Below are 57,671 nucleotides of genomic sequence, written 5' to 3'. Positions count from 1 at the left end.
AGGACAGCGCCTGGTCGTGCGGCAGGTCGCCGCCGAAATACTTAAGATAAGCATCCTCGGTCAGCGTCACATAACCATCGTGATCCTTGGCCCCGGCGCGCACCGGCATGGTTGGATACCTGGCGGCCAGGGCATTGAAATCCTCGCCGGCGTCCGGCGCACGCGCTGCTACATACACCAGGGTGGTGACTTTGGGATCGTCCCCCGCCTCGCTGACGATGGTGCCGGCCCAGGAATGACCGACCAGGACCGTCGGCCCGTTCTGCAGCGCCAGCACGCGGCGGGTTGCGGCGACATCATCCGCCAGCGACGTCAGGGGATTCTGCACCGACGTGACGTTCAGGCCGGCGGCCTGCAGGCGCGGAATCACATTGGCCCAGCTGGAGCCGTCGGCCCAGGCGCCATGCACCAGAACCACGTTGACCGCCTTGGGTGGAACCGCCGATTGCGCGAACACTGGCGTGGAACCGAACGCGGTTGCGGCCAGGCTGAAGGCGATCAGGGAAAGTTTAACGCGGGTTTTCATTGGTTTGCCTTTGTAAAATGGATTTTTACAGTACACATGATGATGTCCTGGAAACTTGACGGCGCGACGGCGTATGACTGTGTTGCCGCATCGCTAAACGCAAGTGTAGGATTTCATGCGGGACGATCGCGTGACACTCGTATGACAAATGTGTCATCAGGCATCACGCGGTCAGTGGCAGGGACCAGGCAAAAGATAGTGCATAAAACTGCGCCGGCAGCCGGCGCAGCGGATCATTTCAATCCTGGCACGTCAAGAGATGGAGCGCACCACGCCGCCATCCACCCGCGCTGCCGTGCCGGTGGTAGCCGAGGCTTGGGTAGAAGCCAGGTAGACCACCATGTTCGCCACTTCCTCGACTGTCGCCAGACGGCGGATCAACGAACTCGGGCGATGCTCGGCAATGAAATCGCGCTCCAGCTTTTCCAGGCCGACGCCCTGCTCTTTGGCCATCGCTTCAAAGAAAGTGGCGACGCCTTCGGAGCGGGTCGGTCCCGGCAACACGGCATTGACCGTAACGCCGGTGCCAGCCATGGTTTCCGCCAGCCCGCGCGAAACCGCCAGCAAGGCCGTCTTGGTGACGCCGTAATGCACCATCTCGCGCGGGATCTGCAAACCCGATTCGCTCGACAGGAACAATACCCGGCCCCAGCCGGCGGCGGCCATCAGCGGTGTGTAGTGACGCGATAGCCGTACTGCGCTCATGACGTTGACGTCGAAGAAACGCTGCCAGTCATCATCGCTGGTGTCGAAGAAGCCCTTGGGTTCGAAGATGCCAAGGTTGTTGACCAGGATATCCGCCTTCGGAATTGCGGCGATCAATTGCGCCACGCCAGCGGCGTTGCCGAGATCTGCGGCCACGCCTTGCAGGCGCGCCTGCGGCAGCTCGGCGCGAAGGGTCGCCAGCGCCTGTTCGACTCTTTCCTGGCTGCGGCCGTTGACCACCACTTCGGCGCCGGCCTGCGCCAGTCCGCGTGCAATCGCCAGTCCGATGCCGGCAGTCGAGCCGCTGACCACGGCGAGTTTGTTGCTCAAATCGATATTCATGACTATTTTCCTATCGTAAAAGAACTCAGAAAAAATAAGCGAACAAAATAAATGAACACAATAAACAAACGACAAGCTTGTCTGTTCGCACCACCTGCAATCCAATCTCGGTTCTTGCCTCATGCGCTGCCGCGAAATCGCTCTTAGCCCGGCTCCAGCATGCCGAATAACGATACCAGCAACAGCACCGCCGCGCCCAACCCGATTTCCGTCAGTGTGTAACGCCTGATCGAAGCAATTGCGGATGGCGCATCGCTCTTCATCCGCGGTACGAACACATAGCGATTCATCACGGCCAGCAGCGCCATCGCCGCCGTGAACAGGATTTTGAGGGAGAGCAACAGCTGATACGGTGAAGACCAATCGGTCGGCCATCTGCCCAGCACCAATAGTGTATTGAGGACGCCGGTGAGCAACACGCCGACGACGGCAACATGTCCGGCGTTGGAAAACCTCTGCAAGGTGAGCGAAGCATCGCTACGGGTGGCAGGATCGGCCAGCAATCGCAAGCACAGCAGGAAAGGTGGCAAGGAACCCAGCCACGCGCCGCCGCACAGCAGATGCGCCACATGATTCGCAGCATGCAGGAAACCGCGCAAACCCTCGTCCATGGCGGCGTGTCCGGTCAGCGCCAGACTGGCGAGCAAGAGAGCGGAACCAAGCACGACGCCGCCCAGGCGGCCTGGCCGCTGCCGCAGCGTTAACCCCAGGAGCAGCAAGGCCAGCAACATCCTGAGAATCCAGGTCTGGCCGATATCGGTACGCAGCACTTTTTGCAGCAACTGGACATCGACCGTTGCCTGCCAGCTGCCGGCGATCTCACCCGCCTGCAGGAACAATCCTGCCAATGTAGTCAGTGCAGCCAGCAACGCCGCAATACGCAACGCCGGATTCAACCGGCGTCCGATAACCACACGTAAATCCGGAGCAGCAAGACGCCATACAAAGATACTGCTGCCGAACAACAACATCAACGTCAGGTAATGCAGAAACCGATTTCCTGCGACTACCGTATCCAGCATCATCCAGGCTGGACCGTGAAGCTGTATCTGCCCTTGGTCTTGTGGCCATCGCGCGAAAGCGCATGCCAGGAGACTGTATAGACGCCGGCGGCCAGATGGCCGCTGAGCGGCACCAGCAATGTCTTGTTGCTCTCCGGCGCCAACGATACGGCGCCGGTGGCGATGCTGTTACCCTTGGCGTCGCTCAGCGCAACGCCGCTGAATGCCAGCTCGAGCGCTTCGGAGAATTCCAGCCGCAGCGTCGCCGGCGCCGTAGCGACGACCGTATCGTGCGCAGGCACTTCGACTTTCAGGTGCGCATGCGCGAGCGCGTTCTCCATCATGGAAAAACTCAGGAGGGCTGCAATAACCGCAGTCTTGAAACCGGTAGAGAGAACTGACATAAAGCATATCCTTGAAATAAAGCGGTCGGGTCGATCCGTCATTGCGCGAGGCCGCGCAAACCATGAATGCAGAATGATGCCAGCAACGCGGCATTTCCGCTGCCACGCTCTCCATTTCCTCAAATGTGCACGCCACGCGCGGTCGCCGTCTAGATGCTTCAATACGTTACAGCGCTACTCAAACACAAGGCGGTGAGATAAAATTCTCCATCCCCTTATATTTGGATTGCCATGTCATCGCGCCGAAAATTCCTGCAAAAGAGTCTGTTCCTGGGTGCCGCCGGGCTCTTTTCTACCGAAGTATCATTCGCGAAATCGACCATCTTCACCAAACCCGCTGTCGCCGATCAGGTCAGCATGGACCCGCCGCCGGATATTTTCGACGCCCAGCTGATAGACATGGATTTCTGGGTGAAGCCGCGCGTGCTCGAAGTAACGCGCCCGGCCAGCGGCGAACACGCCAAGCTGCTGTATTGGAAAGATGGCGAGGTGCAAGACGCCGCCTACCAGGAGTTATGCCATCTGCTGCGCGACGTGCAAGCCAAGAAAACCGAAGCCATCGACCCCAAGCTGTTCGAAACGCTGTGGGGCACGCAAGCCTTTATCGCCCGCTACGGCATGGTCCAGCCGCTGGAAATCCTGTCTGGTTACCGCACTCCTGCGACCAACAACGGCCTGATCGAGAGCGGCGTACCGGCGGCGCGCAAATCCCTGCACCTGGCAGGCCGGGCGGCCGATATCCGCCTGGCGCAGCTGGATGCCGACGTACTCGGCGGCTTGATCCGCAGCTTCCGCCAGGGCGGCGTCGGCTTCTATTACCGGCCCGGCAAGCGCGGCGGCTGGATTCATGCAGATACCGGCCTGGAACGCACCTGGAAGGGCTAAGAACTGTTCGAAATCTGTAGCCTCAGCTACGCTGACTTGGTCGTCAGCGAGGTAAAGAGCCGCGCAAAAAGCGGAGCATACTTGAGTATGTGAGCATTTTGAGCAGCGCATGCGCCCCGTTGACGGCCTCGCAGTAAGATTTCGAATAGGTTCTAAGGTCTTCGCTGCCAGTCACAGGAATGTTTGAAGCCGGGGAAATTCGCGCAGTACTGTACTGCCGTAGTCCATAGCCGGTTCATGAACGCGACGCGGATATGGTCGCTGTTGCGGAAGCTCTGTTCTGCCAGCTGCGCCAGTACAGCGCAATGAAAAACTCACTGGCCGGTGATTGTACAAGTACGGCAAACAGGCCGGCGCAATTTGGCGTAGGCTAGCAATGATGCCGCTGCCAGAAAGGAGAGTTGTCATGCCTGATGCGCATTATTCATTGACCTTGCAAATGCTGGAGTGGATTGCACCGGGATCGCACCGCTACGCCGAGGCGGTCGATGTCTGGAAGACCACTTGTCCGCGCTTCATGATCTGGGAAGATGCCTGTGCTGACGGACTCATTGATGCGCAGCCTGGCAAGGACGGTGTGGTATCTCTGACTGAAAGAGGGATCGCGTTGCTTGCGCAGCACGTCCCCGTATGACGGATAGATCATGACAATCGACTCCAGGAAAATAACAGCTTTTCAAATGCTCTGGCCGCTTGGGTTTCCTTTCGTGTTCCCGGCATCGATGCTATTCATCGCAGGCGATTGGCTTTGGGTCCAGTGCTGGATCTGGGGCGCATGGTTCATCGCCATGTGTTGGAGCGCTACGCTATATCTTTACATCAAAGACCAGGATCTTCTGAAAGAGCGGCTGCAACCCATGAACAATGTCCGCCAGAAGAAAGACGCCACGTATCTCGTGTATCTGTTCGGTTTTCTGTATGTCGTGTGGAGCATCGTCATGCCTCTGGATGCCAGGCGGTATATGTGGACGACAGGCTTCCCGTACTCCCTCGAGGTTCTTGGCGCGCTCCTCCTGCTAGGCGCCTGGTTTCTTATATTCCGCACTTTTTCCGACAACACGTTTGCCTCCGCGCTGGTGCGGGTACAGAGTGAGCGCAAGCAAAAAGTCATTTCAACCGGTGTCTATGGCTTTGTCCGGCATCCCATGTATCTGGGTGCGATTTTGCTTTTCGTCGGAACGCCGCTCTTGCTGGGATCTTTCTGGGGCCTGGTCACGAGTCCGGTTTTTATTTTCCTGCTCGCCGTGCGTACGCTTGGAGAAGAAAAGATGCTCACCGACGAGTTGGACGGCTATGTGGAATACAAGCGCAAGGTGCGATATCGGTTTGTTCCGTTCATTTGGTAGACGCGTGCCATTCGTACCAGTTCTCATCGGGTAGCACGCGTCAAATCGATCCCGCCAAGCACACATAATGCATCACCAGCCGCTACCCATCGCCCACGGCAAACGTATCAATGAACAACAGCGCTTGATCTGCACCAGACCCGCGCAGACGAAGTGATGTTGCGGCGCGTCATCCGCAAGCCGGCAAGCAAAAAATCGGGATAGGCAAACCCAGGGCTGCTACACTTATTGCCGCCGATAAACAAACACGGCAACCTTTACCTCTTGCGGCGAGGCTGAATGTGAGTGCAACCTGTTTTAGTCCGGTACCCTGCCAATTACAACTCCAGCGCGGCGACCATCTCGTGCCGCGCCATCGGCATGACGCCAGCTATCTGGCGCTGGTCCTCTCGGGTAGCTATGAAGAAGCCGGCGACCGCGGCCGCTTCCGGGTAAGCGCCGGCGACATCGTGGTGCATGGCGCATTCGAAGCGCACCTCAACCGCTACCTCTCCGCCAGTGCGCTGATACTGAATATTCCCCTGAACACCTGGCAAGAACCAAGCGCGCCGTTGATGCGGATCGCCGATCCGGATAGTGCGGCGCGGCTGGCGGAGCGCGATCCGCGTGAAGCGGCGGCGTTCGTGCTGTCCGCCATGCACGCCGCGCCCTTGCCGGTGGCCGACTGGCCGGAACAGCTGGCCGCCGACCTGGCGCGAGATCCCCACCTGAGACTGCAGCACTGGGCGCAGGCGCGCGGCCTGGCCGATGCGACCGTTTCACGCGGCTTCCAAAAGGTGTTTGGCGTCACGCCATCTGCCTATCGCGTGCAGTTGCGCGGACGTCTGGCCTGGCGCCGGATTGTCGGCGGCGAGAAATCGCTGTCCGACATCGCCATCGATTGCGGCTTTGCCGACCAGTCGCACATGACGCGCACGGTGTTTGCCGTCACAGGCCGCTCGCCCGGAACATGGCGCAACGAGGTCAAATAGATTCAAGACACGGCCCTCCCCGGTACATCATCATCTGACCATGAAAACACCAATATCTTCGATGGCGCAGGACAGCAGCCGGCGGCCGCATATCAATATTTTGGTACTGGCTTGCGCTTTGGCGTGCGCCGGCGCTGCGCACGGGGCAGAAAGCATGGCCATAGCGCCAGCCTCCGACAGCGCCCAAAGCTCTGACACCACACAGCGCGACGTCGCCAGGATTCTTGCCGCCTACAGGGCAGCCGCCGGCGGCGACGCCTGGCGAGGCAAAGCGACGCTACGAGCGCTGTACGCCTATCGCGGCAACGGCTTGAGCGGCACCGTCACCTCCCTCGCCGATATCCGCAACGGCTGGTTTATCGATGCATCCGATACCGATCCGACCAGCGGGGCCAACGGCTTCGACGGCAAGCAGCCGTGGATGCGCGACCAGTCCGGCGCAGTCACGCCGGAAGAAGGCGGCGACCGTATCCAGCTGGCCGTCAATGAAGCGTATCGGAACGCCAACAGATGGTGGCGTTCCGATAGAGGAGGCGCGAAGATCAACAGTCTTGGACTCAAGCGCGACAGCAACCGCAGCTATGCCGTGCTGCAGGTTTATCCTCAGGGGGGCAAGCCGTTCGAAGCATGGTTCGATCAGCAATCGCATTTACTGGCCAGGGTAGTCGAAGTGCAGTTATTCCTGACCATCACCACCAGCTATGCCGACTACCGCCGGGTCGACGGCGTGATGCTGGCCGGCAGCGTCAAGATCGATAGCGGTACAGGCGGCGATCCCGAATTGCAGACGCTCACGCAAGCGGCATTTCTGCCGGCCCGGCCGGCCAGCGCGTATGCAGCGCCCTCCTGGTCGCGCAGCAATCTCAGCCTGCCCGGCGGCAGCACCACCATTCCGTTCGAACTGCTCAACAACCATGTCTACGCCAAGGTGTTCATCAATGGCAAAGGGCCGTTCCGCTTCATCTTCGACACCGGCGGCCATAACATCCTGACGCCCGCGACCGCCACAGCGGTGGGCCTTGCCCCCAAGGGCGACGCCCAGTCCGGCGGCGCCGGTGAAAAGACCGTCAGCACCGGCTACGTCAAGGTCGGCAAAATACAAGTCGGCGCCATGACCATGAGCGATACGCCAGCCTTCGTGCTGAATTTCAGTTCAGCCAAAACCGAGGGCTACGAAGAAGAAGGCATGATCGGCTTTGAAGTGTTCCGGCGCTTCGTCACCACCTTCGACTACGATGCCCAGACCATCACCTTGACCGATCCCGCTCAATTCTCCCCTGCAGCGGCAGGCACGCCGGTGCCGTTCAAGTTCTACGACCACATGGTGCAGGTGGCCGGCACCGTGGATGGCGTGCCCGCCCGCTTTAATATCGATACCGGCTCGCGTTCCGAGGCGACGCTGACCAAGCCTTTTGTCGATAAATACCAATGGCGCGAGAAACACCCCAACGGCGCACTGGCCATCGATGGCTGGGGCGTAGGCGGCCCGTCCCGCTCGTACGTGGTGCGCGGCAGTGAACTGAGTTTGGGCGGCGTGCGCCAGGAAAACGTCATCAACAGCCTGGCGCTGCAGGATAAAGGCGCATTTTCCGACGCCAACTACGAAGGCAATATCGGCAGCGGCTTCATGAAGCGCTTCATCGTCACCTTCGACTACGGTCGCCAGATCATGTACCTGAAACCGCGCGCCGCGCCGGTGCCTGACACAGCCGCGTACGATCGCTCCGGCATGTGGATCAATGTCGGCAACCAGGCCTTCGAGGTAGTCGACGTCACGCCGAACGGGCCGGCGGCGGCTGCAGGTTTGCGCGTTGGCGACCAGATCGTCGCAGTCGATGACAAGCCGGTTACCGCGAATGAACTTTCCATGTTCCGCCGTCGCCTGCGCAACGATCCGGCCGGCAGCACGGTCAGGGTTTCGGTTCTGTCGGGAACGGAAAAGCGCGATCTGCGGATCATCCTGCGCGACCAGCTTTAAACATGAGTAAAGCATGAATTATTCAGCACGGCAGCGGCGATGATTGACCACTAACAGTGTGGAATGACAAAACTCTATGCGGCTTTTTCCATGGCCGGAGTTTTCGCATACTGGAGGCGTCACAACAACTTTAGTGAGAATGTCATGTATATCCTGAACATCAGCTATAGCCAAGCCCCAGCCGCAGTCCAGCCATATATCCCCAGCCACGGCGCCTGGGTCAAGCAGCACATCGACGATGGCAGTTTCCTGTTTGCGGGGCCCAAGAAGAGCGGCCTGGGCGGCATGATACTGGCCAGCGCCATGCCGAAGCCGGCCCTGCTGGCGTTACTGGCGGGAGACTCTTACGTACAGGCCGATGTGGCCGACTACCAGATTGCCGAGTTCGATTGCAAGATCGCAGCGCGTACGCTGGAAAGCCTGTTGAGCGCGGCATAGGCCGTGCCTTACCAGTTTCCCTGATTTGCGTTATCGTTTCGCCTTGGCGACAACTCACTCAGGGAAACACATGATTCGTTGGGCAATCATTGGCAGCGGCGGCATCGCGGAACGTTTCGCAGATGACTTCCAATACGTACAGGATGCTGAACTGGCCGGCGTCTATTCGCGGCGCATTGAATCTGCGCAAAAATTCGCCGCACGCCATGGACTGGCGCGTAGCTATGCCAGTCTGGATGAACTGCTTGAGGCCGGTCTTGACGCTGTGTATATCGCCACGCCGCATATAGAACATCCTGCCTACGCGATCGCATGCCTCCAGGCAGGGCTGGCGGTGCTGTCGGAAAAGCCGGCCGCGCCTAACCTGGCGCAGCTGGAATCGGTGCTGGCGGTTGCCGAACAACATAAGGTGCTGTTCATGGAGGCCATGAAGCCGGCCTTCTATCCGCTTTACCGACAGATCAAGACGCTACTCGGCGACGGTGCAATCGGCGAAGTCAATTTTGTCGACGCTGGCTTCTCCTACCTGTTCGGTGATCGCACACACAAGGTATTCGATCCGGCCCAGGCTGGCGGCAGCCTGCTGGACATCGGTATTTATCCTGCGTTTCTTGCCTGCGATCTGCTCGGCCCGGCCTTGCAGGTCAAGGCATTGCTGGATATCGGCATCAGCGGTGTCGATGAAATGGCGACAGTTAGCGCCCGGCATGCGCATGGCATGTCGAATTTCTTTTGCGGGATGCGCAGCGCCAGCGACGGCCGTGCTGTGATCGGCGGCAGCAAGGGACATCTGGTGATCGAAGGAAAATGGTGGAATCCATGCAAGGCATTACTAGTGCGGGAATCCGGCGTCAGCGATATTTTATCGGCCGCTTACCTGGGGGATGGCCTCTGCCATGAGACTCAGCATTTCACGAACTTGCTGCGCGATGGAAAGATCCAGAGCGACATCATGCGCTTCGATCTGTCGCGCGCCATGATCCGTACCCTGGACATGGCGCGCGCGGATTCCGATATGCGCTTTCCTTTCGAGTAAAGAATGGCTGGGCATTCTGTCAATACCAGGCAGATGGCCAGCGCTTGCGATGTATGACGCGCCGATAGATCCAGCCGACCAGCGGCAACAGGCTGGCGCAGGCCTTCGCAGTCGGCCAGCACCCGCCGCGCCCATGCCAGCACCCCATCCGGGGTGAAGCCTTCAAAACGGCGGCTGCGCTGCACGATCGTCATTCCCAGCTCTCGCTCTATGCTGCGGATGGCGCCTGACAAGGCCAGCTGCGAAGCATGGCAAGCCAGCGCCTCTCAGCCGAAATGCTTCTCCCGCTCCAGGGTGACCAGATAGGTCGATTGGCGAATGAATGTGGATTTTGTTTGGAATTATCGTTACATATTTGTAAATATAGTGTGATTCACGGCGACCTGTCTGATACGCCTTGCCGTACCTTATTGACCCCCTGCAATCCATCTCTGATATACGCGGAATGGCATACGGAATAACAGGCTGGTATGAACGCCGGCGTCGCGCATTGGAGTAAGATAAAACTCCCTTTTTCCAGATCCTCAAACCTGGCGCTCAATACGAAACCAAGGAATTGAACATGCTTACCAGTGCACGTAATGAATTCGCCGGCAAGGTAACCGCCATCCTTCCGGGTGCGGTGAACGACGAAGTCGAACTGACGCTCGCCGGCGGCGACCGTATCGTCGCGGTGATTACCCGCGAGAGCACCAAATACCTCGATTTGAACATCGGCTCGGAAGCACTGGCGCTGGTCAAAGCACCGTGGGTGATCCTGTCGACGCCGGACGCCGGCATCAAGTTCTCAACCCGTAACCGCCTCGAAGGCACAGTGAAAACGGTCAAGTCCGGCGCTGTGAATACGGAAGTCGAAGTCAGCCTCAAGGGCGGCGAAACGCTGGCGGCGATCATCACCCAGGAAAGCGCACAGGCGCTGGGTCTGGCGGCAGGCAAGCCGGTAGTGGCGATTTTCAAGGCTTCGCATGTGATCGTCGGCGTCAAAGCCTGATTCAAGCAGCAAGTGCTTTTGGCGGCTGGCGGCCTCGTTCCTGAACGGGCCGCCGTCGTCGCGTCAACAATGCGACGTCAATCCGGCTTATTTGCCGAACGTTTTGTTTTGCCGGATCAGGTCGTCACCATTCAAGCGCGCCAGCGTTTTCTCGATCAGGCAATATTTCCGGGTATTTTCTCTCTCCACTGCGACCGTCTGCTTGTCGGCGAACAGTGAACAATCCAGCAGAATCGTCTTTTTCCAGGACACGAAATCGTCGGTGAATGCCTGCCTTTCAGCGCCCGGTAAAATTTGCGCAGTTGCCGCATGCGAATCCGCTGCTGCCTTGCTTTGCGCGTTCAACTCATCGGCCAGGCATGACGACCTGGCTTCATTGCTGGCGTCGGCTGCTGCATAACAAGCTTGGAACTGGCTGGAAAAATCATGACCAGCCGGAGCGGCTATCGAGATCGCGGGCGCTAGCAACAATGCCGCAATAATCACATGACGATAATTTTTCATCATTGCCCTCCTCCGACTGATTCTGAAAGGCAAGAATAGCAGCAAAGTTGCAATGATGGCGCGCCGGGCATTTCCATGCACGCGGCCTGGCGCAAAAATGAGTGCTTGTACTAGTGCTTGTCCGGATCGGGCAACGCTGTTCTCATCTCCTGAACGGCCGGTACTTCCACGGAGACGCGGCTTTCACCCAGCATCTTGATCTGGGCCATCTGGCCGCAACGCAATGTCACGGAATTGCTTGTAATTTTTTCCGGCAACAGATCACTGTCAAAACTCTGTCCTTCAATTACGGTGAGCGAACCGCGCTTGTCATTGTTCAATACAGCGATGCCGGCTTGCCGGTATCCACCCATCTCTACACTGACCAGACGCCATGCATCGAGGCGCTGGATCGAGCAGTCTGCGACGGTCCTGGCAACTGCATTGCCTGGTTTCGCATGCACTGCCGGGACCGGCGTTTCGGGCGCAGCAGCGCCGCTTCCGGGAAGCAGCTCTATTGGCGATTGCGATACCTGTTCGGGCATGGTCACATATACCAGCAATGCGATGAACGCACAGCCGGCCAAACCTAGCCCTATTGCAAATTTCTTCTCGTTCATTCTCTTATCCATAACTTGCCGCCAGCCCGGTGCCGCCGTTCACGCGGTGCATCGGGCCCAACTTCTTCTTAGAACCTATTCGAAATCTTATTGCGAGGCCGTCAACAGGGCGCATGCGCTGCTCAAAATGCTCACATACTCAAGTATGCTCCGCTTTTTGCGCTGCTCTTTACCTCGCTGACGACCAAGTCAGCGTAGCTGAGGCTACAGATTTCGAGCAGGTTCTTAGAGGCTGTTACAAACACAGATGGCTAGGCGCTTCGACGAAGACAGTACGACTAATACGGCTAGTAGGGTGCAGCAAGGGCAACAACGCCAGGTGTGTGTGCAACAGCCTCTTAACTTACCAACGCAATACCGGCGGCCGCGTCAGGCCTTGCTGCCCTTCAGTGTAGCCCACCATCGACTGCATGAAATTGCTGTCGCCGCCCAAGGTGATCTTCAAGTCATACCAGCCATTGGTGGTGGTGAACTGGATGGTCGAGGTCTGCTTCGGCGCTACCGTGATGGTCTGGCTGGTGACGCTGGCTGAGGTGATCCGGTCCAGCAGCGTGAACACCGCGGTATTGGTGGTGCCGCTGTTGTCGAACAAAATAGTCACCGTCTGGCCGACGCCGTTGTTGGTCAACTGCACCTGCGGCTCCGGCTGGCCCTGCCATGCGGTGGCGCTGAGATAGCCTTTGAAACGCCGGTAGAACTGGTTAGGCGCCAGCAGTTCCAGGTCGTAGTAGCCATTGCCGTAGCTGATCACGTGCCAGTAGTCGCGCGAGGTGGCGTTAGCCGCCATGGTGTACATCCATGGATTGTCGCTACGGTAATTATCCACGTTGATTTGCAGCGGCGCCGGCTTGCTGCCGCCGTTGCTCCAGTTGGTCCAGACCTGTTTGTTGGCCAGGTCTTGCGTCAGCCAGCCATTAAGCTGGTACGGCTGCACCCGCAACGGCTTCTGGCCTGCTTCGTAAGGCGGCATGACCGTGTTGGCCGCCGGCGGCACCGGCTTCGGCAAGCTTTGCTGGCTGGTGGCCAGGGTCGCCAGCGCGGCGGTATTCGGCAGCACCGGGAAAGCGGCATTGCTGACGCTGAAGTCGAAACAGGATGTCAGGTCGCCGCAGACGTCACGTCGCCACTGGCTGATATTCGGGCAAGTGACGCCGGTCCATTTTTCCAGAAACTGGATGGTAGAGGTGTGATCGAATACTTCGCTGGCGACCCAGCCGCCGCGGCTCCATGGCGAGCAGACAATGGTCGGCACCCGCGAACCGAGACCGATCGGCACGCCGCTGACGAATTCGTTGGCAGTGCCGGATGGTGGCGTTGGCGTGGTGACGTGGTCGTAGAAGCCGCCGTTTTCGTCATAGGTATAGATGAATACGGTCTTGGCCCAGACTGCGGGATTCGACGCCAGCGCTTGCAGGAACTGGTTCACATAATCGACGCCGACATTCGGTGAGCCGCTAGGGTGCTCGGACTTGGCGGCAGGCGCGACGATCCAGGACACCGCCGGCAGCGTGTCATTGGTGACATCGTTCTGGAAATCCGCCAGCACCCGCGTCTGCACGCCGTTGATGTACAGGGGCGAATTGGTCGGCAGGTTCTGGAACTGCTTGAACCATGCCAGCGCGTTATCGTCGTAATTATCGACTTCCTGGTAAGTGCGCCAGCTGATGCCGGCCGCCTGCAACGCTTCCGGATAAGTCTGCCAGGTCAGCGAACCGTAGGTAAAGCCATTGGTGGTCGCCGGGCCGCCGTTCAATCCTTGCGGATCGATGGTGCCGCTCATCAGGTACAGGCGGTTCGGATTGGTCGAGGTCCGCGCCGAGCAGAAATAGTTGTCGCACAAAGTGAAGGCATCGGCCAGCGCATAGTGATATGGCAGGTCGTTGCGCGTCATGTAGGTGTGCGAATTCATGCCCTTGTTGGGAATCCATTTGTCGCTACGCCCCTTGTTCCAGGCTGCGGTGCCGGTGTTGAGATCATGCGGCACATCCGACAGCCATTGCGCCGAGGCCGTGCTGGAATTCAGACGCCAAGGCGTGTACAAGGCGCCGGTGCTGTCGGCCTGGCTGAACACGTTACGGGTAGTGGCCTGGATGGTCGCTGCGTGGTCGTCATTAAACCCGCGCGCACCCTTGATGGTGCCGAAGTAATGATCGAAGGACCGGTTTTCCTGGCAGAAGATGACGACGTGGCCGACCGAGCCCAGCGTGCCGCTGACGGCAGGCGCCGCCAGCGCTTGCTGGACGGCCGGTGGCAGCATGGTCGCTCCCATTGCTGCCACAGAACCTTTGAGAAATTTTCTACGACTTGAGTGCGCCATGTCATTTCCATAGAGAAAGAAAAGCCAGACTCTATCGACGATGTGTTACCGCTGCATGACCGCAGAGTTACGTATCGATGACGTTTGAGGGTGCAGGAAAAGCACCGCAGGCAATACAGGAAACCGGCTTCGGCAAGATGTCGCAGTGTTAGCGCAATCATGTATCCGCATTCACGCCAAGTTGAATATGCACTCCCTCAGTGACGCGATTGCCGGGGGATCTGCGAACACGGATTTCTCTGCCGGCAGCCGCAACACCGCAGCATAAGAAATTTGCATGAGCTGTATGCTAAAAATCGGTTTTCCCGAAACGGGCGACGCCCTTGTTCATGCCCGGAGGATCAAGCGGCGCGAGATCAAGTTCGATTGGTTCTCCGATCCATTGCGCCAGGCTGGTGTGGTCGGCGAGATCGTCATCGGTGAGCGGATGCACCAGCGCGGTCAGTCCCGATGATTCAAGAATCGGGACAATGACGCCGAGTTTTTCTTTTGTAAAATGGATTTCGAATTGAGGAATAGGATGCGGCCCCACTTTGCGGTCGCGCAGCTGTCCGACAAAAAGAATCGGCGCAATACCTGCCGCTTCTTTCAGTTCGCCCAGGCGACGATGCAAATCTTCAGCGACGGCGCGATGTGCAAGCGTGTAGTAGATATGTGCATGGTAAGGAGCGGCTTTGTCGTTCATATTATTGGCACTTTCCAGATTGTGGGCGGACAAGCTATTTTACCGATAGCGGAACTCGTGCGGTTGAAACAACAGCCTCAGAGGCGCTCCCGGAATCCGGGGAGGATCTATGGCTTTCTTGCTCCTCCCCGCATCGCTCTTATCACTGGTCTCAAAACAGAATGACAGTTTTACCTGCGCCATGCCCGGTTTTATTTTTTTCGATGGCTGCTGCCGCCTGCGCCACCGCGACCACGTCGTCCATCAGGACTTGCAATTTTCCTTGGGCGACTTGTTCGGCAAACCGGGCCAACTGGACAGAATCCGGACGCATTGCGAACCAGCTTCCTCGTTTCCCTGCGGGGATGGCAGCGACGATTTCCGGTGCGGCCGTGCTGACGATCCGGCCTTTGGCCGACAGCACATCCCATGAACGCTGCAAGGTCGCACCACCCACCAGATCGAGCACCAGGTCGATATCGGCGGCACGTTCCCAGAAAGCGCTTTCTTGATAGTCGACCACTTCATCGGCGCCAAGGCTGCGCAGCAGACCGGCATTGACGCCGCGCGCGGTCGCCACCACACGGGCGCCGGCCTGCCGTGCAAACTGCACGGCAAAGCTGCCGACCGCACCCGCCGCACCGTGGATCAGCACCGTCTCGCCCTTCTGCAAGCCGCCCGCCTCGAACAACGATTGCCAGGCAGTCAAGGCGGCGACCGGCATCGCCGCCGCCCGGACGTCGTCCAGCCCGGCCGGGATGGCCGCGATTTTATCGGCACTCACCAGCACGTAATCCGCATACGCGCCCAAACCGCCGAGCGCGGCCATGACGCGCGTACCTGGAGCGAATCCGCTCACGCCGGCCCCGGCCTCGACGATTTCACCGGCAAACTCCAGCCCCAGCGTTGCGGGCAGCGGCAAAGGAAAAGCGTCGCGCACCAGGCCGTCGCGTATTTTCCAATCCAGCGCATTGACGCCGGCAGCGCGCACCCGCACCACGACTTCACCTTCGCCGGCAACCGGCACCGCCAGCATATCCAGCTGCACAGCTTCCGCTCCGCCATAGGCGTGAATTCGCAAAGCGCGCGTGTCCGTATGCTTCGGGCTCGCCGGATAATCGATATAGCCGGCCGCTCCGGGGGCATAAAACAGTGCTGGATCCGGCTGGTTCAGCGGAGCATCAAGCGCCAAACGCTGCGGCAGATCCGGGTTGGCAAGGAAGGCGCTGCCGAACACTGCGGCGTCGGCCTGGCCGCTGGCGATGCGTTGTTCGGCGCTTGCCTTGGACAGACCGCCGCCAAGCAGGTAGACGCCTTTGAACAAAGGACGCAGCAGGCTGTGATAATCAAAAGCGGCCTTGGAGCTTGCCACATGCAGGTAGGCCAGCTTCAGGCCTGACAACTGTTCGATCAGATAGCTGTACGTCTGCACCGGTTCATCGTCCTTGAGATCGTTGAAACCCATCTCCGGGCAGATCTTGATGCCGACCCGGTCACTGCCGATGGCATCACTCATCGCAGCCAGCACTTCCAGGATGAAGGTCGCGCGTTTCGCGAGCGAACCGCCGAAGCGGTCATTGCGGTGATTAGTGCCTGAAGACAGGAACTGCTCCGGCAGGTAGCCCGAAGCCGCATGCAGTTCGACGCCGTCGAATCCAGCCTCGATTGCAAGCCGCGCAGCATTGGCGTACTCCGCGATGACGGCCTCGACTTCTTCGGTGCCGAGCGCGCGTGGTTCAACGAAATCCATCAGCCCGGCTGCGGTAAACGACTGGCCCGCAGGCCTGATCGCCGATGGCGCCACCGGCAACGCGCCGCCAGGCAACATCGATGGATGCGAAATGCGGCCGCTGTGCATCAGTTGCAAGAAAATCAATCCGCCGCCGGCATGCACTTCGTCGACCACTTTCTTCCAGGCCGCACCTTGCTCTGCGGTGCTAATGCCTGGCGTGCGGACATAGCCCTTGCCCATCGGCGAAGGGAAGACGCCTTCGGTAATGATCAGCCCTGCGCCGGCGCGCTGACCGTAGTAAGTGACCGCCATCGGCGACGGCACGCCGCTGGCGTCATCGGCGCGGGAACGTGTCATTGGCGCCATGACAAGGCGATTGCGCAGTGTGTTGCGGCCGATTTGCAAACTGGAAAATAAGGTAGACATGGTTTTCTCTCATGAAGGTTGGTGACGGCTTCATCATCGGTCGTTTCTTCAATGGGATAAATAGCTTAAACTGAATTCACTGATCCATTAATGGAGCAATGGGAATGGAACTGCTTGCCAATATGGAATTATTTGTGGCGGTGGCGAAAGCCAAGGGGTTCCGGCGCGCCGCCGAGATACTGGACATGCCGAATTCAACCTTATCGCGCCGCATCGCCGATCTGGAACGGCTGGTCGGCGTACGCCTGTTTCACCGCACCACGCGCAAGGTCGAACTGACCGAGGCGGGGCAAGCGTATTTCAGACGCTGCGAAGGCATCGTCGCCGAAGCGCATGTTGCACACGAAGCGTTGCTGGAAGGCGCAGAACAGCCTGGCGGCGTTTTGCGGGTGTCTATGCCGGTCGATCTGGCGCTTTCCTATCTGGCGCCGGCGATCAAGGAATTCGGCGAGCGCTACCCGCTCATCGATTTCGAACTCGACCTGACGCCACGCCGCATCGATCTGGTGGCCGACGGTTTCGATTGCGCCATCCGGATGGGCGAGCCGGTAGCGATGCCGGCTTCGCTGATCGCCAAGCCGATCGGCCTGCTGCCGCGCCACCTGTGTGCATCAAGCACCTATCTCGCCGGCGCGCCGCCACTGCGCCATCCGCGCGACCTGGCGCAGCACCAATGCCTGCTGATCCAGACACCGCTTAGGCAGCAAGCCCAGTGGAAGTTGATATCGGAGACCGAGACGGTCACCATCGCCGTCAAGGGGCGCTACGCGATGAACAACGTGGGGCTGTCAAGAACGATGGCGATTCTCGGCATGGGCATCGCGGTCTCTGCCGGACGCGAGACGCCGGAAGACATCGCCGCCGGCCTGCAGTGCGCGCTGCCGGACTGGCGCTTCGCGTCCATCCCTGTGTACGCCATCATCGAATCGCGGTTGATACCTTCGCGCGTACGGCTGTTTATCAATCACATCAGCGAAAGCCTGGCGGCTCATGCCTAGCAAGCGACTGCAAATGCCTATTGATTCAACCGATGGCCCTAGGAAAATCCGGATCAACCGGGATCTTTCTCGTAGATCCGGGTAGCGGGAGGAAGCTGAACCCAAGGGTGTCTGCGGCAGTCGTAGACCGAGACTGTCGGCGCCGGGAAGTCTGGATCTGCGAACGCACCCACGGCGACGCTAACCGAGCCCTCATAACCGACTTCCGTATGAAAGACCGTCGTGCCGCAGACTGGGCAAAACCGGAACACGAACTGCGCGCCCTGGTCTCCGGTGCGCAAGTATTCCGTAGCGACGCCGGTGACACGGTACGGCGCGGCGAAACCGGCCAGTGCAGCGAAGACGCTACCGGTTCTGCGCTGGCACGCCAGGCAATTGCAGATACCGACGCCACGCGGTTCGCCGTCGACGTCGATACTAAGCTGGCCACACGAGCAGGAAGCGGTTCGGGATGTCATGAAGTGCTCCTTATGAAGGATCTTGCAACGTCCAACGTTGAAAGTATCAGTCACGCGCGCCGTGTTTAACGGACGGTGCTGTTTGAGCTACAACTTATCTGATAGCGTGCGTCGGGTCAAATGAAAGGTCAGGCTTCGGGTTTCTGGCAAACGACTTCGATATTGTGGCCGTCCGGACCAATGACGAAAGCCGCATAGTAGTTCGCGTTGTAGTTCGGGCGCAGGCCAGGCGCACCATTGTCTTTGCCCCCGGCCTCCAGAGCCGCGCGGTAGAAAGCCTCGACTTGCTGGCGATTCTCCGCAGTGAACGCCAGATGGAGATGCGCCGGCTTCTCCTCGGTCTGGAACAGGCACAATGAAACCTTACCGTCTGAGCTAAGCTCGACACCGTAGGTCGGCGGCCCCTCCGAGACAACAGCTACCCCAAGCGGTTCGAGTGCCTTGAGGAAGAACGCTTTGCTCGCGGCATAATCACTGACTCCAAATTTAACGTGGTCAAACATGCGCTCTCCTAAAGTATGTGGGCCTGCAAAAACCTAAGGTCAGGTTTTGCAATGATACATTCTCGAAATACGAAATTGAAAGAGCCGTCCAGACACACGCGATTTCATAGGTCATTGCAATACCTGCCCCCGATCTCCGTAAGCTGCTCAGCGTTCCTCTGAATGCGCTGCGAACAATTGCTGGTGGCGTGCTTCCGTGGCGTCATCGGCGGGAAACATGCATTCCAGGCGCAGCTCCTGCGCGGCAACGGTTTGCGGCGTTCCAATGCTCGTCACCATCGAAAAGTAGCGGAGAACTACGCCCTCGCTGACGAAACCCAGCGGAATGACCGGCATGGTGGGCGTGGCGGACGGCGCATGATGTGCATTCCAGTCGCGCGGCACATCAGGATACGCAAGCAGTTCGTCGAGCAGACGCGTGGTGTCGGCGTCGATCACGCGACCAACCGATTCGCGATACACCCGTTGCAACAAGCTGCGGGAAGCGTTGTCCCAATCGGCCACGAACGGACGCATGCCCTGCGGATCGAAGATCAGATGCAGCATGTTGCGTGGTCCCTTGCGTGCACCCATGTCAATGAAGTGGTTAAAAAATCGCGGCGCGGCGTCGTTGGTCATCAGCACGTTCCAGTGACGATCCATCACGATGGCCGGAAACGGCTCGTGCTGGCGCACGACCCGCTCAAGCGCGCGGGTGACGCTGTGCATCTCTTGCGCGTTCCACGCTGCTTCCGAATAAACGGGCGCGTAGCCAGCGGCGAGCAGCAGTGCATTGCGCTCGCGCAGCGGCACCTCGAGCGTCTGCGCCAAGGTCAGGACCGTATGCCGGCCCGGTACGCTGCGTCCGCTTTCAATGAAGCTGATCTGACGCTGCGAGACACCGGCCTCGAGCGACAGATCGAGCTGGCTCACGCCACGCACGTCCCGCCAATAGCGCAATAAATCGCCAAGTTCACTCGGCGGCATTTTCGGATCGGGACTGGTGACGTTCATCGGTTTTCCCTAGTCGAGGCGGATGAATATAGCAGACTCACGGTGCGGGCGCATGCCAGGCAAACTCCTCGAACGGTGCTTCGAGCACCGGCCGGGTAACTCTGGCGGTGTAATTCGTAATGGTTGATGCGGCAACCACCGCAATCACTTCGAGTATCTGCTCCGAGCTGAACCCCGCTTCGCAGAAACGTCGCTGGTCAGATTCAGTGAGACGGCCACGCCCTTCGATCAGCGTGCGCGCCAGCGTTGACAACGCAGCCAGTGTGGCATCGCCAGGCAGGCCGCCGTGCCGGATTGCGTCGACATCGGCGGGACGCACGCCCTCCTTCAACGTGAGCGCAGTGTGAAACGCGACCGGCCACTCGCTCGCGTTAGTTACCGCATTGGTCAACAGCAAGGTCTGGATCTGCTGCTCCGTCAGACTACTCGCATGCACCCGTTCAAACAGGCCGATGAAGCCATTGATCAGCACCGGCGAAGCGGCCATCGCGGCCGCGATGTTCGGGATCATGCCGAACGTTCGTTGCAGTTGCTGGAGCACTGGCTTCGATTGCAATGGGGCGGACTCGATCGTGTGAAGGGGATAGGTAAACATGGCAACTCCTTGGCGGTGAACGCCACCGGACTGGTGGCGAAAGCCAAATGGTAGAGGCGGCTGCGCTGTCCGCCAATTACATCGAATGTAATCGCCGTGCGTCAGATTGATCGCCGACCGCAGTGCTGGCCTGAAGCGCTGCCACATCAAAACCAGTGATTGGCCTGCTTCAGGTCATTACGCAACTCTTTAAAACAATGGTCAGTCCACTTGCTATTTTGGCATAACGGAACAGGAACTTGTGTACGGCAAGTCGATAACGGCTCGCACTGAAAAACCTTCCGGCAAGACCTCAGTCGTATCAAAGGGAACGGATACCCTGAAAGTTGATGCAGACGAAATAGTGCAGCTCGTCACACTATATGCACGCTCAACCATTGCCGGACGCCAAATCATTATGGCTGCGGCTATCCGGGCGGAAGCAATGTCGGCCAACCGAAAAAGACGCTGGCAGTTACCTGCCTGTCGTCAAACCCCAGTTTCCCTATGGAAAAGCGTACAAACCGGCATGCCTTCGTGGAAACGCCGGATTTAAGCAAGTCTTAAGCAAAGCCAAGTAGAATTAGTCAAATTGAACGCGTGTTACCTATGCCAGTCAAATTGCACAGGGCATGCGCCAAATTTGCGGAAAGTCGTTTTTTACGATCGAAACTAAAAACAATGCTGTTTTTGCTCCCGTTTTGCTCCTGTTTTGTTCCTCTTTCGCTCCAATTTGCACGAACATCGAATCGAAGGTTATATGCGCCTAAAAAATAGTCTGCTTTGTATCTTGTTGGCATTGTCCACCGCTGCCCATGCGTTGGAGTCGGGACCACCGCCGGTCCTGGCGCCATTGCAGCAGCAAGCGCAGGCAGCCCACCTGAGCGCACAGTTCCTGACCCGCTTCCACTACAAACCGGTGAAGCTGGATGATGCGCTCGCGGGCAAGGTCGTCACCCGCTACATCAAGTTGCTGGATCCGGAAAAATTCTTTTTCGTGCAGTCGGACATCGACCAGTTCACCGCGCAAAGCAGCAAGCTGGACGACGCCATCTATAAAGAAGATCTCAGCCTCCCTTTCGATATTTTCAATCTGTACCAGCAACGTATCGTTGAGCGCCTGACGTATTCAAAGGAACTGCTGAAGCAGGGTTTCGACTTCAGCCAGAAAGAAGATTTTGCCTACGTGCGCGACAAGGAGCCGTGGCCGAAAACCGAGGTGGAAAGCCGCGACCTCTGGCGCAAGCGCGTCAAGAACGACTGGCTGCGCCTGAAACTGGCTGGCAAGAAGGATCCGGCGATCCGCGATACGCTCAGCAAACGCTATGACAATTCGCTGGCGCGCGCCTACAAATACAAAAGCGATGACGTGTTCCAGATCTTCATGAACGCTTATGCGACATCGATCGAACCGCATACCGACTACCTGGGCACCACAGCCGCTGCCGATTTCGATATCGCCATGAAGCTGTCGCTGGTCGGCATCGGCGCCGTGCTGCAGGAAAGGGATGAGTACACCACCATCCGTGAACTGGTATCGGGCGGTCCGGCCCAATTGTCCGGCAAGATCGCCGTTGGCGACCGCATCGTCGGCGTGGCGCAAGGCGACAAGGGTGTCATGACGGAAGTGGTCGGCATGCGCATCGACGACGTAGTCAAACTAATCCGCGGCGCCAAGGATTCGGTGGTGAAGCTGGACATCTTGCCAGCCGATGCCGGTCCGGATGGCAAGCACAAGCTGATCAGCCTGGTGCGCAACAAGATCAGCCTGGAACAGCAGGCCGCCAAGAAAACCATCATCACCACCAAGAACGGCGACACCACGCGCAAGGTCGGCGTGATCACTTTGCCCGCCTTCTATGAAGACTTCGATGCGCGCGGCAAGGGCGACAAGAACTACCGCAGCGCCAGCCGCGATGTAGCAGTCTTGCTGAACGATCTGAAGAAGGAAAAAGTCGACAGCGTGCTGATCGACCTGCGCAACAACGGCGGCGGTTCGCTGACTGAAGCGGTCGATCTGACCGGCCTGTTTGTCGGCAAGGGACCCATCGTCCAGCAACGCAACGCCCGTGGCGACGTCAATGTGGAAGGCGACGACCGCACCGTGCCGGTCTGGACCGGCCCGCTGGGCGTCCTGATCAATCGCGGTTCGGCATCGGCTTCGGAAATCTTCGCGGCAGCGATCCAGGATTACGGCCGCGGCGTGATCATCGGCGAAGGCAGCTTTGGCAAGGGCACCGTGCAAACCATGGTCAACCTGGACCAGCTGGCGCACAACGACAAGCCGAAATTCGGCGAGTTGAAGATGACCATCGCCCAGTTCTTCCGCATCAACGGCGGTACGACGCAACTGCGCGGCGTTACGCCGGATGTCGCTTTGCCGGGCTTCTCGGACACCGAGAATTTCGGCGAGTCCAGCTACGACAACGCGCTGCCATGGTCGCAAGTCAAGCCGGCTGAATACGTGCAGCGGGGCGACGTGAAAGACATGATTCCGGTGCTGCAGAGCCGGCATGAAGCGCGGGTGGACAAAGACAAGGATTTCCAGCGCTTTGTGGAAGATGTCAACGAGATCAACACGCAGCGCAAGAAACGCTCGATCTCGCTCAATGAAGCCGACCGGCGCGCCGAAATGGCCCAGCAGGAAGCACGCCAGAAGGCGCGCAAGGCCAGCGATATCGGCAACAAGGATGCACTCGACGCCGACACCCAGGACGACGGCCTGCAAGCGAATGAACGCAGTCTCAGCGCCGATCTGGCGGCAGAGAAAAAGCAGAAGAGCGCAAAAGACGTGCTGTTGAATGAAGCCGCCTACATTCTGGGCGACGAGTCGGATCTGATCAAGAGCAATCCCAAGTTCGCGGCGCAGCAACCGGCCACCACAACAGAGAAATAAGCAGCCAAATGACAGCGAGCCGCCCGGTTCGCTGTCATCCCCTCCCAAGCTCGCAATAAAAGCAGTCAGCTTCTACCGCGGTCCCCTGTGTCGGAAGCATCGAATGACAGCGTTCTCCTCTGGATCGCCAACAATGATAGCCATCTGCACCTACTCGGAACGGTATCGCGACGGTGTCGCCAATCTGATCCTGCCGATTCAGCAGGAAGAATTCGGCGTCCCCATTACTTTGCAAGACCAGCCCGATCTGCTCGACATTCCCAATTTCTATCAAAGCGGCCACGGTAACTTCTGGCTGGCGCTGGCCGGTGAAGAAGTGGTCGGCAGCATCTCTCTACGGGATATCGGCAATGGCCAGGGCGCGCTGCGCAAGATGTTCGTGCAGGTGCCGTTTCGCGGCCGCGAACACCAGGTAGCCCACCGCTTACTACAAACCCTGGTCGAATGGTCGAGGGAGCAGGGGTTGAAAGAAATCTATCTGGGAACGACCGCGGCCTTCCTGGCAGCCCATCGCTTCTATGAAAAGAACGGTTTTGCGGAAATTACGGCGGCGGAGCTGCCGCCGGCTTTCCCGCGCATGAAGCAGGACACCAGGTTCTACCGGCTCGGCTTGTAGCTGCAAGCGGTCGTCATCGTCTTGCCTTAGGCGAGCCGCTCCACCAGGAAATCGACAAATGTGCGCAGCTTGGCTGTCGGCCGCGAATCGCGGGTGCGGACCAGATGGATCGGCCGCGCCGGCAAGCTCCAGTCCGGCAGCAGGCGCACCAGTTGGCCCGACGCGATAGCCGCATCCAGCAGCACATCCGCCTGCACCACGACGCCGATGCCGCTCAGCGCAGCAGTCAGCAGAGCCTGGCCGTTGTTGCTGATGAATGATCCGCGCACCGGTACTTGCACCTCTTCCTGGTCTTGCGTGAAACGCCAGGAATGATCTTTTCCCCAGGACATGAAGCCGAGGCAATTGTGGCTTTCCAGTTCGGATGGATGCTGCGGCGCGCCGTGATGCTGCAGGTAAGCCGGGCTGGCCACGGCAAACATGCGCGACGACCGCAGCGGGCGCGCGATCAGGTTGGCGCCGTCCACCACGCCCGAACGCAACGCCACTTCAAAACCCTCTTCCACCATATCCACTACGCGGTCGTTGAGCACCAGTTCAACCTGCACCTCTGGAAACAAGGTCATGTATTCGCCGATCAGAGGCACCAGCCGATGTGCGCCGTAGGTGACCGGTGAAGTCATGCGCAGCTTGCCGCGCGGGACCGCGCGCAAGGCTTCGGCGACATAATCTGCGGCCTGCACGCTGCTCAGCACATCACGGCAGCGCTCCACATACACGCTACCGATTTCAGTCAGGCTGTGGCGGCGCGTAGTACGGTCCAGCAGGCGCGCGCCGAGATGGGTTTCCAGCGCCCGCACATGATTGGCGACCATCGTGGTCGACAGCGAAAACTCCTCCGCCACCGCGGCGAAGCTGCCTTTTTCCACCACACGAACGAAAACAGCCATGCTGGTTAATCGGTCCATTCAGAAGCCTGAGTGTTGAGTGATTAAAGTGTTGGCCAGTTTATCAAATTTTATGCCGGAGTGAGAATGGCTTCGCCTACCCAAAATATGGAGAAGAAAATGAAGCCAGATAGCCTGTTGCGTAGCGTTGCCTTATCTGCAATCTTATTAAGCACCTTGGTGTACGGCCAACAGCCGGCCCTCGCCGCAGGCGCTGCGGCCCCTCTGCCGACCCTGGCCTTGCCGGCAGACTGGTATCCGGAAAGCCTGGCGATCGGACCGGACGGCTCGTTTTATGTCGGCAGCTGGCATCAGGGTGCGATAGCGCGTGTGCGGCCCGATGGCAGCGCACCGGAAATCCTAGTGAAGCCCGGTTCTAACGGCCTGGCGAACGGCCAGGGCGTGCTGGTCGACGCCGCGCATCAGCTGTTGTGGGTCTGCTCTGGCAACTGGGGTTTCACCAGCGTGCCGTCCACACCGAGCGCCCTGAAAAGCTACGACCTCGCGAGCGGCGTGCCACGCGCCAGCTACCCGATGCCTGACAAAGGATATTGCAACGACCTGGCGCAAGACAGCCAAGGCACGCTGTATGTCACCGATTCCTTCCATCCACGCGTATTGCGTCTGTCGCTTGGGGCTGCGGCGCTGAGTATCTGGAAAGAAGATCCGCGCATGGGAGCGGGCAGCGACGGTCTCTTCCTGAACGGCATTGCGCTCGACGGCGACCACAAACTGTATGTGAGCCTGGTCAGCGCCGTACCTTATGTGTTACGAGTCGACGTCGAGGACAACGGCGCTGCCGGCGCGGTCAGCCGCATCGACATGCCACGGGTGCTGAAAAATGCCGACGCCATCCGTATCTATGCGCCGGACCGCATGGCGATCTTCGAGAGCAACGCCTTCGGCAAGACCGGCCCTTACGGCGGCCAGGTCAGCCTCGCCAGGATCAACGGCAACACTGCGACGCTGGACACGATCGTCAACGGGCTGAACGATCCGTCCTCCGGGGTGATTGTGGGAAATCGGGTGTACTTCATCGAGTCCAAATATGCGTTGCTGTTCCCGCACAAGGATCATCCTGAGGACATACCGGCGAATGTGCCGTTCGACCTGCAGTCGCGGGAGTTACCAAGATAAGCCCGCAATCGTCAACAACCTCCAGGCCCTTTTCCAGATTCAACTGGCAAAAGGGCCATCTTTCACAAGGCGGCCTTGATCAGGTCGGTACTACGCAACCCCAGCGCCACCGCAGTCAACGTGGAATTGACGGTGGCCGAGGTGGGCATGATGCCGGTGCCGGCGATGAACAGGTTGTCGTGGTCGTGGCTGCGGCCATGGCTGTCCACCACTGAATCGGCCGGGTTGCCGCCCATGCTCAGGGTGCCGGTGATATGCTGGTTGTTGCTGTACTTGCCTTCCTCGCTGTAGCGCAGATTGGTGCCACCCATCAGTTTGGCTATCTTGCCGTATTCGACTCTGGCGAGGGCCATGCCGCGATGGATATAGTCGTCCATCTGATAATGGATCTGCGGCGTCGGGATGCCCAAGGCATCTTTGCGTGAGCTCAGCACCACGCGGTTCTGCGGCAACGGCAATTGCTCCATGACGTTTTTTAGGCTGACCTGGCGCGCCGCCCGATGCCGCAGTTGCTGTTCCAGTTCTACTCCATACACGCCTTTGGCGATCAACTCTTGCGTTACAGCCAGCACCTGCGAGGCGTCGCTGATATCGATGCGGAACGCCGCATGTTCGCTGCGGAACGCGCCATCGCGCAAATGATTGATGGACGCCGGGCTCATCGGCCCGCGGCCGGGCCAGTTGGCTTCGTCCGTTTCAAAGGTGAGCTTGTTGCTGGGGTGATCCATCAAATGCTGACCTACCGTGCCTGAACTGTTCCCCAGCCCCTGCGGATACTTGTCGCTGGCGGACAGCAGCAACAGTTTCGGGCTTTCGATGCCATTGGCTGCAAGCACGAACACCTTGCCGGTGACGCGCGTGGATTTCTTGTCCGGATCATAGTAATGCACTGCGGCGATGCGGCCCTTCTCATCGTGCTCGATGCGATACACGACGGCGTTGGCGATCAGCTTGGCGCCGTCGGCTTCCGCCGCATCGACCGCGTTGCCGCCGTGATACTGGGCGCCGATAGGGCAGATCGGCATGCAGTTGTTGTTGCCCATGCAGGGCGGCCGGCCATCGTAGACCTGGCTGTTGCGCGCTACCGTGTTTTCGATCACTTCATAACCTGCCGGCGCCAGCCGTTCACGGAAGCGGCGCTGCGCCCAGGACTCCGCTACCGGCGGCATCGGAAACGGCGCGCTGCGCGGCGAACCGTTCTTGAGCGAACCGGAAACGCCCATCCTGGTTTCCGCCTCCAGGTAGAACGGCTCCAGCTCGTCGTAGGAAAGCGGCCAGTCGCGGCCGATGCCATAAAGCGTTTTCATGCGCAGGTCGTTGGGCAGCAAACGCCAGGCTTGCGCCGCCCAATGCCAGGTGGTGCCGCCGACCATGCGGATATATTCGGCGGGATAGGGATAAGGACCAGCCTGCACCAGATAGCCGTTATCGCTAGGTTTGTAGAGCGGATGCGGCGCCCAGGGTGAAAACGGATAGGGCGACATGAAATCGTCCTTGCGCGGAGAATTGCGGAAGTTGGCGACGATGGTGGCCCGGTCGGCTCTCGGCCCTGCCTCCAGCATCAGCACCGAAACGCCTTGCTTGGCCAGCTTCTGCGCAATCAATCCACCGACAATGCCGGAACCGATGACCACGACGTCGGCCGATATGTTGTCGCTCATGCTTTCTTCCTCGTTGTCTGCACTGGTTGCGCTGCCCATGAACCGTAAGCGCCGTAGGCATAGCTTGGCGGCCGCAGCTGATCGCTGACGGCAAGGTTCATCAAGGCTTCTTCATAGTCGATGCACTTGGCCTGCGCGCCGCTGCCGACCACGCCGACATACCAGCCCTGCAGGATGTTGCGCGGAAGCGCGGCGAATGCGGCTTGTTCGCTATCCAGCGCCGCCTGCAGGCCGGAGGCGTTCAACTTGCGCTCCGCGATGAATTTCTGCAGATCCAGTATTTTCCCGGCAAAGGCAGGATCGCCGGCGGCCAGCGCTTGATAAACACGCTCCGCCTGCGCCGGCGGTAATTTTGCATGGCCGGTCAGCATCAGGGATGTCTTCAGAAATGCTTCCTTGGCCGGTGTTTTGGCAGCGGCGGCTTGCGCCAGCAACGGCGCACCCAGCATCCAGGTGCACAAGGCAGCAACGCTGCCACCCATGAAAAAGCGGCGTTGCATGCGTACAGGCGGTTGGCTGCGGGTGATCTTGGCTAGCGGTGTCATCATGCTTGGCGTCTCCCAGGAGTGTGTTGTTTAGGACTTACGCAAAATTCCGCCAGCGGCGTTATGCCTCCTAGCTGTACCTTCGTACTATCTTCGTCGGCATGCCTTGCTGGCGAAATTTTGCGTAAGTCCTATTGTTTTATTGCAGATCGATGATCTCGACCCAGTTCGGGTTCTTGCCCATTTCATATTGATGCAACAGGTGCAGTTCGCCGCTCTTCTGGTCGATGGCATAGCTGCTCATGTGATTGGATTTTTGTCCGACCGCCAGCAGATAACGTCCGCTGGGATCGATATTGAATCCGCGCGGCTGGGTCTCCGTCGGGAAGCTGCCGACCAGGGTCAGCGCACCGCTATCAGGATCGACCGCGAATCCGCTGAGCGTGCTGGAGGTCCGCTCCGAGGCATACAGGAAGCGTCCGTCCGGCGTCAGGTGCAGATCCGCCGGCGCCAGCGCATCGCCCTTGAAACCTTTCGGCAGCAGCGAAACGGTGGACAACAATTTCAAGGTGCCGGCAGCGGCATCGTAAGCATAGGTATTCAGTGTGCCGTCCAGTTCGTTGGTGCAGTAGACGAAGCGTGCGTGGCGGTCGAACACAAAGTGACGCGGCCCGGCGCCGCTCCTGGTCTCGACATACGGCGGATCGTTGGGCGTCACCTGGCCGCTGTGTGCATCGAATTTGTATTGCAGGATGATGTCGCCGCCAAGATTGCTGGCGAACAGATGCGTATTCGCCGGGTCCGTTGCTATTGCATGCGCTTTTTCGCGCGTGGCGATGACGGTCTGCGCCGGCGCTTCCACCGCACCATCCTTGCCAATGCGGTTGATGGAAATCTTGTTACCGGTGTAGGACGCCGCCAGCAAGAATTTTCCGCTCTTGTCGGTCGAAAGATTGGCCATGTTGTCTGCCAGCGGCACGGTAGACAGCAAGTCTAGTTTGCCGCTTTGCCGGTTGATTGCAAAGCTGCTGACAGAATAGGGAAGCGAACGCAACGAGGCGTACAGGACATGGTGATCCGGACTGACAGCCAGCGGCATCACAGTGCCGCCGGTAGCTACCTGTTCCACCATCGTCGCGCTGCCGTCCGGCTGCAGTTCCATGACGTAGATATCGCGGCTGTCGGCATTCGACACGTACACCATGGTTTTGGCGAAGCTTGCCGACGCCAGCAGCAGGAAGCCCGCCAGGAAAACATATCGTGCATATCGTGGATATCGTGCTTTTTTCAGATGCATGCGGGTCCTCTTGTTTTTATGGGAAGCTTATGTAACGCGCAACCTCAACCGTCATCAGGTAATCGGCGCAGGATTGAACAGCGTCAACGCGTTATGCAATTTGTGATGTTCGGCCCAGGTTTGCTTGCGGCCGCTGGCGACATCCAGCATCAGATTGAACAGTTCCCAGCCGACGTCTTCGATGCTGGCTTCGCCGCTGGCGATGCGGCCGGCGTTGACGTCCATCAGGTCGTGCCAGCGGCGCGCCAGGTCGTTGCGCGTCGCCACCTTGATCACCGGTACCGCCGCCAGGCCGTAGGGAGTGCCGCGTCCGGTGGTAAAGACGTGCAGGTTCATGCCGGCCGCCAGTTGCAATGTGCCGCAGACAAAATCGCTGGCTGGTGTGGCGGCGTAGATCAAGCCTTTTTGTTTTACCTTGTCGCCAGGCGACAGCACGCCGGAAATAACGCTGCTGCCGGACTTGACGATCGAGCCCATGGCCTTCTCGACGATATTCGCCAGGCCGCCCTTTTTATTGCCCGGCGTGGTGTTGGCGCTGCGGTCGACGCCGCCGCGCGTCAGGTAATCGTCGTACCAGGCCATCTCGCGTATCATCGCTGCCGCTACCTCTGCATTGGCGGCGCGCGATGTCAGCTGGTCGATGCCGTCGCGCACTTCCGTGGTTTCGGAGAACATCACGGTGGCGCCGGCGCGCACCAGCAGATCGGTGGCATAGCCCACCGCCGGATTCGCAGTCACGCCGGAGAAGGCGTCGCTGCCGCCGCACTGGACGCCGACGGTGAGCTCGGATGCCGGACAGGTTTCGCGGCGACGCCGGTTCAATTCACCCAACTGCTCTTCCGCCGTCGCCATGATGTCGTCGATCATGGATTCAAACCCGACATGCTCCGCATCTTGCAGGCAGACCACGCGCAAGCCGTCTTCCTTGCCGCCGGTATTCTGGATCGGAATCGCGCCTTGCGGGAACAACCGGCCCGGTTGCAGTTTTTCGCAACCGAGGCTGACCACCATCGCCTGGCCGCCGAAGTTCGGATTCATGCTGATGTTGCGCAAAGTGCGAATCGGAATCTCGGCGCCCGGCGCATCGATCGCCACGCCGCAGCCATAGGTGTGTTCCAGGCCGATGACGTCGTCCACATGCGGATATTTCGGCAACAGTTCGGCCTTGATGCGCTTGACCGCATGTTCCACCACGCCGGATACGCATTGCACCGTAGTGCTGATCGCCAGGATATTGCGCGTGCCGACAGTGCCATCGGCATTGCGATAGCCTTCGAAGGTGTAGCCATCCAGCGGCTTCGCCATCGCAGGAACCCGCGTCGCAATCGGCAGGTTGGTGAGTTCACGCGCCGGTGGCATGCGCACCAGCGATTCCTCGATCCAGCTGCCTTGCAGAATGGCGCGCAAGGCAAAACCAATCGCTACGCCGTAACGGATAATAGCTTCGCCTTCGGCCAGATCGCGCAGCGCTACCTTGTGGCCTTGCGGGACTTTGTCGCGCAATACCAGGCCGCAAGGAAACACCGCCCCCGCCGGCAAGCCGCCGTCATTGACTACGATGGCGACGTTATCGTCATCCTGCATGCGGATATACAGCGGCTTGCCGGCTATCGCTTCTGCTGCTTCTGCTGATGTTGCGCTCATCTCGATTCCACTCCGGATAATTTCTTGTACGGTTGTGCTTCCTTGTCGAGCGGCTTGAGCACCACCCGCTTGATATCTTTCACGATCACCAGATAGCTGATCACCGCCACCAGCGCGTTGGCGCCGACATACACCAGCGCCCATTCGAAGTTACCGGTTTCCTTGATGATGTAGCCGATCACGATCGGCGCGGTGATCCCGGCGATGTTGCCGAACATGTTGAACAGGCTGCCAGTCAGGCCGATGATCTCTTTTGGCGAAGTATCCGCCACCACCGCCCAGCCCAGCGCGCCGACGCCTTTGCCAAAGAATGCCAGCGCCATGATGCCCACCACCATCCATTGGGTATCGACGTAGTTGCACAAGACCATGGTGGTCGACAGCAGCAGGCCGGCGACGATCGGGATCTTGCGTGCCCAGGTCAATGAAAAGCCGCGCTTGATCAGGCGGTCTGAAATCAGGCCGCCCAGCACGCCGCCAAGAAAGCCGCATACCGCCGGCAGCGAGGCGACGAAACCTGCTTTCAGGATCGACATGCCGCGCTCCTGCACCAGATAGATCGGGAACCAGGTCAGGAAGAAATAGGTAATCGTATTGATGCAGTACTGGCCCAGATAGACCCCGGCCAGCATGCGGTTGCTCAGCAGTTGCTTGAGATAGGCGAGTTTTGCGCCACGGTTGACCTTGGACTCGCCGCCATCGCCGCCGCTCAGGCCCTGGTCCATCTCGACCAGCCCGCCGCCATCACGGATATGCGCCAGTTCGGCGCTGCTCAGGCGCGGATGGTCTTTCGGGCTGTAGATCACGCGCAGCCAGATCATGCTGATGACCAGCCCGGTCCCGCCCATGACCACAAAGGTTTCTGACCAGCCATAAGCATGGGTGATCCACGCCATCAGCGGCGCAAACAGGACGGTGGCGAAATACTGCGCCGAATTGAAAATCGCCGACGCCATGCCGCGTTCGCTGGTCGGAAACCAGGCAGCGACAATGCGGCCATTGGCAGGAAACGACGGCGCTTCCGCCAGGCCGACCATGAAACGCAGCATAAACAGCGCCGGCACCGCCCACAGCGCGCCGAGAAAATGCACGCCGCCTTGCAACAGCGTAAACAAGGACCAGACAAAAATGCTGATGGCGTAGATTTTCTTGGAACCGTAGCGGTCCAGCAGCCAACCGCCTGGTAATTGGCCCAACACATAAGCCCAGCTGAAAGCCGAGAAGATGAACCCCATGGTGACCGCATCGAAGCCCAGTTCGCCCTTCATTGCGGTACCGGCAATGGAAAGAATGGCGCGGTCGGCGTAATTGAACGTGGTCACCGCAAACAGCATGAACAAGATCATGTAACGCACATTGCCGCGCCGGCCCTGCAACTGCGCCGGTGCGCCCGTTTTATCGATAGTCAACTACGTCTCCTGTCGTTGCCGGCGTTAAGGCCAGCGTTGGAATAGCTTCCAGGCACTATTTTTAGTGTTATGTGCTCATTTTTGTAGCATCAGCCGTTGAGTGTTATCAGTCATCCTACAACTTGATTCGTAGTATAATCAGCCAAAAATAATTTAGCAACTAGATTTACCAAACCGCGGCCCCGCCCATGAATACACCGCTCAATCTCTCGCTCGCCCCAAGCGCCCCGCGCAAAAAGCACCGCAACCTGGCCCAGAGCGTGGTCGCCAGCATCGCCGACAGCATTCGCGACGGCACCAGCAAACCCGGTGACAAGTTACCGACCGAGTCGGAACTGATGCGTACCCAGGGCGTCAGCCGCACGGTCATCCGCGAAGCGATTTCACACCTGCAAGCCTCCGGACTGGTAGAGACCCGGCACGGTATCGGCACCTTTGTACTTGCCGCCAGCAGCAGCGGTAATTTTGACATCGATCCGGAAACCGTGATCACCATGCGCGACATCCTGGCGATCCTGGAACTGCGCATCAGCCTCGAAGCCGAAGCCGCGGGGCTAGCGGCGGCGCGGCGCAACGAGGAACAACTGGCGCTGATGCGGCAGGCGCTGGACGCCTTCCAGAAGAGCGCGCACGAACATGGCGACTCAGTCGCCGCCGACGTGCAATTCCACCTGCACATCGCCCAAGCTACCGGCAACCGCTACTTTGTCGACATCCTGACCCAGCTCGGCACCACCATCATTCCACGCACCCGCATCAATTCGGCGCGGCTGGCGCATGACGATCCGGCCGCCTATCTCGACCGCGTGCACCGCGAGCATGAAGATATCTACAATGCCATTGTGCGCCAGGACCCCGAGACCGCCCGCGCCGCCATGCGCACCCACCTGAGCAACAGCCGCGAACGCTTGCGTAAAGTACAAGACAGCATGGCGCCGATGCCCTAAACCGCCCACCGCCCGCCGGCGCCCCAAGTTCCGGCGACAAATCTCTTTTCCGGCCGGCGCAATGCCGCCGGAACAACCGGCATCCTCCGCTCTGCGGCCTGCAATACCCCCACTTCCCGATTAAATCGATAACGACACATGCTTGCGTACTGCAAATCTTTGTTGTACGATGACTGATAACTTAAGTCGAAACGCCAAACGCCTCATGACAACAGCGAGCAGCGGCGTTCCGTTATCAACCGCAGCACTACCCATGACGAGACCATGAATCCTCAAGAACTCAAGCAAACACTGTCCTCCGGCCTGTTGTCCTTCCCGATTACCGACTTCGATGCGCAAGGCGACTTCCGCCCGAGCACCTACGCCGAGCGCCTGGAATGGCTGGCTCCCTACGGTGCGAGCGCCTTGTTCGTGGCAGGCGGCACTGGCGAATTTTTCTCGCTCACCACCTCTGAGTATTCCGACGTAGTACGGCTGGCGGTAGAAACCTGCCGCGGCAAAGTCCCGATCCTGGCCGGCGCCGGCGGCCCGACCCGCACCGCCATCGCATTTGCGCAAGAAGCCGAACGCCTAGGCGCACAAGGCATCCTGCTGATGCCCCACTACCTGACAGAAGCCTCGCAAGACGGTTTGCTGGCGCACGTGGAAGCGGTATGCAAATCGGTCAAATTCGGCGTCGTCGTCTACAACCGCGGCATCTGCCGCCTGAATGCCGATTCGATGGAAACCCTGGCTGCCCGCTGCCCCAACCTGATCGGTTTTAAAGACGGCATCGGCGACATCGAACTGATGGTCTCAATCCGCCGCCGCCTCGGCGATCGCCTGACCTACCTGGGCGGCTTGCCGACAGCCGAACTCTTTGCAGCCCCCTACAAAGCGCTAGGCGTACCAGTCTATTCATCGGCCGTATTCAATTTCCTGCCAAAACTGGCAATCGATTTCTACAACGCCATCAAAACCGACGACCACGCCACCACCGGCCGCCTGCTAGACAACTTCTTCCTGCCCTACCTGGCAATCCGCAACAAAAAAGCCGGCTACGCAGTAAGCATCGTCAAAGCCGGCGCCACCATCGTCGGCCACGACGGCGGCCCGGTACGCACACCGCTGATCGACCTGAACGCAGAAGAACGCGAACAACTGAAAACCCTGATCCTGGCGCAAGGACCGCAGTAATTACCAAGCAGCAGCGCAGCCCACGCAAAAAAACGCGGGGTTGCTGCTTTTGACGTTGAAGTTGCCGTTGTTTTTGAAGTTGAAGCTGCTTTTGAAGTTGCAGTTGCTCTTGAAGTTGCAGTTGCCGTTGCTCTTGAAGTTGCCGTTGCTGTTGAACTACCCCGCATTGAGAACTTGCCAAAAGAGGCGCGTGACTGTCGGGAATTGTGGGGCACATGTTTGAGCGCAGCGAGTTTGTGTCCCACCCGACTGGCACGCACCTCTTTTGGGGACCTGACCGAAGGGAAGGCAAGGGCTTTGCGGTCGCCTTCTTTTTGGTTACTTTTTCTTGGCGAAGCAAGAAAAAGTAACTAGCTGCCGGGCTACCCCCGGCAAGCATCCACGGAGTAGCAACCTTTTCAAGTAACGACGACCGAACATCCAAATACCAACGCACGTACTCCGTGGCCCGTTAAAAGGGGTCAGAGTAATTTTCGCAAAAACCGCGAAAAAAAACTCCGACCCCATTTAACTGCGTCCTCCCGAATTGACCAAAACACCAAGGACAGATAAATGAACATCACCGGCGAAATGCTAATCGGCCAATCCGCAATAAAAGGCCAAGAAGGCACATTCCAAGCCATCAACCCCGCCACCAACGAAAAAATCACCCCCGACTTCGGCGCAGGCACCCAAACAAACGTAGACCAAGCCTGCACCCTAGCCCAACAAGCCTTCGACACCTACCGCGAAACAACGCAAGAACAACGCGCCAGCTTCCTGGAAGAAATCGCCACCGGCATCCTGGCCCTAGGCCCGCAACTCATCGAACGCGCCACCCAGGAATCCGGCCTCCCAACCGCCCGCTTAGAAGGCGAGCGCGCCCGCACCGTCGGCCAGCTACGCCTGTTCGCCAAAGTCATCCGCGACGGCCACTACCTCAACGCCACCCTCGATTCCGCGCTGCCAGAACGCACCCCACCCCGCTCCGACCTGCGCCTGCGCAAGATCGCCCTCGGTCCGGTCGCCGTCTTCGGCGCCAGCAACTTCCCGCTAGCGTTCTCAGTCGCCGGCGGCGACACCGCAGCGGCGCTGGCCGCCGGTTGCCCGGTCGTCGTCAAAGCCCACAGCGCCCATCCCGGCACTTCCGAACTGGTCGGCCGCGTGATCCAGCAAGCCGTCGCCACCTGCAAACTGCCCGAAGGCGTGTTCTCCCTCATCATCGGCAATGGCAACGCAGTTGGACAAGCACTGGTCAGCCATCCCGCCATCAAGGCAGTCGGCTTCACCGGCTCACGCCAGGGCGGCCTGGCCCTGATGCGCGCCGCTGCACAGCGCCGTGAACCGATCCCGGTCTACGCAGAAATGAGCAGCATCAACCCGATGTTCCTGCTGCCAAACGCCCTGGCCGCGCGCGCCGCGCAAATCGGCAGCGCCTTCGTCGATTCGCTGACCATGGGCGTCGGCCAGTTCTGCACCAACCCCGGCCTGGTGATCGGCCTGGCAGGCGAACACCTGGCGCAGTTCCAGGAAGCCGCATCCAATGCATTGAAAGCCAAAGCCGCCGGCACCATGCTGACCCCCGGCATCCACAGCGCCTATGTCAGCGGCGTCGAACGCATGCGCGCCATTGCCGGCGTTGAGAGCGTCGGCCAAGGCCTGGCGGCAACCGGCCCATGCGCCGCACAGGCAGCATTGTTTGCCACCGACGCCGCAACCTTCCTGGCCAGCGAGCAACTGGAAGATGAAATCTTCGGCCCCAGCTCGCTGATCGTCGCCTGCAAGAATGAAGATGAAATGCGCGCCGTGGCAGAACACCTGGCCGGGCAATTAACGGCGACGCTGCAACTAGATGCAACCGACCATGCGCTGGCCAAAAAACTGCTGCCAACCCTTGAACGCAAGGCTGGCCGCATCCTGGTGAACGGCTTTCCGACCGGCGTCGAAGTGTCCTACGCGATGGTGCATGGCGGCCCGTTCCCGGCCACCTCCGACAGCCGCAGTACCTCGGTCGGCGCCAGCGCAATCGATCGCTTCCTGCGGCCGGTGTGCTATCAGGATCTGCCCGCCGACTTGCTGCCGGCGGCCCTGCAAGATGGCAATCCACTGGGCTTGTCGCGCCTGGTTGACGGTGCTTTGCTGGCGACTTAAACAAGCATGGCGATCGGTGGCGCGAAACCGCCGATTGCCATGCCGTTTTCAGAACGATCAAGTTCTGCCGACAGCTTGATGGCTGATAAGAAAAACGAATTGCCAATCCTCAGGAGACTTCAATGTTCAAAAAATGGATGATGTTATGCATCGCGATGGTTTGTTCCATGGCGATTGCACAAGGAGCGGCGGCCACGCCAGTAGATGAGCAGCAAGCGGTAGCGGATGTTGTCGAAACTTTGCGTGCAGCGATGAACCATCCCGGCGATGGCGCGACGTTGAAGTCGCTGGTGATGGATGAACTGAGCTATGGCCATTCAAATGGAAAGGTGCAGGACAAGACAGAATTCGTCGATGCCCTCGTCAGCGGAAAATCTGATTTTTCCAGTATCGCCTTGTCCGACCAAAGCATCCGAATCGTGCAGGACACGGCGGTGGTGCGGCACACCTTTGTCGCCGTTACCAATGATTCAGGAAAACCGGGAAATGTGTCGCTGAAGATTTTGATGGTTTGGAAGAAGCTTGATGGGCATTGGCGTTTGCTGGCGCGGCAGGCGGTGCGGTTTAGTGCGTAAGTTTGCTCCGTTTTTGGGAATTCTCTTAGCAGAGGCCGGATTTTTTGACAGCCCACAAACACACAAACCGCATCATGCGTCTTTTGTACGCATACCATTGCCCCTATGGATCGCGAGATCTAACCCTGAATTTGTGGCCCTTAACTTTACTTGCTCGATTGTCGCCGAGATCAGGGAAGTGGGATGTCGAAAGCACTCGCTACGACATCCACCAAGGAATCACGATGCGACCTCACCGCTCGTGGAATGGAATCAAGAAGCATACTCTAGGTGATGAAATAACTTTCAGCCAGCCTATTTAGCGCGTACCAAGAACATGAAACAATCGCCACTCTTTGGGTACACTAATTTTCCGCTTCTCCAGTGCTTGAAGCTCTTACAGCAAACCCAGCGAAACCCAGGGGGAGCCGGACGGTTGGATGCGACCATAAAGGCCTCCATAATCCAAGGACTCTTGACACCAGAGACCGATAGCACAATAATGCGCCTGCAATGTAATCGGGTCTTTCCCGGCCTCCCGTTGGACAGTCCATTTGTCCGGGGAGATTAAGGGCCAGCACAGCGCTAACTGTGCCGGCCCTTTTCCTTTCCTACTTACCATCTGTTTGCGGCACATCTTCATCGTCCGCCAAGTGGAAATCAATGTAAGCCTTAAGACGCTCCTTATCAGCCAAATAAAACGGAGTCGGAATCTCAAGAAATGCTCGCCTGCCGCCAGCCAATTTCACCGGTACTCGATCCATTCCCTCATCTAAATGGCTTCCACTAACACCGCTAAATTGATAACGCGGAAGCTCTTGCCCCACAGGCGCAACCTGGGGCCGTATATCGCCCCCCTCAGTCACGATATCCTCAGTCGTCTTCTCCACAACTGACTCGACTTGCCCCTTAGGCTGCCCAACTACGTCGTAATAACGAACAAATTCGACAGATCGCTTGAAAATTCCCACCACCGTATCCGCTGCTGCAGGATCAAAGCCCCTCTGAATGAGATCGAATTTCAAATTCCCATCCGATGGTAATCTATCAGCATATTTTTCCAATAGCTCCGCATACAGTGGCGGGCTTTTCAGAAAACCAATAAGCAACTCCTGCTTGTGAGCTGGATCAGGCGTGAACTGAAAATCTTCAAAGGTCTTAGAAACCATTAGCTGGCCGTCCCTAGGACGCTCTACAAGCCCCCAATACCGGATGGATGCCACCGCCTGCAATGCAGCACCATTCTTCCCGTTGTAGCCCAAATGCTTCATAACAACTTCGTTCGGTGCAGAGTGTCGACCTTCCGCTTGATACACTTTGAGGGCCCGCGCAAGAGCATCGTCCAATGGCATATTTGGCGAACGTGGATTTGGCTTCTTTTTGATTGCGACCATGACGTACTCCTTTACGAATAAGTCGCAGTGTACTTGCCACCCATATGTTTTGCAACGTTTTTTTAATACTTAATCTAAAAGTACATTTTTATTTCTAAGTAAAAATTAAGTCAAAACATTATAACTAATTGATTTTAAAGTTATTTTTGCATATTTATAATCATGAAAAATACTTCTAAATATACTTCCACCTATCCTATCAACGCGTTTTTAGATAAATTTATGTAGAAATACTTCAATATAAGTACTTTCACGAGGTGAAATTTTTTGAGAAAAATTGCTCTCATGAAAATATCCCACTAGACTGCCACCGCCACGGAACTGGCCATACGCATTCGGAACGAAAGAGACCGGGATCAAGCCATACAATGACGTATTCCATGAAATAAGTTGTGCCAAATATCGAGCCAGTATGAAGATTAAGATGCTTAAAAATGGAGCGATATGTCATTACAAGATCTGCCCTGAACTTGTACTCTTCCTCCTTCAGCTCCGAAATTTTCACCTATACGAATCTTCCGAATATCTCAGACTATTGATCCGAGTAGAATTGTCATAGCATTCATTAGCGTTTATAGTGACGCCGTCCCTGAAAAAGAAGGGGCCGGGTTGGGAAGCCCGAATACTCAAAAGCGCACAAGCCGCGTCATGCGGTTTTTTTTGTGCGAGCACCATTGCGCGTTCTCTATGGGCGGCGATGGTGGGGAGCCTTCGGGCTGCCGGTTTGCTTTTGGGTGCCGGTCTTCCTACCCTGCTATTTGCCGCCCTCCCGTTAGGAAGCGGGAAGCGGCTTAACTGCCACCCAAAGGAGTCCGCAATGACTAGCTTCCGCGCAGCAAAAGCATCATCCGCATCTGCCTCACCTCCGCCAAATCATCCCATTGATACGTTGACGTATCCGCCTGACGTCAGCAAGCAAAATCCCACACAAACCATCCCCGATCCAATGGCTACAGACGAAGCTAGCCGGCTCACAGCTTCCTTTTATCAGGAAGAAGATCCCGAGGTTTTGTGGATTCGTTTAGGTGGCAAGGGAATTGCGCGTGCAGGGATTTCGCCACACTCGCCGGTGGAAGTCAGAATTATGAAGGGCTGTCTTGTGATCACTAGCGACGGTTAAATCGACATCAGCCGCGAGATCGCGTCTGGTCTCGCGGCTAATTTGATCAAGCTAGACCCCGACTAAATCGACATCGCTCGGATGAGCCAGCACAACGCACCATTTACTGACGTCAATTGATCGAAGATGATTCAGCTCATACAAGCGAATTCAGTCTTGATCGAGCCCGAAACTTGCGAAGGGACTATATGGATTCTTGCCATCCTTATAGATCGGATAAACGATTTCGATATCTACCTCGGACTTTGTGCCTGGTTCTCTGACCGATGCGGCTGGCAACAATCGACTCTAGCCGTCATGTTGATGCATCATTAAAGAGTAGAGTTCCGCGACACGTGCTTCTGAAATTCCGCTCCGCTGTTCAACTGCGAGTGGGTGGATCGTAGGCTCTAACTCAATAAATGGGCGGACACCGTCATCTCGCAAATGAATTCTTGTTTTGAGATTCATCGTGTCTGGATAGGGCTTCAACCAAGCATCGAGCCAGCCGAACAAAGGCCCGATATGAGAACGCTCTGTTTCGTCAAAATACTTGGCCCATTCCATATAGTTAGTTTCACTCAGAGAGACCCATACGCCCCAGCTAAATGACTCAACTGCGCCCTTCACCGGTATTTCAATGCATCCAAGAACAAAGAAATACTTTTTGTCGATAACGCAGTCATCACTGCCAAGGACACAACGCTCCGCCCGTTCATTCTCAGGAACTGCGTAGTAACTTAACGGTGCATGAGCATCGAAATTCGGCATGCCTTCGTGAATTTCTTCACAGGATGTGCATTTGAAAGTAAACGACATTTTGGTACCTAAGGCTATGAAATGAATGAGAAACGGCCAACGCGTGCTGCCACGGAACGCCCAACGAGACAATGATAAGTCGTGCGATATCCGACAGTCCGCAGTTGCCGATAGCAGACTTTCCCCTATCCTCCATTTGTCTCACCAGTTGCAAACAACTCCAGATCACGAGCAACCCAGAAGCAGACATACGAAATCACGGCAGCAGAGATCGCCAACACATAAGCCAGCCGCTTGCCATGCCAAAGACTGGCCAGCCATTGATTGAAGCCGCCAATCAGCCTGCCTGATGTGCCGCCGTACATTTCCATATCCCGCAAATATGCCTTCGACTCACCGGCGGCGTAGGCGCTGCCGCCCACCACGTTGTAACCCAGGCCATGGTTGCCGCCATCCGCAGCGAAGTAATACACCACACCGGCGCTTAGCAAACCGACGATCAGAACAACCACGCTTGCCACGTAAAGATAGCGCGGCAGGTTTGCATTCTTGCTTTTCATATCTTCCACATCGGTTTTCTATGACGACTTAATCTATCTTCTGCTTGCGAAACGGAAAAGCCTGCTGCCGGATAAACCCATCCGGCATGTAATCGCCGACCACACCGTATTTCTCCGGAAACGCACGCCCCACCTTGACCGCAGTACCGAGAAAATAATCGATGAAGGCAAAGTGCGCGGCGTAGTTCTTGTCGATGGCTTCATCTTCCGACGAATGGTGCCAGTGATGGAAATCGGGCGTGACGAAAATATAGCGCAGCGGCCCCCATGGCAGGTGTACGTTGGAATGGTTGAACACTGCCTGGAAGCCGACGACGATGATGTAGGCGTTGACAACCGATTTGTCGAAGCCGAGTACGAACAGCGGGCCTAGCACCAGTACCCGGGTGCAGATCAGTTCGAGGATGTGCTGGCGCGAACCGGCCAGCCAGTCCATGGTCTTGACGCTGTGATGCACCGAGTGGAAGCGCCACAGGAAAGGAACCTCGTGATAGGCGCGATGGGCGCCGTATTCCATCAGGTCGGCGACCAGCATGCACAGCAGCAGTTGCGGAATGAAGCTGATGGCGGCGACGGTGTTCTGGAAATCTGCGTGCACCATCCAGCCGAATACGCGGTGGATCATGACGTTGACCACCAGCAGCGCCAAGCCGATGATGAAATGGTTGACGGCAAAATGCACCAGGTCGGTCTGCCACTCGAAACGGAAGATGGCTTGCTTGCGATAGAGCGGGAACAACTTTTCAATCAGCACAAAGATCAGGGTCGAGCCGAGCAGATCGATGATGAACCAGTCGAGGCCGATGTAGGGCGTGTGGTCAGGGAAATCGCCGACGGCGACCTTGGAGCCACCCCACGCCACCGCGACCAGCACCATCAGCAGCGCGGAAAAATTCAGGGAGCGGTGGCGGCCGAACAGGATGTTCGCCAGCGACAGGATACCGGCGACCAGCAATGCGCCGAACAGTATCTGACGCATCAGGCTGACGGAATAGACGTGGCGCAGCTCAGGTGTGGTCAGGTATTGCGGGTAGTGGAACGCCAGCACGCCGAGCAGGCTGAGGAAGCCGAGGCTGAGTGCGATCACGCTGGTGATGATGCCGGAGCCGGGTTGCAGTTCACCGCTTTGCTGCAGGATGCTGGCGGTATCTTCCACCATGGCGCTGGTCAGGCTGGCAATATTGGGCGACTTGGCGCGCCCCGCAGATTTCGACGTCGGGTCCTGATCAGGCATGTGCGTCTCGATATGAAAATTGAAAGAAAATCGAGTATAGCAACGAGCCTCGTGCTTACTCGTTGTCTAATCACAACATCCAGAACATATTTAATTCTTGGCCTGTCTTGTTACAAGTACTCCGGGCGAAACCCGGCGCGGCGGCTTATGCGCTTGCCTGACACCATGAATTCGCCGTTGCCGGCGTAGTGCAGCGTCTGCGGATGTTTGGGGGTGGGCGCGAGATGCGCTTTGACCACTTCAAAGATGAAGAAATTGTATTTATCGATCAGGCTGTCGTCGGCCAGCTTGCATTCCAGGCTGGCAAAGCACTCCTGGATCATCGGCGCTTTCACCTTGCTGGCTTTGACCGGGGTCAGCTGGAATTCCTGGAATTTGTCGATTTCGCTGCCGGAGCAGTTGCCGATGCCGACCACCTTGTCGACCAGTTTCGCGGAAGGGATATTGATTACGCATTCCCGGCTGTTGCGGATCAGGTCGAAGCTGAAATTGCCGCCGGCGATAGTGCAGCCGACCAGCGATGGCGAGAACTCCATCATCGTTTGCCAGCCCAGCGTCATGATGTTGACTTGTTTTTTCCACCTGGAGCTGACCAGGACGATCGGCCCCGGCTCCAGATAGCGGCGGATTTCATGTTGCCCTCCGTTCTGTACAGGAAGCGCGGAGCGGACAGGCCGCTCCGCACAACTGACTATCTTCAGCCCGGCACTTTGCCTTCCACGCCTTGCACGTAGAACTTGATGCCGTGCAGGAAGGCGTCATCGGCGACCGCATCCTTGGCCACCTGTTCCTTGCCGGTGTTGTCGATGACCGGGCCTTTCCAGATTGGCGCGCTGCCGTCGATGATGGCTTTCTTGCGTTCCGCCACCAGCGCCTTGACGTCATCCGGCAAGCTTGGGTTGAAGGCGCCGAGATCGATGCCGTCGTCTTTCAGGCCGAGCCAGCTGGTATCGGTTTTCCAGGTGCCGTCGAGCACCTGGCCGACGCGTTTGTCGTAGTAGACGCCCCAGTTGATCATCGATGCCGCCTGATGCGCTTTCGCGCCGAAGCTGGTCATGTCGCTATCCCAGCCGAAGGCGGCCACGCCTTTTTCCTGCGCGGTCTGGACCACGGCGGCGGAGTCGGTGTTCTGCATCAGCACATCGACGCCCTGGCCGATCAGCGTGGTGGCGGCTTCGCGCTCCTTGCCCGGATCGAACCACTTGTTGACCCACACCACACGCGTGGTGGCCTTCGGATTGACCGAACGCGCGCCGAGGGTGAAGGCATCGATGTTGCGGATCACCTCAGGAATCGGTACCGAGCCAACCACGCCCAGCTTGCCTGATTTGCTGATCTTGCCGGCGACCACGCCGGCCAGGTAAGCGCCTTCATAGGTGCGGACGTCGTATTGCGCCAGATTGTCGGCAGTCTTGAAACCGGTGGCGTGCTCGAATTTGACGTCCGGGAATTCCTTGGCGACCTTGAGCATCGCTTCCATATAACCGAAGCTGGTGCCGAAGATCAGCTTGTTGCCGTCGACAGCCAGCTGGCGGAACACGCGCTCTGCATCGGCTGCCGATTCAGGAACGTTTTCGACAAAAGTGGTTTTCACCTTGTCGCCGAATTTTTCATCGACCGCCTTGCGGCCCTTGTCGTGGGCGAAGGTCCAACCGGCATCGCCGACCGGGCCGATATAGACAAAAGCCACTTTCAGCGGATCGGCCTTGGCCGGCGCTGCTGCCGGTGCAACGGCTGCCGCCGGCGCGGCCGCTTCTTCCTTCTTGCCACAACCGATCAGCGTGGCGGCTGTCAGTGCGACGAGCATTGCGAGTGATGCCCTGCGTGCTATTTTCATTGCTTATCTCCCTCTGTGTTGATGGTTGGTCGGTCTGTTATCAAATCTTCTATTCAGTTTTATTACTAAGTATTCGGATAGCTCGAATAACTCTCGGCTCGTCGTTCCCGCGAACGCGGGAATCCATTGTCATCAGTAACCTGGATCCCCGCGTTCGCGGGGATGACGGCGCTTTTAGAAATACACTTCAATACTCAACTTGCATCCGGCTTGAACGGCTTGCCCAGCGATGCCGGCATGTTCAAACGGATCCAGTCCGGATTGCGCGAAATCAGCGCCAGCACCACGATGGTGGCCACATACGGCGCCATCGACAGCACCTGCGACGGAATGCTCACTCCCATGCCTTGCAGGTAAAACTGCAAGATCGTCACGCCGCCGAACAGCAGCGCGCCAAGCAGCACACGCAGCGGCCGCCAGGTGGCGAAGGCGGTCAACGCCAGCGCGATCCATCCACGGCCGGATACCAGGCCCTCTACCCACATGGGCGTATACACCAGCGAGAGATAGGCGCCGGCGAGGCCGCAGCAGGCGCCGCCGAACAGCAAGGCGGCAAAGCGTATCCAGCGCACCGGATAACCCAGCGCATGCGCCGATTCCGGCGATTCACCAATGGCGCGCAAGACCAGGCCGGCGCGGGTGCGGTAAATAAACCAGGCAATGGCGCCGCACAGCAGCAGGGCGAGATAGCTCATCCAGTGCTGCTGGAACAAGGCCGGGCCGATAAAGGGGATGTCCTTGAGATAGGGAATCCCCATCGCTTGCGCCGGCAGGCCAAGGCCTACCAGGCTCTGCCCGAGGAAAGCGGAAAGCCCTGTGCCGAAAATCGACAAGGCCAGGCCGGTGGCGACCTGGTTGGTCGCCAGCACCAGCGCCAGCCAGGAAAACAGCGCCGCCATCAGCACGCCGCTGAGCGCGCCGGCGAGAAAACCGAGCATCGGGCTGTGGGTGCTGTAGCCGACCGCAAAACCGGCGATGGCGGCGACCAGCATCATGCCCTCCGCGCCGAGATTGAGAACGCCGGCGCGTTCGTTGATCAGCAAGCCGAGCGCTGCCAGCAGCAAGGGCGTGCCGGCATTGATCGAAGCCGCAATCAGTGAAGCTAACTGTTCCATGTCAAATCCTCGCTTTCCGGCGCAAGCGGTAATTGATCAGCGTATCGCTCGCCAGCAGCAAGAACAGCAGCATGCCCTGGAACACGCCGGTGATCGCCGATGGCAGGCCGAGCCGCGATTGCGCCAGTTCGCCGCCCAGATACAGCAGCGACATCACCAGCCCGCCCAATACCGCGCCGACCGGATGCAGGCGGCCGATAAAGGCGACGATAATGGCGGCAAAGCCATAGCCGGGCGACACCGACGGCAGCAGCTGGCCGATCGGCCCGGCGATTTCAAAGGCTCCGGCCAGACCGGCAAAGCCGCCGGAAATCAGCAGCGATACCCACAAGGCGCTGCGGCTGGAAAAACCGGCATAACGCGCCGCATGCGGTGCGACGCCACCGACCATCAGCGAAAAGCCGCGGAAGCTGCGTGTCATGAACACCGTCATCACCGCCGCCAGTATCAAGGTCACGGCGAAACCGATGTGCAAGCGCGTACCGCTCAGCAGCATCGGCAGCATGAATTCGTCGGAGAACACTTTCGATTGCGGGAAATTCATGCCGTTCGGATCTTTCAAGGGCCCGTTCACCGCATACATCAGCAGCAGCTGAGCGACATAGGTCAGCATCAGCGAGACCAGGATTTCATTGGCGTTGAAACGGTCGCGCAACGAGGCCGTGATACTGGCCCAGAAGGCGCCGCCGACGATACCGGCGAGTACCATCAGGACCAGGCCGACGCTGCCCGGTATCGCATGGTTAGGCACGTCAAGGAATACCAGCATGGCGCCAGAGAACAATGCGCCGACGGTGAACTGGCCTTCGGCGCCGATGTTCCAGATATTCGCGCGGAAGCATACCGCCAGGCCGAGTGCGCAGAGTATCAGCGGGGTGGCTTTCAGCAGCAGCTCGCTGATGGCGCGCTTGCCGTTAAAAGGATCGATCAGGAATACCTTGAGACCGGCCAGCGGATCCTTGCCTAACGCGGCAAACAATAACGCGCCCAGCAACATGGTCAGCACGATCGCAATCAGCGGCGACAAATACGTCATGGCGCGCGACGGCGTGCCGCGCAGCTCCAGTTTCCACGGCCACAGATTATGCATGCGCGGCCTCCGCTGTATCCTGCCACAAACCACTCATCCACAAGCCGACTTGTTCTCGCGTAGCCTGCTCGATTGCAATCGATGGCGACAGCTTGCCCTTGGCGATCACGTGCAGGCGATCGCATAGCGCGAACAGCTCATCCAGTTCTTCGGAAATAATCAACACCGCGCAGCCTTCCTGTTTGAGGGCGAGAATTTCGGCATGGATCTGCGCCGCCGCGCCAACGTCCACGCCCCAGGTCGGCTGCGCCACGATGAAGACGCCAGGCTTGCGCTCCAGCTCGCGGCCGACGATGAATTTTTGCAAATTGCCGCCGGACAGGCTCTTGGCCAGCGCATCCGGGCCGCTGGCTTTCACCTTGAAGCGGTCGATGATGGACGCCGCGCTCTTGCGGGCGTAAGCGAAATCGATCATGCCGTGTTTAACATAGGGCGGTTTCTGGTGCGACAGCAGCATATTGGCGGCCAGCGCCAGGGTCGGCACTGCGCCGCGTCCCAGCCGTTCTTCCGGCACCAGCCCAAGGCCGAGCGCACGGCGCGGATTGGGCGCCAGCTGGCCGGCTGCACGACCCGCCAGCATCACCATATTAGGCGCGGCGCGCTGGTCTTCGCCGGAGAGCGCCGCCAGCAGCTCTTGCTGGCCATTGCCGGACACACCGGCAATGCCGACGATTTCACCGGCGCGCACTTCGCATTCGATATCTTTCAGTTCCATTGCGAACAGATGGGCTTTCGGCAGGCTTAAACGGTTGATATGCAGCTTGCGCTCACTGCGCAGCGAATCGGGATTGCGTTCGCGTTGCAGGCGCACCAGCTCATCGCCGATCATCATGCGCGACAGGCCGGCGCTGGTTTCATTGCGCGGATCGCAGATGCCGGTGACTTTGCCGTTGCGCATGACGGTGGCGCTGTGGCACAAGGCGCGGATCTCATCGAGCTTGTGGCTGATATATAAAATGCTGCAGCCTTCGGCGGCCAGCTTGCGCAAGGTGACGAACAATCTTTCTACCGCCTGCGGCGTCAGCACTGACGTCGGTTCATCGAGGATCAGCAACTGCGGATTGGTCAGCAAGGCGCGCACGATTTCCACTCGTTGCCGCTCGCCGACCGACAGGGTATGCACGTGGCGATGCGGTTCCAGCTCCAGCCCATATTTGTCGCCGGTCTGGCGGATTTGTGTCACCAGTTGCAGCATGCTGACGTTGGAGGCCAGGCCGAGCGCAATGTTTTCAGCGACGGTGAGCGTATCGAACAGGGAAAAATGCTGGAACACCATGGCGATGCCAAGCTGGCGCGCAATGTGTGGATTGGCGATGTGGGCCAGTTCGCCGTTCCAGAAAATCTCGCCGGCGTCCGGCTTGACGGTGCCGAAGATGATTTTCATCAGGGTTGATTTGCCGGCGCCGTTTTCTCCCAGCACGGCATGGATTTCGCCGGGTGCGACGGAGAGATTGATGTCGTCGTTCGCCAGCACGCCGGGATAGGCTTTGCGGATATGGGCGATTTGCAGACGCGGTATGGTTGAAGTCACTTCTTCTGCCTGTCAATGAAAGACCGTTGCAAAATAACGCCAGCATTGTTGCGCTCACCAGCCCCGGCGCAGGGAAACGCAAGGCAAGCAACATGCTACATCACTCAGCGGCTTATCGGCGCATTACAAATAATGTTTTGCCGACATAAAGCTACTGCAAAAGCAAACTGCATGCCAGACTCGCCCTGCCACTGCTGATCTTGCCTGGCGCGTTTCCTGCCTAAGAGGCTGTTGCAAAATCAAGATGGCCAGGAGAAGCAACAACGCCAGCTTGATTTTGTAACGGCCGCTAAGAGTTCGGCCTGTGTCTGCTGCGATGATGGCAGCGATAATTTGCGGTAGCATGACAGCAGACTGGTAATCAGAAAATGAAAACAAAGCCCATGAAAAAAAAGCCCGTCACCCCCGCTTCGGCCAGACCCGCTTCAACCCGGGGCAGCGGCGTTGTCGATCAAAAAATCTACGATTCGGTGCTGAAGGCAGTCATGAGCCAACGCCTGCCGCCGGGCACCAAGCTGACCGAGGCCAGCCTGTGCGAACTGTTTGCCGTCAGCCGGACGATCGTGCGCAAGGCCATCCAGCGCCTGGCGCACGATCATATCCTTGAATTGCGGCCGAACCGCGGCGCCATCATTGCGCAGCCGACGCCGCAGGAAACTCGCGAGATTTTCGCGGCGCGGCGCGCCATTGAAGCCGCCATCGTGCCGCTGGCGGCGGAGCATGCGACGCGCGCCCAGATTGCCCGGCTGCGCCAAATCGTCAAAGAAGAACATGCGTCCTTTCATAGCGGCGACCACCCCAAATGGATACGCCTTGGCGGCGAGTTCCATATCCTGTTGTCCGAGACAGCCGGCAATCCGGTCCTGACCCGCTTCCTGCGCGAGCTGGTCTCGCGCTGCTCCCTGATCATCGCCCTGTACCAGGCGCCCAACAAGACTCCCTGCCCGAACCACGAGCATGAAGAACTGATCGACGCCATCGCCGACGGCGACGCCACAAAGGCGATAGCGATGATGAACCAGCATCTGCTCGATATCGAACGCGCCCTGCGTCTTAGCGACGACGAACACGAAGTCGACCTGGCGGAAATACTCGATCTTGCCTGAGCAAGCCCCGCGTTTCCGGGACCTATCTTAGGGCACAACTACGCCCGTCCCAGCTGTCAGAAAGTGTATACAAATTATTCCGAAATGTCGCCATTTTGAAGCACGCACGCGCACTAATCCGGTTCTTGCAACATCCCGCCTTCCCTACTTTGGCGCGACGCTCACCAATAGATGGCGTTATTTTTTGCCGCGCACGGCGCTCTTCTCGCCAACCATACTTATCATCCCTGCAAGTTGTTTTTCGCACGAAAAACGGTTTTCCGGATGTATACAATATATTCCGATACAAATAGACATACCATTTTTCTCTCTTCTTCCTGCCAGGAAAAATTCTGGCACGGTCTTTGCGTTGTGGGTATCCGTTCGGATCAGACGCCGCGCTGTCATGACGGTCTTTGACCTGCACACGATTCACGCAGCGGGCATAACAAAAACAAGCAGGTTCAGATTTTTCGGATATCAACGTCGACACAAGAGGGATGGGAAAAATGGGAAAAAAAGCGAGGGCACGCGCCCACATGCGTTGCGCACACAAGATGATGCTGACACTGGGAGTCGCCTTGCCATTCGGCGCTGCCATCGCGCAGACGGCCGGCAGCGCGGCGCCGGCGGCAACAACTGCTACCTCGGCCACCCCGGCGACGCCTCAGGATACATCGTCCCTGCAGCTGGAAACCATGACCGTGACCGCGCAACGCAAGGTCGAAAAAATCAAGGATGTGCCGATCTCCGTGACCCTGCTCAAGGGCGAGACGCTTGATGTCCTTAACTCCGGCGGCCAGGATATCCGGGTGCTGGCGGCCAAGGTACCGAGCCTGAACATCGAATCGTCGAACGGCCGCACCTTTCCGCGCTTTTATATCCGCGGCTACGGCAATACCGATTTTTCCGCCTTTGCCTCACAGCCGGTATCCCTGATATACGACGACGTGGTGCAGGAAAACGCCGCGCTCAAAGGCTTCCCGATGTTCGACATGGCCGGCGTGGAAGTGTTGCGCGGCCCGCAAGGCACGCTGTTCGGCCGCAATACGCCGGCCGGGGTGGTGAAGTTCGATTCGGCGAAGCCTAGCCTGGATAAGGTATCGGGTTATTACAGCGTCTCCGACGGTACCTTCAACACCGCCAACGTCGAGGCGGCGGTCAATGTGCCGCTCAGCGACCAGTGGGCGATGCGCTTCTCCACATTGGTGGAGCATCGCGACGACTGGATCACCAACAACGGCGGCGGCCCGACCGGCAGCATGGGCGGCTACAACGAACGCGCAGGACGGCTGCAATTCCTGTACAAACCGGACGGCACGTTCAATGCCTTGTTCAACCTGCATTCGCGCGCCTCGGAAGGTAACGCGCAATTGTTCCGCGCGAACATCCTGCAGAAGGGCAGCGACGGTTTCGTCGCCGGTTTCGATCCGGGTACCGTCACCACCAATGCGATGAACACGCAATCGCTGCACACCGCCGGCGGCAGCGCGCGACTGTCGTGGAACCTGGACCAGGTCAAGCTGTATTCGATCACCGGCTATGAAACCATTTCCAGCTATTTCAGCCGCGGCGATATCGATGGCGGCACGCCAACCGGCCCGGGCTTCATTCCGTTCCAGGTACAGACCGGCGGCGGCATCGCCGATCACAAACAGTTTTCGCAAGAGTTCCGGGTCGAATCGAAGAACGACGGGCCGCTCAACTGGCAAACCGGCTTGTACTATTTCTACGAGAACGTAGCCGGCAACAGCTCCAACTTCGACAGCAATACGCAGCAGCAAACCAGTTATCTGCAGAATCGCCAGAAGAATACCGCCTATGCGGCATTCGGCTCGCTGACCTATGACGTCAACGACCGCTTCAAACTGCGCGGCGGCTTGCGGTATACCGAGGACAAGAAGGACTTCAACAACGAGGTCGCCAACAACGTGACCTTCACCGGCCCAAGCTCGATCAGCGAGAGCAAATCGAACGTCAGCTGGGACCTCAGCGCCAACTATGCACTGAACAATGACATCACAACCTATGCGCGGGTAGCCACCGGTTTCCGTGCGCCGAGTATTGCGGCACCCTCTTCCTCGGTCCCGATCACTGTCGCCAATGCCGAAACCATTACCTCTTATGAAGCCGGGATCAAGGCCGATCTGTTCAACCGCCGCGCCCGTGCCAACTTCAGCGTCTATACCTTCGACGTCAAGAACCAGCAGCTGACCGCGGTGGGCGGCGCGTCCAATTCGATCATGCTGGTCAACGCCGCCAAAAGCGTCGGCCACGGCGCAGAGCTGGATCTGGAAGCCAATCTGACTGAGCACCTGCGCATGACTTTCGGCGGCAGCTACAACTTCACCCAGATCCGCGATCCGAACCTGCTGGTGGCGGGCTGCGCCGCCTGCACCATGCTCAATACCCAGGTACGGCCGGGCTTGTATTCGATCGACGGCAATCCCTTGCCGCAGGCGCCCAAGTGGATCGCCAACATCACTGCGCGCTACGGTATCCCGCTGGGCAACAACGACGAACTGTACTTCTACACCGACTGGGCCTACCGCAGCAAGATCAACTTCTTCCTGTACAACTCCACCGAGTTTACCGGCAAGCCTTTGCTGGAAGGCGGCTTGCGCGCCGGCTACAAATGGGATGGCGACAAATATGAAATCGCAGCGTTTGCGCGAAACATCACCAACAAGACGGTGGCGGTGGGCGGTATCGATTTCGACAACCTGACTGCCTTCATCAACGAGCCGCGCATGTTTGGCGTGCAGTTCCGTTCCAACTTCTGATCATGAACATTGCAGGCCGGGTCGGGTGGGGTTGTGCTGTCCCGGCCCGGTCTGCATGTCTTCTTACACTATTAGGACTTACGCAAAATTTCGCCAGTAAGGCATGCCGACGAAGATAGTACGAAGGTACAGCCAGGAGGCATAACGCCGCTGGCGGAATTTTGCGTAAGTCCTAACTATTTGAAAGCGATTTATGAAAGCCAAGTTCATGCAGCGCAAGCTGCTGCCTGCGATATTCATGCTGGGCGTTGCGGTAGCCGCGCAGGCTGAAGGCAAACGCAAGGTCATCATCGACGACGACATCGGTGGCCCGCGTGCGGCGCAACTGATGGCGATCCAGTCGCCAGATGTGGAAGTGCTGGGGATTACCATCGTCAGCGGCTCGACCTGGCGCGATGAAAATATCGCGCATGCGCTGCGTACGCTGGAAGTCATCGGCCGCAGCGATATTCCGGTGATTCCCGGATCGACCTTTCCTTTGCTGAACACCCAGGAAACCACGCGCCGTTGGGAAGCACTGTACGGCAAGCTGTATTACAAGGGCGCCTGGACGGATGAGAAATGGCCGGACGGCACCATCCAGAGCCAGCCCAACTACCATGCACACGATGTCGTGCCGCAGATTTCCGAAGGCATGCCGCATACCAAGCCATCGGCAGAAATCGCCGCCAATTTCATGATCAGGAAAGTCCATGAATTTCCGGGACAGGTGACGATTCTGGCAACCGGCCCGATGACCAATGTGGCGCTGGCGATCAGCCTCGACCCGAGCTTTGCCGCCACCGCGAAGGAAATCGTCTATATGGGCGGCAGCCTGAATCCGCACCAGGTGCTGCCATCCAAATCGGCCGAACAGTTTGCGCGCGAATACATCAACTCGCCACGGCTGGAATTCAATTTCCGTTGGGATCCGGAAGCGGCCAAAATCGCCTTGCGCGCGCCGTGGAAACATATCGTCATGGTGCCGGCCGATCCCTCCACCGCAACCGAACTGAGCAAGAAACTGCTGAGCGACATGACCAAGGCCGATACGCCGCTGGCGCAACTGGTGAAGAAAAATACCGAGACCGGTTTTCCGTTATGGGATGAGCTGGCTACCGCGGTGTGGCTGGACCCGACACTGATCAGAAAGTCCGACCAGTTGCATGTCAGCATCGATACCGACTTCGGGGCCGGCTACGGCAACACCCTGTCCTGGCCCGCAGCCTACGCGCCGCCCGGCTTGATTGCCCAGGTAAGCACCGTGGTGCGCGAAGTCAATGTGCCCGCATTTGAAAAGATGATGATCAGGCTGATGAACCTGCCGACGCCGCCTGCGCCGAAATAACAGCGCCTGCGGTAATTCAGAATACCGGGCGCAAGCTGCACCCGGTATTTTTTTCGTCTCGCACTTACTGAGCTGTCTTGTCCGACGGATAAAGCAGCGAATCGCGCAGCAGATAACCCATCGGCATGCTCATGTTGACCTTCTTGGAGCCGTGCGGCTGGGTGAACCAGGAACTGTAGATCTTCTGGAAATCACCCTCGTTGATCATCCGCACCATCTCCTTGTCCACCAGTTGCTTGAAGGCCGGATCGTCTTTGCGGAACATCAGCGAATACTGTTCGATCGAGAGCGGATCACCCAGCACGGTAAAGTCGGACGGCGTCTTCGCGGTTGCACGCAAACTGTATAGCAGCACATCGTCCATGGCGTAGGCATCGGCCTTGCCCTGCTCAACGAAGGAAAACGATTCGGCGTCGTCCTTGGCTTCCAGCACCTTGATGTTCAGCGAACGCACATTGCTGCGATCGTTGACCAGATCGATGGTGGTGGTGCTCTTGGTAATGACGATGGTTTTGCCGCGCAGGTCCGACCAGTTCTTGATGTCGCTGCCCTTCTTGACGATCATGCGCACGCTGGAAAAGAAGTTCGGCACAGTGAAACCGACACGGGTGCGGCGCTCGGCATTATTGGTAGTGGAGCCGCATTCCATGTCCGCCTTGCCATCGATGACGCTGGAAAAACGGGTAGTGGAATCGACCGGCACATACGCCACTTTGAGATTGGGCAGCTTCAGTTCGCGCTTGACTGCATCGGCGATTTTCAGGCACATGTCGATGGAATAACCGACGATCTGCTTGTTTTCATCGGTATAGGAAAACGGTGCGGTTTCGCGGTAGGCGAAGGTGATGGTCTGGCTATCGCGGATCTTGCCGAGGGTATCGCCGGCGCTGGCAGCCAGCGGTGTCAAAATACATAACAAAGTCAAACCATGCTTCATCACACCACGCATAAAGAGAACTCCGATAAGTCGCTAAAGGCCGCCGCCGGCATGGCCAACGGCGGGCTAAAAAATAAATGAGGGTGCTTATTTCCTCGCGTCAATATATCAGTACTTCGTGCGCTTGCGCGGTCTGTTACAAATTGGCTACACGACTTGTGTATGTGTGATCTGACCGTCAATTCCTGGACTTGGCATTAGGATTCAACTGTATTAGTTCAGATTAGAATTGAGTCGTTGTGTTTGATGCGAACGGCCGTAAACGACTGTGGATTCAACTGGGCATTCAACGTCAAACTACAAAGTGCTTATTTTTCTCTTGCTTCAAGACCGAGAGATTTCCTGGTCTCGGCTGACAGTGCGTCAAAGCGGCGCAAGTAGTGCTGCTTTGAATCCGTCGGGGAGAAGATAACTCTTTGGATTGGATCGTAGGTCATAGTGCCACTGATAACGACCTTGCCGTTTTCTGTGAAATCAAGGCCTAAGCTATTGGTACTCGGGCTGTATGAAGTGACTACAACTTGAACTCCCGCGACGGCTTTTCCATCACCCCCAATACTTGCCCCCATACCGTCAGTATCGAGATAAAGGGCTTGCCCTTTCATCAGTGTCTCCCCACTGAACTCGGTACCCTCAGTTGCCCAGATGCCCGCAAGATCGGTAGGAATTGCGGTCGCGGCAATTGCGTCAGCGCCATAAAAAGAGAAGATAGCTGCAAATAGGATGTGCCTCATATGGAGCCTTAATAGAAGGGTTGGTGCGCCATGATTTCACTGAAAATTAACAGGATACCAATGCAGAAGGAATAATATCCACCATGAATCAACTATCGCTATGAGAAAAGCACTCATCCGACCGATTCTGGCCGACGGCGGACCATGGCAAGTCTGTGATGCAATGACTTGGCGACAGAAATCGTTAAGTATGGTCCAGCATCAGTGAATGACAATATGATAGGGTATTCGGTCGACGAAGCCAGAATTCCGCTTGCTCATTGTCGAGCTTTACGCCCAACCCAGTTGAATACATTATGGCCAACGCACATTGTGCTTCACCAACCATTCCGCCATATCCCTTGCCATAATCTGACGCTTTTAGGAACCACTCTGAGGCTTCGGCATAGTTTTTCGGCAAGCCTTTCCCCTGAGCATACAATCTACCAATGCTAAATTCGGCTCGTTGATATCCATTTGGCAAAATAAGTCCATTGGATTCATCTGATTTTTTATACCAATCCATTGCTTGAGAAAAGTCTTCGGAAACACCGATACCGTACTCATACATTTCTCCTAGCCGGTATTTTGCTGTTCTATTCAACGCATTATTCTTGATGCTGATTTCATAGAATTTCACCGCATTTCGTTTTGAAACAGGTACATGCAATCCGCGGTCATACATTTGGCCAAGGTCGTACGCTGCATCACCACTTCCATTTAAAGCGGCCTTTTCCATCCAAAAAACACCTTGCTTCGAATTTTGTAAAATACCCTTGCCTTCCAAATAACGGACTGCTAAGAAGTACTGGCTAAGAGGATCGCCGCCTTCGGCCTTAGCTTGAACATCCTTCGCGTTTCTAATTTCCTGATCTTCCGTCGCTCGGGGAGTTCTCGGACAATGTGGACAGTAAGTATCATCGACAAACCAAAAAAGAAGCTTCGTTTGTCGTTGAATGTCTTCATCGTTTATGTATGGGCCACCTTGATTCTGAATGTAATTAAGTCTTTCAGCGAACAAAGCGTTGAGTTTTTCTTCTCCGATATTGCTTAACGAAGATGGTGATACCGGACGAGGGTTCGCACAAGCAGCCAATATAAATAAAGGAAAATATAGAAGTATATTTTTCATCATGCACATGTCCATTCCAATTTAATTTTCAGCATTGGTAATACGTAAGCTCGCTACGGTTGTTCGTTCGACATTACGCTGATAAAAAATTGTTTTGCTTAATCTTATAGTTGATAATTGTAGCTATGAACGATACCCAAAACCGCCCACCACTTCCCGATCGGCTCTCAGTCGATCCTCGTAGCCCTTACTATAACGCCGCCATATTTGAACATGATGTTGGTATTAAACTTAACGATAAAGAACGCTTCGAAGTTGAGGAATACTGCATCAGCGAGGGATGGATTAAAGTCCCGGCCGGAAAGGCGCTAGATCGGAAGGGCAACCCCTTAATGACTAAAGTAAAAGGCACTGTCGAACCTTTCTATCGGTAGGTGCTGTTCTTTGATTGGCATTTCTTAACTTCTTTGATTGCCTGCAAGGGCGTGTGCGCTAACATTTTTTTCGATGGCGATTACACGTCCGCTTTTGACCGATTGTTGCCCGTCACGATACTCAGCTAATACAGCCGTTTCGGACAGTCGCCACTGGCTGAATTCACAGCACAAAGCGGTCATGGTCGGTAATACTTATCTATTCTTTTTCCCCTGCGTTACTTAAAATTTCGGCGACTGCTTTGCAGCGCTGCACCAATTCATCCTTTGCATCAGGACCGTCGCCGCACTTATGCGCCCATTTAAGTGGTGTCACGGTATCAATACCGGAACGTATAGTTTGGTTAACGTTTGCGCCACGACTAATAAGCAAGATAGTCATTTCCGGGTAGCCCATGGCAGCGGCGTGTATTAGTGGGCTACCGAAACCGTTGGAATTCTCGTGAAGGCCATTTGGATTCGCACCGAGATCCAGTAATATCTTCGCTGTTGTGATATCCCCACGAACGACAGCAAAAATCAGAGGCGTCCGAGACTGTGCATCTTCTGAATTTATCGCGGCACCATGCTTCGATAACCATTTTATGGTCTTTATGTTTCCGTTTCTTGCGGCACAAACTACGGAGGGGCATTGTCGCCCCATCGGTGCAGCGGAATCGAGAAGCGGGGCAAAATTCAAATGCTCTAAAGAAGCCCCATGCTTCAATAATATGTCTCCAATTTCAATTGCGCGATCCTCTTCTTTCTCGTCTGCATTGGGTTGGTCAATGACATACAGGATCGCTGATCTGCAATTGCCGACACAATTAACTTCAGCCCCTTTTTCTAGCAGGTGCTTCACGAGAAGCACATTTCGATGGATGATGGCCAAGTCAACCACTCTCAAATCCATAGCCGGCGTGCAGTAATTCACGTCTCCTACTGTTGGCAAAATATTTAAAGCAATATCTGCATTATTCGATTTCACTGCTTCATAAAGTGCTCGTTTATTTGACGAAAAATCTTTGAATTCATCGCAAGGATAAAAATTTTCTGGCACAGACACAGTTGCAAAACTTGGGATTGGCAATGCCAAAATGATTGCTGTGAAAAACGTGAAATATAACACCGAGAAAAAGTGTATGAGTTTCATTGAGTTCCTCTGTGGTATGCCAAATTTGGAATGCCAATTATGAAAACATCTTTGATGAACGGCTGCTACTGGCCGATAGTTCGTAAGCGTTAACTCCACACCCAATGTAGCGAGATACCAAAATTTTATCGTTGTTGTGCTGTATCACGCTGGAGCATCTGGCCCATCAATTCGTGAATTTTGTTGATAACCTAGCCGGTCGGCGTTAATTAGATCCCAATGATAATTTTCCCTGGTGAAGCGCCGCACGCTTCACACCAAAGTATGAATTCAAGTGCATCTAGATAGCGTTCTCCACGCTCAATTTTCGATACATAGCTTTGCCCCCGGCCTAATTTT

General features: G+C 57.5%; 54 protein-coding genes (2 of these 54 cut by a window edge). 21 read left to right on the top strand and 33 right to left on the bottom strand.

Going from position 1 to position 57,671, the window contains the following annotated elements; translation table 11 throughout:
- The 4 genes from LT85_RS01290 to copC form a co-directional block, all read right to left on the bottom strand.
- On the bottom strand, positions 1-526 hold the 5' portion of the coding sequence (locus tag LT85_RS01290; RefSeq protein ID WP_038484343.1) for an alpha/beta fold hydrolase. Its footprint begins 251 nt before the window's first position; 526 of the gene's 777 nt are visible here — the first part of the coding sequence; its start codon is at positions 524-526; the stop codon falls past the left edge of the window.
- 252 nt (positions 527-778) lie between these two features.
- Positions 779-1,573, bottom strand: coding sequence for an SDR family NAD(P)-dependent oxidoreductase (locus LT85_RS01285; RefSeq protein WP_038484340.1), 795 nt, complete (start codon positions 1,571-1,573; stop codon positions 779-781).
- A 143-nt stretch (positions 1,574-1,716) separates the two neighbouring features.
- Positions 1,717-2,598, bottom strand: a complete 882-nt coding sequence (gene copD / locus LT85_RS01280) for a copper homeostasis membrane protein CopD (RefSeq protein WP_038484337.1) — start codon at positions 2,596-2,598, stop codon at positions 1,717-1,719.
- On the bottom strand, positions 2,595-2,978 hold the full coding sequence (copC, locus tag LT85_RS01275; RefSeq protein ID WP_038484335.1) for a copper homeostasis periplasmic binding protein CopC: 384 nt from the start codon (positions 2,976-2,978) through the stop codon (positions 2,595-2,597). Before copC ends, copD begins: the two co-directional genes overlap by 4 nt.
- Positions 2,979-3,209: 231 nt before the next feature.
- Here copC and LT85_RS01270 point away from each other — a divergent pair, with 231 nt between their 5' ends.
- From LT85_RS01270 to LT85_RS01235, 8 genes are all read left to right on the top strand, one after another.
- A complete protein-coding gene (locus LT85_RS01270; protein WP_038484332.1) occupies positions 3,210-3,863 on the top strand; it encodes a YcbK family protein in 654 nt (217 codons plus the stop codon).
- Between the two features lie 406 nt (positions 3,864-4,269).
- A complete protein-coding gene (locus LT85_RS01265) occupies positions 4,270-4,497 on the top strand; it encodes a hypothetical protein (RefSeq protein WP_038484329.1) in 228 nt (75 codons plus the stop codon).
- A 10-nt stretch (positions 4,498-4,507) separates the two neighbouring features.
- The gene (locus LT85_RS01260; RefSeq protein WP_038484325.1) at positions 4,508-5,209 is read left to right on the top strand and encodes a methyltransferase family protein; all 702 of its coding nucleotides are present in this window, start codon (positions 4,508-4,510) and stop codon (positions 5,207-5,209) included.
- A gap of 344 nt (positions 5,210-5,553) precedes the next feature.
- Positions 5,554-6,180, top strand: coding sequence for a helix-turn-helix domain-containing protein (locus tag LT85_RS01255; RefSeq protein ID WP_052134521.1), 627 nt, complete (start codon positions 5,554-5,556; stop codon positions 6,178-6,180).
- Between the two features lie 40 nt (positions 6,181-6,220).
- Entirely contained in the window at positions 6,221-8,158 is a 1,938-nt protein-coding gene (locus LT85_RS01250; RefSeq protein WP_081991903.1) for an aspartyl protease family protein, read from the top strand.
- A gap of 144 nt (positions 8,159-8,302) precedes the next feature.
- Positions 8,303-8,596, top strand: coding sequence for a YciI family protein (locus tag LT85_RS01245; protein ID WP_052134492.1), 294 nt, complete (start codon positions 8,303-8,305; stop codon positions 8,594-8,596).
- Positions 8,597-8,666: 70 nt separating this feature from the next.
- The gene (locus LT85_RS01240; RefSeq protein WP_038484316.1) at positions 8,667-9,632 is read left to right on the top strand and encodes a Gfo/Idh/MocA family protein; all 966 of its coding nucleotides are present in this window, start codon (positions 8,667-8,669) and stop codon (positions 9,630-9,632) included.
- 562 nt (positions 9,633-10,194) lie between these two features.
- Positions 10,195-10,623: a TOBE domain-containing protein gene (locus tag LT85_RS01235; RefSeq protein WP_038484313.1), complete on the top strand. Its 429-nt coding sequence runs from the start codon at positions 10,195-10,197 to the stop codon at positions 10,621-10,623.
- 87 nt (positions 10,624-10,710) lie between these two features.
- On the opposite strand, the gene LT85_RS01230 is transcribed toward LT85_RS01235, so the two are convergent.
- From LT85_RS01230 to LT85_RS27430, 5 genes are all read right to left on the bottom strand, one after another.
- Positions 10,711-11,130: a hypothetical protein gene (locus LT85_RS01230; protein WP_156117391.1), complete on the bottom strand. Its 420-nt coding sequence runs from the start codon at positions 11,128-11,130 to the stop codon at positions 10,711-10,713.
- A 107-nt stretch (positions 11,131-11,237) separates the two neighbouring features.
- Complete coding sequence (locus tag LT85_RS01225) at positions 11,238-11,726, bottom strand: hypothetical protein (RefSeq protein ID WP_038484306.1); 489 nt, start codon at positions 11,724-11,726, stop codon at positions 11,238-11,240.
- Between the two features lie 343 nt (positions 11,727-12,069).
- Positions 12,070-14,043, bottom strand: a complete 1,974-nt coding sequence (locus tag LT85_RS01220; RefSeq protein ID WP_038484301.1) for a phosphocholine-specific phospholipase C — start codon at positions 14,041-14,043, stop codon at positions 12,070-12,072.
- A 289-nt stretch (positions 14,044-14,332) separates the two neighbouring features.
- Entirely contained in the window at positions 14,333-14,728 is a 396-nt protein-coding gene (locus tag LT85_RS01215; RefSeq protein WP_038484298.1) for a DOPA 4,5-dioxygenase family protein, read from the bottom strand.
- A gap of 151 nt (positions 14,729-14,879) precedes the next feature.
- On the bottom strand, positions 14,880-16,865 hold the full coding sequence (locus LT85_RS27430; RefSeq protein ID WP_038484295.1) for a zinc-binding dehydrogenase: 1,986 nt from the start codon (positions 16,863-16,865) through the stop codon (positions 14,880-14,882).
- Between the two features lie 104 nt (positions 16,866-16,969).
- Here LT85_RS27430 and LT85_RS01205 point away from each other — a divergent pair, with 104 nt between their 5' ends.
- Positions 16,970-17,863: a LysR family transcriptional regulator gene (locus tag LT85_RS01205; protein WP_038484291.1), complete on the top strand. Its 894-nt coding sequence runs from the start codon at positions 16,970-16,972 to the stop codon at positions 17,861-17,863.
- A gap of 53 nt (positions 17,864-17,916) precedes the next feature.
- Here the strand turns inward: LT85_RS01205 and LT85_RS25750 are convergent, their stop codons facing one another.
- The 4 genes from LT85_RS25750 to LT85_RS01185 form a co-directional block, all read right to left on the bottom strand.
- Complete coding sequence (locus LT85_RS25750; protein WP_081991901.1) at positions 17,917-18,321, bottom strand: GFA family protein; 405 nt, start codon at positions 18,319-18,321, stop codon at positions 17,917-17,919.
- 128 nt (positions 18,322-18,449) lie between these two features.
- On the bottom strand, positions 18,450-18,824 hold the full coding sequence (locus LT85_RS01195) for a VOC family protein (RefSeq protein ID WP_038484285.1): 375 nt from the start codon (positions 18,822-18,824) through the stop codon (positions 18,450-18,452).
- A 147-nt stretch (positions 18,825-18,971) separates the two neighbouring features.
- On the bottom strand, positions 18,972-19,817 hold the full coding sequence (locus tag LT85_RS01190) for a helix-turn-helix domain-containing protein (protein ID WP_038484283.1): 846 nt from the start codon (positions 19,815-19,817) through the stop codon (positions 18,972-18,974).
- A 37-nt stretch (positions 19,818-19,854) separates the two neighbouring features.
- Positions 19,855-20,412 (bottom strand): carboxymuconolactone decarboxylase family protein, encoded by a 558-nt coding sequence (locus LT85_RS01185; RefSeq protein WP_038484280.1) that lies wholly within the window; start codon positions 20,410-20,412, stop codon positions 19,855-19,857.
- A 739-nt stretch (positions 20,413-21,151) separates the two neighbouring features.
- Between LT85_RS01185 and LT85_RS01180 the strand changes: the two genes are divergently transcribed.
- Positions 21,152-23,287, top strand: a complete 2,136-nt coding sequence (locus LT85_RS01180) for a carboxy terminal-processing peptidase (RefSeq protein ID WP_038484277.1) — start codon at positions 21,152-21,154, stop codon at positions 23,285-23,287.
- Between the two features lie 133 nt (positions 23,288-23,420).
- A complete protein-coding gene (locus tag LT85_RS01175) occupies positions 23,421-23,903 on the top strand; it encodes a GNAT family N-acetyltransferase (RefSeq protein ID WP_038484275.1) in 483 nt (160 codons plus the stop codon).
- A 26-nt stretch (positions 23,904-23,929) separates the two neighbouring features.
- On the opposite strand, the gene LT85_RS01170 is transcribed toward LT85_RS01175, so the two are convergent.
- Positions 23,930-24,811, bottom strand: coding sequence for a LysR family transcriptional regulator (locus LT85_RS01170; RefSeq protein WP_038484272.1), 882 nt, complete (start codon positions 24,809-24,811; stop codon positions 23,930-23,932).
- Between the two features lie 99 nt (positions 24,812-24,910).
- Here LT85_RS01170 and LT85_RS01165 point away from each other — a divergent pair, with 99 nt between their 5' ends.
- Positions 24,911-25,927, top strand: a complete 1,017-nt coding sequence (locus LT85_RS01165; RefSeq protein WP_253273638.1) for an SMP-30/gluconolactonase/LRE family protein — start codon at positions 24,911-24,913, stop codon at positions 25,925-25,927.
- Positions 25,928-25,989: 62 nt separating this feature from the next.
- On the opposite strand, the gene LT85_RS01160 is transcribed toward LT85_RS01165, so the two are convergent.
- The 5 genes from LT85_RS01160 to LT85_RS01140 form a co-directional block, all read right to left on the bottom strand.
- On the bottom strand, positions 25,990-27,588 hold the full coding sequence (locus tag LT85_RS01160; RefSeq protein WP_038484269.1) for a GMC family oxidoreductase: 1,599 nt from the start codon (positions 27,586-27,588) through the stop codon (positions 25,990-25,992).
- Positions 27,585-28,136: a sugar dehydrogenase complex small subunit gene (locus tag LT85_RS01155; RefSeq protein ID WP_052134488.1), complete on the bottom strand. Its 552-nt coding sequence runs from the start codon at positions 28,134-28,136 to the stop codon at positions 27,585-27,587. The genes LT85_RS01160 and LT85_RS01155 overlap by 4 nt, the downstream gene beginning before the upstream one ends.
- Before the next feature lie 136 nt (positions 28,137-28,272).
- Entirely contained in the window at positions 28,273-29,370 is a 1,098-nt protein-coding gene (locus LT85_RS01150; protein ID WP_081991899.1) for a lactonase family protein, read from the bottom strand.
- A 54-nt stretch (positions 29,371-29,424) separates the two neighbouring features.
- Positions 29,425-31,014, bottom strand: coding sequence for a galactarate dehydratase (gene garD, locus LT85_RS01145; protein WP_038484266.1), 1,590 nt, complete (start codon positions 31,012-31,014; stop codon positions 29,425-29,427).
- A complete protein-coding gene (locus tag LT85_RS01140) occupies positions 31,011-32,360 on the bottom strand; it encodes an MFS transporter (protein WP_052135461.1) in 1,350 nt (449 codons plus the stop codon). Before LT85_RS01140 ends, garD begins: the two co-directional genes overlap by 4 nt.
- A 251-nt stretch (positions 32,361-32,611) precedes the next feature.
- Between LT85_RS01140 and LT85_RS01135 the strand changes: the two genes are divergently transcribed.
- The 4 genes from LT85_RS01135 (at position 32,612) to LT85_RS01115 (ending at position 37,251) form a co-directional block, all read left to right on the top strand.
- Complete coding sequence (locus LT85_RS01135) at positions 32,612-33,370, top strand: FadR/GntR family transcriptional regulator (protein WP_038484264.1); 759 nt, start codon at positions 32,612-32,614, stop codon at positions 33,368-33,370.
- 264 nt (positions 33,371-33,634) lie between these two features.
- On the top strand, positions 33,635-34,546 hold the full coding sequence (gene kdgD, locus LT85_RS01130) for a 5-dehydro-4-deoxyglucarate dehydratase (RefSeq protein WP_038484261.1): 912 nt from the start codon (positions 33,635-33,637) through the stop codon (positions 34,544-34,546).
- 552 nt (positions 34,547-35,098) lie between these two features.
- On the top strand, positions 35,099-36,676 hold the full coding sequence (locus LT85_RS01120; protein WP_038484255.1) for an aldehyde dehydrogenase (NADP(+)): 1,578 nt from the start codon (positions 35,099-35,101) through the stop codon (positions 36,674-36,676).
- Positions 36,677-36,798: 122 nt separating this feature from the next.
- Positions 36,799-37,251: a nuclear transport factor 2 family protein gene (locus LT85_RS01115; protein ID WP_038484252.1), complete on the top strand. Its 453-nt coding sequence runs from the start codon at positions 36,799-36,801 to the stop codon at positions 37,249-37,251.
- A 590-nt stretch (positions 37,252-37,841) separates the two neighbouring features.
- Here LT85_RS01115 and LT85_RS01110 read toward each other — a convergent pair.
- Entirely contained in the window at positions 37,842-38,624 is a 783-nt protein-coding gene (locus LT85_RS01110; protein WP_038484249.1) for a hypothetical protein, read from the bottom strand.
- 817 nt (positions 38,625-39,441) lie between these two features.
- Between LT85_RS01110 and LT85_RS26315 the strand changes: the two genes are divergently transcribed.
- On the top strand, positions 39,442-39,744 hold the full coding sequence (locus tag LT85_RS26315; protein WP_156117390.1) for a hypothetical protein: 303 nt from the start codon (positions 39,442-39,444) through the stop codon (positions 39,742-39,744).
- A gap of 288 nt (positions 39,745-40,032) precedes the next feature.
- Here LT85_RS26315 and LT85_RS01105 read toward each other — a convergent pair whose 3' ends face one another.
- The 8 genes from LT85_RS01105 to LT85_RS01070 form a co-directional block, all read right to left on the bottom strand.
- Positions 40,033-40,542, bottom strand: coding sequence for a DUF2199 domain-containing protein (locus LT85_RS01105; RefSeq protein ID WP_038494664.1), 510 nt, complete (start codon positions 40,540-40,542; stop codon positions 40,033-40,035).
- Between the two features lie 125 nt (positions 40,543-40,667).
- Positions 40,668-41,051, bottom strand: a complete 384-nt coding sequence (locus LT85_RS25130; RefSeq protein ID WP_156117389.1) for a hypothetical protein — start codon at positions 41,049-41,051, stop codon at positions 40,668-40,670.
- 19 nt (positions 41,052-41,070) lie between these two features.
- Positions 41,071-42,201, bottom strand: coding sequence for a sterol desaturase family protein (locus tag LT85_RS01095; protein WP_038494656.1), 1,131 nt, complete (start codon positions 42,199-42,201; stop codon positions 41,071-41,073).
- 185 nt (positions 42,202-42,386) lie between these two features.
- Positions 42,387-42,905 (bottom strand): flavin reductase family protein, encoded by a 519-nt coding sequence (locus LT85_RS01090; protein WP_038484246.1) that lies wholly within the window; start codon positions 42,903-42,905, stop codon positions 42,387-42,389.
- Between the two features lie 68 nt (positions 42,906-42,973).
- Positions 42,974-44,113, bottom strand: a complete 1,140-nt coding sequence (locus LT85_RS01085; protein WP_038484243.1) for a BMP family ABC transporter substrate-binding protein — start codon at positions 44,111-44,113, stop codon at positions 42,974-42,976.
- 194 nt (positions 44,114-44,307) lie between these two features.
- On the bottom strand, positions 44,308-45,228 hold the full coding sequence (locus tag LT85_RS01080; protein ID WP_038484240.1) for an ABC transporter permease: 921 nt from the start codon (positions 45,226-45,228) through the stop codon (positions 44,308-44,310).
- A gap of 1 nt (position 45,229) precedes the next feature.
- The gene (locus LT85_RS01075; RefSeq protein WP_038484237.1) at positions 45,230-46,318 is read right to left on the bottom strand and encodes an ABC transporter permease; all 1,089 of its coding nucleotides are present in this window, start codon (positions 46,316-46,318) and stop codon (positions 45,230-45,232) included.
- Entirely contained in the window at positions 46,311-47,849 is a 1,539-nt protein-coding gene (locus LT85_RS01070) for an ABC transporter ATP-binding protein (RefSeq protein ID WP_038484234.1), read from the bottom strand. Before LT85_RS01070 ends, LT85_RS01075 begins: the two co-directional genes overlap by 8 nt.
- Before the next feature lie 383 nt (positions 47,850-48,232).
- Here LT85_RS01070 and LT85_RS01065 point away from each other — a divergent pair, with 383 nt between their 5' ends.
- The 3 genes from LT85_RS01065 to LT85_RS01055 all read left to right on the top strand — a co-directional run bounded on the left by LT85_RS01065 (position 48,233) and on the right by LT85_RS01055 (position 53,044).
- The gene (locus LT85_RS01065) at positions 48,233-48,955 is read left to right on the top strand and encodes a GntR family transcriptional regulator (RefSeq protein ID WP_038484231.1); all 723 of its coding nucleotides are present in this window, start codon (positions 48,233-48,235) and stop codon (positions 48,953-48,955) included.
- Positions 48,956-49,443: 488 nt separating this feature from the next.
- Positions 49,444-51,717, top strand: coding sequence for a TonB-dependent receptor (locus LT85_RS01060; RefSeq protein WP_081991892.1), 2,274 nt, complete (start codon positions 49,444-49,446; stop codon positions 51,715-51,717).
- A gap of 193 nt (positions 51,718-51,910) precedes the next feature.
- Entirely contained in the window at positions 51,911-53,044 is a 1,134-nt protein-coding gene (locus LT85_RS01055; RefSeq protein ID WP_216595038.1) for a nucleoside hydrolase, read from the top strand.
- Positions 53,045-53,108: 64 nt separating this feature from the next.
- Here LT85_RS01055 and LT85_RS01050 read toward each other — a convergent pair whose 3' ends face one another.
- The 3 genes from LT85_RS01050 to LT85_RS01040 form a co-directional block, all read right to left on the bottom strand.
- On the bottom strand, positions 53,109-53,993 hold the full coding sequence (locus tag LT85_RS01050) for an amino acid ABC transporter substrate-binding protein (protein WP_038484228.1): 885 nt from the start codon (positions 53,991-53,993) through the stop codon (positions 53,109-53,111).
- A gap of 296 nt (positions 53,994-54,289) precedes the next feature.
- Positions 54,290-54,715: a hypothetical protein gene (locus LT85_RS01045; protein WP_038484226.1), complete on the bottom strand. Its 426-nt coding sequence runs from the start codon at positions 54,713-54,715 to the stop codon at positions 54,290-54,292.
- A gap of 184 nt (positions 54,716-54,899) precedes the next feature.
- A complete protein-coding gene (locus tag LT85_RS01040) occupies positions 54,900-55,829 on the bottom strand; it encodes a tetratricopeptide repeat protein (protein WP_172656927.1) in 930 nt (309 codons plus the stop codon).
- Positions 55,830-55,951: 122 nt separating this feature from the next.
- Between LT85_RS01040 and LT85_RS01035 the strand changes: the two genes are divergently transcribed.
- A complete protein-coding gene (locus LT85_RS01035) occupies positions 55,952-56,200 on the top strand; it encodes a DUF3297 family protein (protein WP_038483821.1) in 249 nt (82 codons plus the stop codon).
- Between the two features lie 199 nt (positions 56,201-56,399).
- On the opposite strand, the gene LT85_RS25125 is transcribed toward LT85_RS01035, so the two are convergent.
- Both LT85_RS25125 and LT85_RS25745 read right to left on the bottom strand, forming a co-directional pair.
- Positions 56,400-57,332, bottom strand: a complete 933-nt coding sequence (locus LT85_RS25125; protein ID WP_081991886.1) for an ankyrin repeat domain-containing protein — start codon at positions 57,330-57,332, stop codon at positions 56,400-56,402.
- Positions 57,333-57,541: 209 nt separating this feature from the next.
- On the bottom strand, positions 57,542-57,671 hold the 3' portion of the coding sequence (locus LT85_RS25745) for a helix-turn-helix domain-containing protein (RefSeq protein WP_038484220.1). The gene runs 89 nt beyond the window's last position; the window shows 130 of its 219 coding nt (coding positions 90-219); its start codon lies beyond the right edge, outside the window — the gene reads right to left on this strand; the stop codon is at positions 57,542-57,544.

This window comes from Collimonas arenae (assembly GCF_000786695.1).
Lineage (GTDB): Bacteria > Pseudomonadota > Gammaproteobacteria > Burkholderiales > Burkholderiaceae_D > Collimonas > Collimonas arenae_A.
This window is presented reverse-complemented; position numbering and strand designations above follow the sequence as displayed.

Coding starts and splice junctions, on each gene's coding strand:
- LT85_RS01140 (WP_052135461.1), bottom strand. CDS start 32,360: ATGATCTTGTTCATGCTGTTTGCGGTGACCACGTTCAATTACGCCGAC.
- LT85_RS01095 (WP_038494656.1), bottom strand. CDS start 42,201: ATGGTGGAAGATACCGCCAGCATCCTGCAGCAAAGCGGTGAACTGCAA.
- garD (WP_038484266.1), bottom strand. CDS start 31,014: ATGAGCGCAACATCAGCAGAAGCAGCAGAAGCGATAGCCGGCAAGCCG.
- LT85_RS01160 (WP_038484269.1), bottom strand. CDS start 27,588: ATGAGCGACAACATATCGGCCGACGTCGTGGTCATCGGTTCCGGCATT.
- LT85_RS01155 (WP_052134488.1), bottom strand. CDS start 28,136: ATGATGACACCGCTAGCCAAGATCACCCGCAGCCAACCGCCTGTACGC.
- LT85_RS01170 (WP_038484272.1), bottom strand. CDS start 24,811: ATGGACCGATTAACCAGCATGGCTGTTTTCGTTCGTGTGGTGGAAAAA.
- LT85_RS01265 (WP_038484329.1), top strand. CDS start 4,270: ATGCCTGATGCGCATTATTCATTGACCTTGCAAATGCTGGAGTGGATT.
- kdgD (WP_038484261.1), top strand. CDS start 33,635: ATGAATCCTCAAGAACTCAAGCAAACACTGTCCTCCGGCCTGTTGTCC.
- copD (WP_038484337.1), bottom strand. CDS start 2,598: ATGATGCTGGATACGGTAGTCGCAGGAAATCGGTTTCTGCATTACCTG.
- LT85_RS01205 (WP_038484291.1), top strand. CDS start 16,970: ATGGAACTGCTTGCCAATATGGAATTATTTGTGGCGGTGGCGAAAGCC.
- LT85_RS01080 (WP_038484240.1), bottom strand. CDS start 45,228: ATGGAACAGTTAGCTTCACTGATTGCGGCTTCGATCAATGCCGGCACG.
- LT85_RS01040 (WP_172656927.1), bottom strand. CDS start 55,829: ATGATGAAAAATATACTTCTATATTTTCCTTTATTTATATTGGCTGCT.
- LT85_RS25125 (WP_081991886.1), bottom strand. CDS start 57,332: ATGAAACTCATACACTTTTTCTCGGTGTTATATTTCACGTTTTTCACA.
- LT85_RS01220 (WP_038484301.1), bottom strand. CDS start 14,043: ATGGCGCACTCAAGTCGTAGAAAATTTCTCAAAGGTTCTGTGGCAGCA.
- LT85_RS01270 (WP_038484332.1), top strand. CDS start 3,210: ATGTCATCGCGCCGAAAATTCCTGCAAAAGAGTCTGTTCCTGGGTGCC.
- LT85_RS01185 (WP_038484280.1), bottom strand. CDS start 20,412: ATGTTTACCTATCCCCTTCACACGATCGAGTCCGCCCCATTGCAATCG.
- LT85_RS01260 (WP_038484325.1), top strand. CDS start 4,508: ATGACAATCGACTCCAGGAAAATAACAGCTTTTCAAATGCTCTGGCCG.
- LT85_RS01150 (WP_081991899.1), bottom strand. CDS start 29,370: ATGCATCTGAAAAAAGCACGATATCCACGATATGCACGATATGTTTTC.
- LT85_RS01055 (WP_216595038.1), top strand. CDS start 51,911: ATGAAAGCCAAGTTCATGCAGCGCAAGCTGCTGCCTGCGATATTCATG.
- LT85_RS01180 (WP_038484277.1), top strand. CDS start 21,152: ATGCGCCTAAAAAATAGTCTGCTTTGTATCTTGTTGGCATTGTCCACC.
- LT85_RS01245 (WP_052134492.1), top strand. CDS start 8,303: ATGTATATCCTGAACATCAGCTATAGCCAAGCCCCAGCCGCAGTCCAG.
- LT85_RS01120 (WP_038484255.1), top strand. CDS start 35,099: ATGAACATCACCGGCGAAATGCTAATCGGCCAATCCGCAATAAAAGGC.
- LT85_RS01035 (WP_038483821.1), top strand. CDS start 55,952: ATGAACGATACCCAAAACCGCCCACCACTTCCCGATCGGCTCTCAGTC.
- LT85_RS01235 (WP_038484313.1), top strand. CDS start 10,195: ATGCTTACCAGTGCACGTAATGAATTCGCCGGCAAGGTAACCGCCATC.
- LT85_RS26315 (WP_156117390.1), top strand. CDS start 39,442: ATGACTAGCTTCCGCGCAGCAAAAGCATCATCCGCATCTGCCTCACCT.
- LT85_RS01085 (WP_038484243.1), bottom strand. CDS start 44,113: ATGAAAATAGCACGCAGGGCATCACTCGCAATGCTCGTCGCACTGACA.
- LT85_RS01110 (WP_038484249.1), bottom strand. CDS start 38,624: ATGGTCGCAATCAAAAAGAAGCCAAATCCACGTTCGCCAAATATGCCA.
- LT85_RS01240 (WP_038484316.1), top strand. CDS start 8,667: ATGATTCGTTGGGCAATCATTGGCAGCGGCGGCATCGCGGAACGTTTC.
- LT85_RS01175 (WP_038484275.1), top strand. CDS start 23,421: ATGATAGCCATCTGCACCTACTCGGAACGGTATCGCGACGGTGTCGCC.
- LT85_RS01050 (WP_038484228.1), bottom strand. CDS start 53,993: ATGCGTGGTGTGATGAAGCATGGTTTGACTTTGTTATGTATTTTGACA.
- LT85_RS01105 (WP_038494664.1), bottom strand. CDS start 40,542: ATGTCGTTTACTTTCAAATGCACATCCTGTGAAGAAATTCACGAAGGC.
- LT85_RS01250 (WP_081991903.1), top strand. CDS start 6,221: ATGAAAACACCAATATCTTCGATGGCGCAGGACAGCAGCCGGCGGCCG.
- LT85_RS01065 (WP_038484231.1), top strand. CDS start 48,233: ATGAAAAAAAAGCCCGTCACCCCCGCTTCGGCCAGACCCGCTTCAACC.
- LT85_RS01285 (WP_038484340.1), bottom strand. CDS start 1,573: ATGAATATCGATTTGAGCAACAAACTCGCCGTGGTCAGCGGCTCGACT.
- LT85_RS27430 (WP_038484295.1), bottom strand. CDS start 16,865: ATGTCTACCTTATTTTCCAGTTTGCAAATCGGCCGCAACACACTGCGC.
- LT85_RS01230 (WP_156117391.1), bottom strand. CDS start 11,130: ATGATGAAAAATTATCGTCATGTGATTATTGCGGCATTGTTGCTAGCG.
- LT85_RS01075 (WP_038484237.1), bottom strand. CDS start 46,318: ATGCATAATCTGTGGCCGTGGAAACTGGAGCTGCGCGGCACGCCGTCG.
- LT85_RS01190 (WP_038484283.1), bottom strand. CDS start 19,817: ATGAACGTCACCAGTCCCGATCCGAAAATGCCGCCGAGTGAACTTGGC.
- LT85_RS25750 (WP_081991901.1), bottom strand. CDS start 18,321: ATGACATCCCGAACCGCTTCCTGCTCGTGTGGCCAGCTTAGTATCGAC.
- LT85_RS01115 (WP_038484252.1), top strand. CDS start 36,799: ATGTTCAAAAAATGGATGATGTTATGCATCGCGATGGTTTGTTCCATG.
- LT85_RS01195 (WP_038484285.1), bottom strand. CDS start 18,824: ATGTTTGACCACGTTAAATTTGGAGTCAGTGATTATGCCGCGAGCAAA.
- LT85_RS01165 (WP_253273638.1), top strand. CDS start 24,911: ATGAAGCCAGATAGCCTGTTGCGTAGCGTTGCCTTATCTGCAATCTTA.
- copC (WP_038484335.1), bottom strand. CDS start 2,978: ATGTCAGTTCTCTCTACCGGTTTCAAGACTGCGGTTATTGCAGCCCTC.
- LT85_RS01060 (WP_081991892.1), top strand. CDS start 49,444: ATGGGAAAAAAAGCGAGGGCACGCGCCCACATGCGTTGCGCACACAAG.
- LT85_RS01135 (WP_038484264.1), top strand. CDS start 32,612: ATGAATACACCGCTCAATCTCTCGCTCGCCCCAAGCGCCCCGCGCAAA.
- LT85_RS01225 (WP_038484306.1), bottom strand. CDS start 11,726: ATGAACGAGAAGAAATTTGCAATAGGGCTAGGTTTGGCCGGCTGTGCG.
- LT85_RS01045 (WP_038484226.1), bottom strand. CDS start 54,715: ATGAGGCACATCCTATTTGCAGCTATCTTCTCTTTTTATGGCGCTGAC.
- LT85_RS01215 (WP_038484298.1), bottom strand. CDS start 14,728: ATGAACGACAAAGCCGCTCCTTACCATGCACATATCTACTACACGCTT.